The sequence below is a fragment of the Vibrio sp. HM8-C genome, assembly GCF_058630515.1.
Map to the genome: position 1 here is coordinate 1 of NZ_JBMMKS010000016.1, position 57,671 is coordinate 57,671.

Here is a 57,671-nt window from a genome sequence, read left to right on the forward strand (position 1 = left end):
AATTTATAAAAGAGCCCGTCTAACGACGGGCTTTTTTAGTCTCAGAGACATAGTTTCTCGCTGATATGGCTCAGTCGGTAGAGCGCATCCTTGGTAAGGATGAGGTCCCCAGTTCGATTCTGGGTATCAGCACCATGTATTTGACACGCACTGTAAGTTTGTCTTTATCTTAGAAAAGATGAAAGTTAAAAGCTGTCACAAAATTTGCTTAGCGACCATAGCATTGTGGACCCACCTGATTCCATGCCGAACTCAGAAGTGAAACACAATAGCGCCGATGGTAGTGTGGGGTTTCCCCATGTGAGAGTAGGACATCGCTAGGCTTTATTTCCAAGCCCCTGTAGAAATACAGGGGCTTTTTCATATCTGCAAGCAACGACAGTTACTTCTTCTCATTCAGTTGCCAGTCGTACTCATACTCTATATTTCCTTGATGCAGGCTTACTCCTGTTCGGTATTTGCTTAGATGCTCAAACAATTGAGCTCGGTTACCAAAATCTTCTGCAAACCAATCATAGATAGAAGAAAGAGTCAGGCGACCATCTTGCAAAGAAACACCTTTGTTGCTGTTGATGAACTCCTTCGCTGCTTTTTCTAATTGCATTTCTGTGTTCTCTGAAGTGAAAGCGTTTGGTTGTAGATTGGGACATCCTAAGCTTGCGCAATTCACAGCATAATGCGTTCTTGGATCGCTCCAGATAGGTCTTAAAATGCGATGTTCTATATCATTGAGTGTGAGTGCTTTCCCTGCCACATTGGCAACTTCCTCATCCCATGGGCCAAAGCTAAACCAGCGGCCTATTTTCGTGATCGACGTAATCGGATAGTTATCGAGAATTAAACGTACAGTCAGGGCGTTATAGAGATTTATCCAATATGCGTACTGCTCTTTTTTATTTAACTCTCTAGGGTCAGTTTGAGACATAGCTGATAGGTATTCATCTAGCTTTTCTTTGTCAGTATCTGCGACATGAGCGTATTTAAATAAGGTGTATTCACCCTGTGACACGAGGTATAGGTCTAGGATTGTTTGCCATTTATGATGGGGTACGGTTGTACGACTTTGTTCATTACTGACATTCCAATACGTCCATAATTCTGACTTAGGAGCAGAAAATGAAACAGGTGAGATTAGAATAAGTGCAAATGCTAAGAGTCTTTTCATATAGATTATCGTTAAAGGGTATCTGAACAATTAGACCTTTATGAAAGCTACTATATTTCATTGATAAAAAGTAATTCACGAAAAAAAGGGCTGCTTTTCAGCAACCCACTGTTTATTTCATCATTTTAAGAATGAAGGAATTTTAGCTTCGTACTCTGCAATTTTAGCTTCATGTTGCAAGGTCAAACCGATGTTATCCAAACCATTAAGCAAACAATGGCGGCGGAACTCGTCGATTTCAAATCTGTATTCTTGGCCATTTGCCGTTACAAGCATTTTTTCAAGATCAACAGTAACCAGTGCGCCTTCATTTGCTTGAACATATTGGAAAATTTCGTCAACTTCTTGTTCTGTTAGGCGAACAGGAACCATTTGGTTGTTGATTGAGTTGCCATAGAAAATGTCCGCGAAACTTGGTGCGATCATGACTTGAATGCCATAGTCAGCAAGTGCCCAAGGTGCATGTTCACGAGAAGAACCACAGCCAAAGTTTTCGCGTGCTAGAAGAATACTTGCACCTTTGTAACGAGGTTTGTTCATTACAAAATCTGGGTTTGGCTGTTCGCCTGCATCATCAAGGAAGCGCCAGTCATGGAAAAGGTGCTTACCAAAACCTGTACGGTTTACTTTCTGTAGAAACTGCTTAGGAATAATTGCATCGGTATCGATGTTCGCTGCATCAAGAGGAACAACTAAGCCTGTGTGTTGTTGAAAACCTGCCATTTATATTTCCTCTATCCTTAGTTGTTACGAATATCGACAAAGTGACCAGCAATTGCTGCCGCTGCCGCCATCGCAGGACTTACTAGATGGGTTCTGCCATCACGACCCTGACGACCTTCGAAGTTACGGTTTGAGGTTGATGCACAACGCTCTCCCGCACCTAAACGGTCATTGTTCATTGCTAAACACATTGAGCAGCCTGGTAAACGCCATTCAAAGCCAGCTTCGATAAAGATTTTATCCAATCCTTCTGCTTCTGCTTGCGCTTTTACTTGTTCAGAGCCCGGTACAATCAAAGCTTGTACGTGTGATGCGACTTTCTTACCTTTCGCAACTTCGGCAGCAGCGCGCATATCTTCAATGCGTGAGTTAGTACAAGAGCCTACAAAGACTTTATCTACTTTATAATCAGACAACATTTTGCCTGCTTCTAATCCCATGTAAGCCAGTGCTTTTTCAGCAGAGACACGCTCTACAGGATCACTGAAAGATTCTGGTGAAGGAATTGGTGTATCAACAGCAATAACTTGGCCTGGGTTAGTACCCCAAGTGACTTGTGGGCGAATACTTGCTGCATCTAGCGTTACAACTGCGTCGAACTTAGCGTCTTCATCTGTTTTTAGAGTTTTCCAGTACTCAACAGCCGCATCCCAATCAGCGCCTGTTGGCGCAAATTTACGACCTTGAATGTAATCAAATGTTGTTTGGTCTGGAGCGATTAATCCCGCTTTTGCACCAAGCTCGATGGCCATGTTACATACCGTCATTCGACCTTCCATAGAAAGATCGCGAATCGCTTCACCGCAGAATTCAACTACGTAGCCAGTACCGCCGGCTGCTGTAGTTTTGCCGATAATGGCTAAAACGATGTCTTTTGCAGTAATACCTGGCGCTACTTTACCTTTGACTTCAATCTTCATGGTCTTTGCACGAGCTTGTTTTAGCGTTTGAGTTGCCATTACATGCTCAACTTCAGACGTACCGATACCAAATGCTAGTGAGCCAAATGCGCCATGAGTTGCGGTGTGTGAATCACCACAAACGATCGTCATGCCCGGTAGAGTAATACCCAACTCTGGGCCCATTACGTGCACAATGCCTTGGTATTTATGGTTAATGTCGTAAAGGGTTACACCAAACTCTTCGCAGTTTTTCGCTAGCGTTTGCATCTGTATACGAGCCATTTCACCCGATGCATTGATGTCTTTAGTTGTGGTCGATACGTTGTGATCCATGGTAGCGAAGGTTTTGCTTACTTGGCGTAATTTACGTCCTTTTTCACGTAAGCCATCAAACGCTTGAGGAGATGTCACTTCATGAACCAAGTGACGGTCGATGTATAAAATTGGGTTTTCGCCTTCCGCGGCAACGACAACGTGCGCGTCGTAGACTTTTTCATACAGTGTTTTGCCCATGTGTTTGCTTCCTTGTCTCGCTCTCCTTGATAAGCCAGTAGTTTGTTGTAAACCACTGGCTGGCGAGAGTATTAATTATTATGAATTAAGAATGTATTCAGCGATTTTGTCGCCCATTTGCGAAGTCGTCAGTGCTGGTTTGCTACCTGATAGGTCGGCGGTTAACTCACCCGCTGATAGAGCTTTACCCACTGCTGCTTCAATGTCTTGTGCTGCGGCTTCTTCACCTAAGCTATAGCGAAGCATCAATGCAGCTGAAAGAATTTGTGCAACAGGGTTAGCGATGTTTTTACCTGCGATATCAGGAGCACTGCCGCCCGCTGGTTCATACAGACCAAACTTGCTTTCATTCATACTTGCCGAAGGAAGCATACCCATTGAGCCAGTGATCATTGCGCATTCATCAGAAAGAATGTCACCGAATATATTTGAACATAGCATTACGTCAAACTGAGATGGGTCTTTGATTAACTGCATTGTCGCGTTATCAATGTACATATGTGATAACTCAACATCTGGGTAATCTTTAGCAATTTCTGTTACGACTTCACGCCATAGAATAGAGCTTTGAAGTACGTTGGCTTTGTCGATAGAACAGACTTTCTTACGACGTAAACGAGCAGATTCAAAAGCAATCTTTGCAATACGTTCGATTTCAAAGCGGTGATAAACCTCGGTATCGAAAGCTTTTTCGTTCGCGCCTTCGCCTTCGCGACCTTTTGGTTGACCAAAATAGATACCGCCAGTTAATTCACGCACAACGACAATATCAAAACCGCGAGCAGAAATGTCAGCACGTAAAGGAGAGAATGCTTCTAACCCTTTGTGGATTTGTGCTGGACGCAAGTTACAGAACAGTTGGAAGTGTTTGCGTAATGGCAGAAGAGCGCCACGCTCAGGTTGTTCATTAGGTGGAAGGTGTTCCCATTTTGGACCACCAACAGAACCGAAAAGTACAGCATCGGATTCTTCACAAGCACTCAATGTGCTATCAGGAAGTGGGCAGCCATGATTATCAATCGCAATGCCGCCTACGTCATGTTCTTCACGCACGAAAGTTAACTTGTGTTTTTGTTCGATAGCATCAAGTACTTTATGTGCTTGTTGCATTACTTCTGGGCCGATGCCGTCACCTGGTAATACGGCAATCTTATAAGTTTTGTCTGTCATGCGAGTCCTTCACTAATTTTGATAATATTCGTTCAATGTTGTGTTTGCTGGGAATCCTTTTAACTGGAAGATACAGCGGTAATACAAAGATTTACCTGCCTGTAACTCCAAGTTGCTTGGATAGAATGTTATTTAAACGCCAGCAATAACTTTCTTTTTCTGTTTTATTTCTTCAATTTGGTTTGCGCGATGGATGCTGTTGATGACATGCAATAGCGCTTGACCAGAGGCTTCAACGATATCTGTTGATACGCCTGTACCGTGGTACTTACGTCCTTTGTAATTCGCAATGATATCTGCTTGACCTAGACCATCTTCACCTTCGCCTTTAGCTGTTAGGTCAAACTTGTCTAATACGATGTCATAGCCAGTTACGCGGTAGATACATTGGTATAAAGCATCTACTGGTCCATTACCAACTGCCGCTTCACATTTTTCTTGGTCACCACATAGCATTTTTACGCTGGTTGTCGCCATAACACTACCAGACTGAACACTTAGATAGTTCAATTTGTAGTAGTCATCTTCATCACGAAGATTAGAGAAGTGCATCAACGCTTCCAAATCATAGTCGAACACTTGGCCTTTACGGTCAGCAAGCTTCAAGAAGTCTTCGTATAGAGCATTTAGGTTATATTCGTTTTCGTTGTAACCCATCGCTTCCATGTGGCTCTTAACTGCAGCACGACCACTACGGCTGGTTAGGTTCAATGCTTGATTTTTCAAACCAATAGACTCAGGCGTCATAATTTCGTAGGTATTCTTGTTTTTCAACATACCATCTTGGTGAATACCTGATGAGTGGCTGAACGCATTTGCACCAACAATTGCTTTGTTGCTCTGAATTGGCATGTTGCAAAGCTGGCTAACCAATTTGCTGGTACGGTGAATTTCTTCATGCTTGATACCCGTGTGAACACCTAAGAACTCTTGACGAGTTTTAATGATCATAGCGATTTCTTCTAAAGCACAGTTACCTGCACGTTCACCGATACCATTGATGGTTCCCTCAATTTGGCGAGCACCTGCTTGTACCGCAGCGATTGAGTTGGCAACAGACATACCCAAGTCATCGTGACAGTGAACAGAGATAATCGCTTTATCGATGTTAGGGACACGGTTAAATAGGGTTTGAATGATGCCACCAAATTCGTTTGGTACTGTGTAACCTACAGTATCAGGAATGTTGATTGTGCGTGCACCAGCATTAATTGCAGCTTCAACCATACGACATAGGTTGTCGATTGGTGTACGTCCTGCATCCTCACAAGAAAACTCTACATCGTCAGTGTATTGACGAGCATGTTTCACTGCTTTAACCGCCATCTCTACTACATCATCATAACTACGACGTAGTTTGTCTTGAACGTGAATGGTTGAGGTTGCTAAGAAGGTGTGGATACGGAACTGTTCAGCAACTTTCAACGCTTCTGCTGCTGCATCAATGTCTTTCACAACGGCACGTGAAAGCGCACAAATACGGCTATTTTTGATGTGTTTCGCAATGGTTTGTACTGATTCGAAATCACCCGGTGAGGAAACAGGGAAGCCCGCTTCGATCACATCAACACCTAAGCGTTCCAGTGCGTATGCGATTTGCAGCTTCTCTTTAACCGTTAGGCTTGCTGACAACGCTTGTTCACCGTCGCGCAAAGTTGTATCGAATATGATGACCTGATCGTTCATGTTTGCTTCCTTCCTCGAAGAGTTAATCGTTTACTTCCTGAATTTAGTTATAAAAAAACCCGCATCTCGTGCGGGTTCTTGTAAATCTGTTGTGGTGTTTTCCGTCCACTCATTACCCGCGCGATTGATTCACGATAAGGAGCAGGTTCAGGAGCAGAGAAGAACGAGTTGTCATTATTAACATCCACAAAATTGAATTAACAAATTAGTACCGTACTCAACCGAGCACGTCAACCCCAAAGTTGTTTTTTTGTTCATATCGGAGCAGTTATTCCGTCAACAAGGCAAAAATCAACAGCTTGCTGTGTATTGCACTTCTCTAATGTAACCAAACTGAACGGAATTGTAAGCCTAAGGTAAATAAAAATATCGGCTGACTACGACTAACTGTCATCCATTTACAAACAAATAGTCACGGATTTGCAATCTAATGCTTTTAGTTTGGATGTAGGAACATTTCGATTTGAAGCATTTTCGATTGAAAATAGGGGTATGTCATGAAAACCATCAAGCCGATTGCAAAGTTTGATTTAGCTTTTTCAATGCTTTGCCTACAGCACAGGTTCAATCAACCTGTTGCAAGAATCAGTAAAGCGATTTCCCATACTGGAGATGGCCATTTATATGCACTTTTTGGTGTGCTTGCGTGGGCTATTGGTGGCAGCCACGGCTCAAACTTTTTAGCAGCCGGCTTAGTGGCATTTGCGATTGAACTGCCTCTTTATTGGTTGTTGAAAAACAGTTTCCAGCGCCGTCGCCCACAAGAGCTTTCTCCTGTCTTAACCGCTTATATCACGCCGTCTGATCGATACAGCCTTCCGTCAGGGCATACCGCAGCAGCTTTTGTGATGGCAACTTTGATTAGCCAGTTTTATCCAGATGGTTATGGCGTTGCTTTTATGTGGGCAGCGTTGATTGGCAGTGCGAGAATTTTGCTCGGGGTGCATTTCTTAACGGATGTCATTATTGGAGCCATCTTGGGCGCCAGCTGCGCAACTATTTCAATGCAGTTACTGGAGATGAATGTTTGAAGATTTTGTATGGTGTTCAAGGTACTGGGAATGGTCATATTGCCCGCGCTCGAGCAATGAGTGAGGCGTTTAAGGATACCGATACGAAAGTGGACTTTCTGTTTTCTGGTCGAGAAAGCCATAAGTTTTTCTCTATGGAGAGTTTTGGTGATTACCAAACACGTCGTGGCTTAACGTTTGTGTTTGATAAAGGCAGAGTGAACTACACGCAAACCGCACTGAATAATAGTCCTCTACAATTAATGAAAGAAATTAGACAGTTAGATCTGTCTGGATACGATCTTATTTTAAATGATTTTGAACCAGTGTCTGCATGGGCGGCAAAACACCAAAAGAAGGAAGTGATCGGTATCAGTCATCAAAATGCATTTCGCTACCCAGTACCATTAAAAGGTGCGAGCTGGCTAGATAAGCAAATCATGCAGCGTTTTGCACCAGCGAATTATAACCTCGGTTTGCATTGGTATCATTTTGATCAACCTATACTGCCTCCAATTGTTCATACCATGGCGCAGGACATGCTTAACCAAGACTTCATCCTTGTTTACTTGCCGTTTGAAGATGTTGAACAGATATGTGAACTGTTATTCCGATTCGTAAACAAATCATTTATCTGCTATCACCCGCAAATCATCGAATCTGAAACGGTGGAAAACGTCGAGTTGAGACCGTTGTGCCACAGCAGTTTTCAATATCATCTTCACCGTTGTGATGGTGTGATTGCAAATGGCGGATTTGAATTGCCTTCAGAGGCTCTCTCGCTGGGAAAGAAGCTATTGCTTAAGCCGTTAATGGGGCAATTTGAACAGCAAAGTAATGTAGCCACATTGGAAACTCTCGGCTTAGCTTCTGCTATGGATTTTCTCGATGCTTCAGCAGTCAGTAAATGGTTAGATGAAAAACAAGCAGAGCGAGTGGTCTACCCAAATGTGGCCAAAGCCATTGTTGAGTGGGTACTGCAAGGGAATTGGTCTAATCAACAAGATTTGTGTGAAGGGTTGTGGCAGCAGGTGGATTTTCCCAGCTACGCATCCGTCAACTAAGTCATCGGAAATCAGATATTCAGTTTAAATAATATTTGCAGCTTCATAGCTGCAATTATTATTTAACGATTCTGTATCGTTTCCATTTTAATTATTTAAAACATAGTTAATGTGAATGTTTTTATATTTATGGAGCTGTATTTTACATTTCGGATTTATCTTTTTTTATAACGTCTGTACGACATGAAAACACTAGAAATTTGTAAGTAAATTCCTCTTTATGGCATCAAAAAATCTGACTTTTCCTTAATGCTATTGCTATTCGGCAAACGAATGAATCATAGTTAATGCAAGCTTGGAAATATCCAAATAACCAATATTAAAAGTACAGGTTATCTATTCGCTAACGAATGTTTGATATTTGATTGAGTAGATGAATTTAGAGGTATAGCGAATGTTAGATAAAAACGGCGGCATGGGAGCCATTTCTAGTTATCGTATGGAAAGCGTTTTACGTGGTGTCGATTTAAACCTACTGACGGTTTTTGATGCTGTAATGCAAGAGCAAAACATTACTCGTGCAGCTCATAACCTTGGTATGTCACAACCAGCGGTGAGTAATGCAGTTGCTCGTCTTAAAGTGATGTTTAATGACGAACTGTTTATGCGCCAAGGTCGTGGTATTCAGCCTACCCAACGTGCTCGTCAGTTGTTTGGCCCAATTCGCCAAGCGCTTCAATTAATCCGTAATGAACTACCAAGTTCTGTGTTTGCGCCTGAAACATCAAGCCGCCTATTTAAGCTGGCTATTTGTAGTCCATGTGATATTCGTTTCGCACCGAAGATCATGGAAACTATCCATGAAATTGCGCCAAGTATTCAGCTACATCTGGATGCGGAGTTTGATCGTATGCTAGCAGAGCGTATGCGTTACCAAGATACTGACTTTGTTATCGACTACGCACATTTTGATGGTCAGGGTTTTTCAAGCACCGAGCTGTTCCAAGATGAGTTAGTGGTTGTTGCTGCTAAATCTCACCCACGTATTCAAGGCAGTGTAACTCGTGATGAGTTGATGCAAGAGAAACACGCTAAACTGTCCAAAATTCATGGTCAGCGCAGTTTTGCAGAGCAGGCTTATCAAGATTTGTACTGTTCATCTAGCTACGAAGGTACAAGCCTAAGCAATGTTCTGTACGTAGTAGGTCAATCTGAACTAGTGACTGTAGCGCCTCGCTGGATCGTAGAGAATGTAGCAAATGCAGATATGCTACAAATCCTAGACTTCCCATTTGATAACGCGAAAATCAGTGGTTACTTGAGCTGGCACGAGTCTAGCGAAAAGGACCGCGGTCACATTTGGTTACGTGACCAGTTAATGATGATTTGCCGTGAAGTGATTGCTCGTAAGTAAGCTCTTATCGCACGTTAATGATGTAAAACAGGATGTTAAATAAAAGCCTTGGGATGGGAGACCAATCCAAGGCTTTTTTATTGTTCGTTGCGTCTAAAATATTCCATAAGTTTGATGTTTGTCAGTTGCCTTTTGTAGTTCTAAAGGTACACTTGTGCGCTCATTTAAGCTTACAGGTGTAAGCTATAGGTAGATAGATGACTAATTTAGATTTTCATATCGTTAAACGTGTTCGTGAGCAAGTTGCTCACAACGGCGATCGTAGTGCCCTGAAACACAAAGTAGGGGATGCATGGAAAAGCATTAGTTGGACGCAATTTGGGCAGCAAATGGATGCGTTGTCATTAGCGTTACTCTCACAGCATATTGGCGTACAGGATAAAATTGGTATCTTTTCCAATAATATCCCTCAATGGACCATTACGGATTTTGCCGCACTGCAATTAAGAGCGGTAACCGTTCCTATCTATCCAACGAATACTGCCGATCAGTCTGCTTATATCTTACAAAACGCGGATGTCAAAATTCTATTTGTTGGTGAACAGCCACAATATGACATCGCTTTAAGCATCTTTGAACAGTGTGAACAGCTTCAGCTTATCGTCGCAATGGATGATGGCATTGATCTTAAAGATTTCGATAGTGCTATTCATTGGTCACAGTTTATGGCGATGGGCCAAGAGTCTGACCGTCACGAACTGGATGCTCGTCTGTCACAAGCCAATTTTGAAGATCTGATTACACTAATCTATACCTCTGGCACAACGGGACAGCCAAAAGGCGTAATGCTGGACTACCGCAATATCGGCTCACAGCTTGAGGGGCATGATCAGCGTCTTAATCTGAGCAAAGATGATGTTTCGTTATGCTTCCTACCGCTTTCTCATGTATTTGAACGAGCGTGGACTTTCTATGTGCTTTATAAAGGCGCAACCAACTGTTATCTGCATGATGTCTCTCATGTTCGTGAAGCGTTGAGTGAAGTTCGCCCGACGGTCATGTGTGCGGTTCCTCGTTTCTACGAGAAGATTTTCTCTGCTATTCACGAAAAAGTGGCTAGAGCCTCTTTCATTCGCAAAGTGATGTTTACATGGTCTGTGAACATGGGTGCGAAGATGGCTGTTTGTCATCAGGAACACCGCAAACCGTCTTGGCTACTAACTCAATGTCACGCAATTGCCGACAAAGCTGTGCTAGCTAAGCTACGTGGATTGCTTGGTGGCCGAATTAACTTTATGCCTTGTGGTGGTGCGAAGCTTGATGAAACCATCGGCCGTTTTTTCCATGCTATGGGTATAAACGTGAAGCTTGGTTATGGCATGACAGAAACAACAGCAACGGTTTCTTGCTGGGATGATAAATGCTTTAACCCAGACTCTATTGGCCTATCTATGCCGGGTGCGCAAGTTAAAATTGGCGAAAACAATGAAATTTTGGTTCGCGGCCCAATGGTGATGCGCGGCTACTACAAAATGCCAGAAGAAACAGCGAATACGTTCGATGAGTACGGTTTCTTAAAAACGGGTGATGCCGGACACATTGACGAACATGGCAACCTGTTTATTACTGACCGAATCAAAGAGCTGATGAAAACATCGGGCGGTAAATACATCGCACCTCAAGTGATTGAGGGAACAATTGGTAAAGACCATTTCATTGAACAAATCGCAGTCATCGCAGATACCCGCAAATTTGTATCGGCGTTGATTGTTCCTTGTTTTGATGCGTTAGAAGAACATGCTAAAGAGCTGAATATCAAATATCACGATCGCTTAGAACTGCTAAAAAACAGTGAAGTGATTGAAATGTTTGAAAAGCGTATCAATGAACTTCAGCATGGTTTAGCTAAGTTCGAACAGGTGAAAAAATTCAAACTGTTACCGAAAGCATTCTCAATGGATGAAGGCGAGTTAACACCAACGCAGAAGCTGCGTCGTAAAGTTATTAACACTCGCTATCAAGATGAAATCGAAGAGATGTATCAAGAGAAGAAAAAGTAACTTTTAGATACTGATTCAACGTTATCGATCCCCAGTAAGATTCGTTCTTACTGGGGATTTTTTATATCTGGTCTTTTGGGGTATGGAGCTGAGAAGATTTCTCAATGGTTGATAAAATTTTGTACCGTTTTTTATGGTTGTTATAAAACTATTCTCTAAATCATTGCATCGACATAACGGTTGATACTTGTTGTATAAGCTTCTGCAATATATCGCCGAGAAATGAACAAATTCGTGGTTAGACCTAATGCTAAGAAAGGGTTAAAGTTGTTGCGTTACCTTAGCTTTTGTTATGACAAAAGCAGGACATAGCTGAAAGCGGAAAGTTTTCGAATTAGGCTACGAATAAGCCCTAGACTATGTAAAACCAGACCTTTTGACCGACCGTGTGAACAGGATTCTGGTAAGGAGAAAATATGGCAATGTTATCCGGCGCAGAGATGGTCGTTCAGTCTCTGATCGAAGAAGGCGTAGAACAAATTTTTGGCTACCCAGGTGGTTCAGTACTTGATATCTACGACGCCCTCCACGAAAAAACCGAAAAAATAAAGCATGTACTTGTTCGTCATGAGCAAGCTGCAACCCACATGGCTGACGGCTATGCGCGTGCAACGGGTAAACCGGGTGTGGTGCTAGTGTGTTCTGGCCCTGGTGCGACAAACACCGTAACAGGTATTGCAACGGCTTACATGGATTCGATCCCAATGATCGTAATTTCAGGTAACGTAGCGACGAACTTGATAGGGAATGACGCTTTCCAAGAGTGTGACATCGTTGGTGTATCTCGCCCGATCGTTAAGCACAGCTTCCTAGTAAAGAAAGCAGAAGATATTCCTGAAACAATCAAAAAAGCATTTTACATTGCGTCAACAGGTCGTCCAGGTCCTGTGGTGATCGACCTACCAAAAGACGTAATGAATCCGCAAATTAAGCTTCCATACCATTATCCAGAATCAATCAAGATGCGTTCTTACAACCCAACGACTTCTGGTCATAAAGGGCAAATCAAGAAGGCATTGAAAGCACTATTAGAAGCGAAAAAACCAGTGCTGTATGTGGGTGGTGGTGCGTCTATCTCTGGCGCTCACGAACAAGTACTTCAACTTGCTGAAAAGTTGAACTTGCCTGTGGTGAGTACCTTAATGGGATTGGGTGTATTCCCAGGTACCCATAAAAATGCGTTGGGTATGCTAGGTATGCATGGCGTGTACGAAGCAAACATGGCAATGCATAACTCGGATCTGATCTTTGGTATCGGTGTTCGTTTTGATGATCGAACCACCAATAACTTGGAGAAATACTGTCCGAACGCGAAGATCATGCACATCGATATCGATCCATCGTCTATCTCCAAAAACGTAAAAGTTGATCTACCAATCGTAGGTTCTGCAGACCAAGTATTGGAAACAATGCTACAGCTTCTTGGTGAACAAGAGGGTGGCAACGATGTGGAAGCGATTGATACTTGGTGGAGTGAAATTCAAGTGTGGCGTGAGCGCAAGTGCTTGTCTTATGAGACATCAAGTGAGCGCATTAAGCCACAGCAAGTAATTGAAACTTTATTTAAACTGACTAATGGCGATGCTTACGTAGCGTCAGATGTTGGTCAGCACCAAATGTTTGCCGCACTATACTATCCATTTAATAAGCCTCGTCGTTGGATCAACTCTGGTGGTTTAGGAACAATGGGCTTTGGTCTACCCGCTGGTATGGGTGTTAAGTTTGCGATGCCGCAAGAAGAAGTGGTGGTTGTAACGGGTGACGGTAGTATTCAAATGAATATTCAGGAACTATCAACAGCACTTCAGTACGATATTCCAGTGAAAATCATCAACCTGAACAACCGTTTCCTAGGAATGGTGAAACAGTGGCAAGACATTATTTATCAAGGGCGACACTCTAACTCCTACATGAGTTCAGTACCGGATTTTGCAGCAATTGCCGAAGCGTATGGTCACGTTGGTATTCGTATCAACACGCCTGACGAGCTAGAAGCCGGCCTGCAAAAAGCACTCGATATGAAAGACCGATTGGTTTTTGTCGATATCAATGTAGATGAAACTGAACACGTGTACCCAATGCAAATTAAAGGCGAGGGTATGGATAAAATGTGGTTGAGCAAAACGGAGAGAACCTAAGATGAGACACATTATTTCAGTATTGATGGAAAACCAACCTGGTGCTTTGTCTCGCGTAGTTGGTCTGTTTTCTCAACGTGGTTACAACATTGAGAGCTTAAACGTATCACCAACAGACGACGGCACTTTGTCCCGTTTAAACCTGACAACAACATCCACAGAAATGCAGCTTGAGCAAATTCAAAAACAACTGCATAAGTTGATTGATGTGCTTAAAGTTCAGGAAGTGACAGAGGGCGATCACATTGAACGTGAGTTGATGCTGATTAAAGTGAAAGCAACAGGTTTTGCTCGCACAGAAGTGAATCGCACAACAGATATCTTCCGTGGTCAAATTGTGGATGTCACGGCATCTCAATATACAGTTCAGTTGGCAGGTACTAGCGAGAAGCTTGATGCATTTATTCAAGCTATGGCGGAAGTGACAGAAGTCGTTGAAGTAGCCCGTAGTGGTGTTGTTGGTATCGCACGTGGTGAGCGAGCACTTCGCAGCTAATCATTGAAACTCAATTAAACAAAAAACCAGCCAATTGGCTGGTTTTTTGTTTTCTATAACTTAACCACCAGTATTTGCTGGTGGTTAGTTTTAGTCTCTCTCAGTTTTGTGTGTCACTGAAGGATTAGTGAAGGATACGTGCGCGGATAGTGCCTTCGATGCCTTTCAGTTTGTCTAGAGCTTCTAGTGAACGCTCTGCTTCAACATCAATAACTACATAACCGATATTTGCCGTTGTTTGTAGATACTGAGCAGCGATGTTGATGCCATCTGAAGCAAAAATGGTGTTAATTTGCGTCAAAATACCTGGGCGGTTTTCGTGAATGTGCAATAGACGCGAACATTGACGATGCTCAGGTAGAGATACTTCAGGGAAGTTCACGCTTGAAAGTGTAGAACCGTTGTCTGAGTATTTCGCTAGTTTGCCTGCTACTTCAATACCAATGTTCTCTTGAGCTTCTTGAGTTGAACCACCGACGTGAGGAGTTAAGATCACGTTGTCGAACTTCATTAGCGGAGATTCAAATGCTTCTTTGTTTGAACCTGGTTCTGTTGGGAATACGTCAATCGCAGCACCAGATAAGTGACCTGACTCCATGGCGTCACATAATGCTGGAATATCAACCACAGTACCGCGAGCTGCGTTAATGAAGATTGAACCCGGCTTCATGCGATCAAATTCCGCTTTACCCATCATGTTCTTAGTTTCAGGCGTTTCTGGAACATGAAGAGAAATAACATCACATTTGTTGAGCAGTTCACTCATGGTGTGAACTTGAGTCGCATTACCTAGTGATAGCTTGTTTTCGATATCGTAGAAGTAAACACGCATACCCAAGTTTTCAGCAATAATGCCTAGCTGAGTACCGATGTGACCGTAACCGATGATACCAAGCGCTTTACCACGAGCTTCGTATGAATGGTCGGCACTCTTCTTCCAAATACCACGGTGAGCAAGTGCGTTCTTTTCAGGGATGCCACGTAGTAGAAGTAGGATTTCACCCAGAACAAGTTCTGCAACACTACGAGTGTTTGAGAATGGTGCGTTGAACACTGGAACACCGCGAGCAGCGGCAGCATCAAGATCTACTTGGTTTGTACCGATACAGAAACAGCCAATCGCTACCAGTTTATCAGCTGCGTTAATCACTTTTTCTGTCAGGTTAGTACGGGAGCGAATACCAATGAAGTGAACGTCTTTGATTGCTTCAATCAGTTCATCTTCTTCTAGTGAACCTTTGTGGTATTCGATGTTGGTGTAGCCAGCAGCTTGCAGAACTTCTACCGAAGATGGGTGAAGCCCTTCAAGAAGTAATATCTTAATTTTTTCTTTTTCCAGTGAAACTTTGGCCATTATTCTCGTCCTTAAAATGGAAAGGGAGGGCTGATGTGTGAAACATCGAGCGAACTACACAATTCTTAATCTAAATTTAAAAAGCAAACGTTTTCGTTGAGTTTGTTCTGACCACTAAGTTATCAAATTTTTTTGTGATTGGGTAAGAAAATTACGGAATAAGGCATAATTTTCTTAGTGGAAAAGCAACAAAAACGGCACCCTAGGTGCCGTTTGTAATCAAATAACGAAAAATGTGTGTTTTTCAGAATTATTCTTCGATTTTTGCGCCTTCAGGAGTACCTGTGATTACTACGTCTGCTCCGCTGATAGCAAATAGACCGTTTGTCACAACGCCAGCAATACCATTGATTTTCGCTTCTAGGTCTTTTGCATGAGTAATCTTTAGACCATGAACGTCAAGAATCACGTTACCGTTGTCGGTTACAACGCCTTGGCGGTAAACAGGATCACCACCAAGTTTAACCAGTTCGCGAGCAACGTATGAACGCGCCATTGGAATCACTTCAACTGGAAGCGGGAATGTGCCTAGTACGTCAACAGCTTTAGTGTCATCAACGATACAAACAAATCTTTCTGCAATGGCTGCAACGATTTTTTCACGAGTAAGCGCTGCGCCGCCACCTTTGATCATCTCACGTTGTGCGTTGATTTCATCGGCACCATCAACATAGATGTCTAAGCTCATGACATCGTTACAATCGAAAACTTCAATGCCTAAGCCTTTTAGTTTTTCTGTTGAAGCAATAGAGCTTGATACTGCCCCTTTAATATCATCTTTGATTGAACCCAAAGCATCGATGAAGTGATTCACTGTTGAACCAGTACCAACGCCGACAATGCTGCCTTTCTCTACGTATTTAAGTGCAGCCCAACCGGCAGCTTTTTTCATTTCATCTTGAGTCATGCCCATCTCCTGAGACGATTTTTGCGAAAACTTGATTTCTAAGTGAAAGCTGTATGTTTTGTATAAACGTTAGCGTGCGCGGGATTATATACGCAAAAGATTGAGAGATGTACTTCGGTTTCCGAATAATTGAAGTTATCCCCTTCCTACTTGAAGCAGTAGGGGTGTTGTCTACGTTCGTTCACCCCAATCACATAGTTATCTATGCTCATGGGGATTCACTCACTTGCCGCCTACCTGCAACTCCAAGTAGTTTGGGTATAGCGTCACTTCAGTGATGTTTGGCTCAATAGGCGTTAAATACGATCATTACCACTGCCAAATTTGGCTAGGAGTAACGATTTTCGGCAAAGGCACATCCCATTCTTCTGTTGGCAGATCTTCCACATGTTGGCAGTCATGAGCCAAGCCAATAGGTGAAGCGCCTTTAGCCGTTTTGAACCAAGGCTCTAAGGTTCGATCATAATAACCGCCACCCATACCTAATCGATGTCCATGAGAATCAAAAGCCACTAAGGGAGTGCAAATAAGATCGAGCTCTTTGACTGGACACACAAGAGTTTGGTTTAGCTTAGGTTCAAGGATACCAAACTTGTTGAAGGTCATTGGCGTGTCTGACTGATAGTGCAAAAACAGCAGATGACCAGCAGAAAAGGGGTGTAAGACTGGCAGGTAAATACTTTTACCTTGCGACCAAAGCCATTCGATTAATGGTTGGGTATCCAGCTCACCATCGGTTGAAAGATAAAGAGCAATTCGTTGGCATGTTTGTAATTCGGGAAGAGTAGAAAATCGCTGAATGAGATCTTGGCTCGCCTGAAACTGAACATCACTGGCAAGTTGATTGCGTTTGTCGCGGATGAGTTTTCTTAGTTCTTGTCGTGAATACAACATTAGGGAACCCCAGAGTGCCGTCGTAGATTGTGGCCCTTGAACCAGCGAGTTCAAGGCGGATCAGCAATGGTAGCCGTAGGCTTCTCGGTACGAGCCAAGCTTGCTCAATAGCTACTAAGTACTAATCCTTGGGTATTGCTTATCGGCTCGGGGACTTAAATCCACTGACAAACACCCCAGGGTAAATACTTTAGATGGTGAACGTTTAGCTACGTTCTAGCGTTACTTTATTGAGAGCTTCTTCTAGAGAAACGGTGAGCTTTTCCATACGTTCACTGATTTCTTGCTGCTGACCATTGTTTTGCTGCTGATAAGTGTGTAACTCATAGCAAATGTTCAACGCCGCGATAGTTAACAACTTTAATTCATTGGTCACTTTCGTACGGTCTGCCATTTCCTTTAATCGTCGGTCAAGATCTATGGCTGCATTTACCAGTGAGTCTTCCTGACCCGCTGGGCAATTTACCCGTGTCACTTTACCTAAAATTTCAACGTCAACCGCTTGATTACTCATGATAAATGAACTCTATTCATATCGCCAAAGATGATACTTCTCAAGTGACCATCGTGGGGGAAACTATAGGTAAAGCGCTCGGAAGATTCAAGCTTTTCCCGATTATCTCTCAAAAATGAGCAGCGAAAACTCAGTTCTTAGTCAATTTGCGTAAAAGCTAGCCACAATTGGTAACTTGAGCGTTTTCGCACGGATGTTGAAGTGATAGGATTAGGCTTATTTTTCTGAATATGAGCCCTTTATGAGCGACATTACTTTTCCAACTTATGACATTTTATCTGGCGAGCTGAAGTCAGCATCGTTAGGCGTAAATCCAGCTGAGCTACACGGTCTGTTGACCGGTATGTTGGCTGGTGGTTTAAGTTTGAAAGATGACAGCTGGCAGCCCCTCATTTTTGATTACACCAATGATGGTATGGGTTGGCCGGTTAAAGCGCTTGAATTGGCAAAACAGTTACTTGTTGCAACCAATGCAGAGTTAACCGATACCAGTATGGAACTGAGTCTAGTGCTTCCTATTGGTGATGGTGCTGAAGCACTGTTTGATTTTGCTGATGGCGTAGCTGACTGGGTCAACCACTTTATTTCGGGCCTAGGATTGGCGGGCGCAGCAATCAATAAAGCTTCTTCCGATGCAAAAGAAGCATTAGAAGACCTCGAAGAAATTACCAAATTAGGCATCGATGAAGATGATGATTTGGAAGAGCAAGCGCAGCTCTTAGAACAGGTTCTGGAACATGTGAAAGCCTGTGTCCTACTTTTGCATGCTGAGTTGGGTATTAAGCCTGAGCAAGATAAAGCGCCGACTATTCACTAAGGGCAAGGATCGTGAGCCAAGTAAAATCGTTTGATGTGATTATTGCTGGTGGTGCTATGGCTGGAGCTACATTGGCTCTAGCATTGCATCAGCTCAGTGAAGGACGTCTGTCTGTTGCGGTAGTAGAACCTTATCAAGCAGATCATCAGCAGCACCCCGGTTTTGATGCTCGTTCGATAGCCCTGTCTTACGGAACCATTCAAATCCTGCAACGATTTGGACTTTGGACAGATCTCCAATCTGTCGCAACGCCGATCAATCATATTCATGTCTCGGATCGCTACCATGCTGGAATGACAGACATCACCAGACAAGAGGTGGCGGTTAATGCTTTGGGTTATGTGGTTGAACTGGCCGATGTCGGACGAATTTACGCAGAGAAAATGGCAAATACAGCCAGCATTACAATGTTTTGTCCGCAAAGTATTCAAAACGTTCAGCGTGACATCAATAAAGTCACAGCGGTTTTATCCAACGGCGAGCAAATAGAAGCTAAGCTACTAGTAGCGGCAGATGGCGCAGTATCAACCTGTTGTGAACAAGTAGGTTTGACATTGCAGGAACACGATTTTGAACAAGTCGCTGTTATCGCCAATGTTGTTGCAGCTGAGCAACATCAAGGACGAGCATTTGAGCGATTTACCTCCCATGGTCCAATTGCTTTATTACCGATGAGTGGTAATCGAATGTCCTTAGTCTGGTGTTTACCTCCAAACAAAGCCGATGAAGTGATGGCTTATGATGACGAAGTTTTTCTCAATCAATTGCAATCTGAATTTGGTTGGCGTTTAGGCAAGTTGGAGAAGACTGGGGCAAGAAGCGCGTATCCGTTGGTATTAAGATATCGAGAGCAGAATATCTCTCATCGCTTTGCCATTGTAGGGAATGCAGCGCAATCGCTACATCCTATTGCAGGGCAAGGTTTCAACTTAGGTATTCGTGATGTCGCCAGTTTAGCGGAAGAGATTGTTCACTCTGAAGATGTCGGAAGTTACCGACTTCTGACACAATTTAAGCGCAGACGTGACAACGATAGATCAGCAACGATTACGTTAACTTCCAGTCTGGTTCATCTGTTTTCAAATGACTGGCTAGCTCTGCGTATTGGAAGAAATTTAGGATTAGCAGCGATGGATCACATTCCTATGCTAAAAACACCGCTGCTACGCCGCACCTTAGGTGTGGTTAATCGATAGGGTACTCGAATATGATGCGAAGTGTGGATATTGCAATTGTTGGTGGCGGAATGGTCGGCCTTGCTTTGGCGGCCGCGTTTAAGCATACCGATTTAAGAATTGCAGTTATTGAAGGTAGCCTTCCTCATGAAGGATTAGGAGAACAGCCTGATACCCGAGTGTCTGCTTTAAGCCGTTCAAGTGAAGTGATTCTTAGAAACTTAGGTGCATGGCAAGGCATTACCATGAGAAGAGCCGCGCCATACCAAGCGATGGAAGTGTGGGAACAAGACAGTTTTGCTCGTATTGAATTTGACGCAAACAGCCTCACTCAGCCTGATTTAGGCCATATTGTTGAAAACAGAGTCATTCAACTGTCGTTGCTTGACCAAGTGAAACTGCAAGACAATGTTTCTCTTTTTATGCCTGCTAGCTGTGAAAAATTAGCGATTGGTGAAAGTGAAGCGTGGCTAACACTGAACAATGGTCAGACTCTGACTGCCAAGTTGGTCGTCGGTGCTGACGGAGCAAATTCTTGGGTTCGTAAACAGCAAGATATCCCTCTCACTCATTGGGATTACGGGCACAGCGCCGTTGTGGCAAATATCCATACTCATAAACCACACCAGCAAGTCGCTCGCCAGATATTCACTCCATTAGGTCCTTTGGCATTTTTGCCGCTCAGCGACTCACATATGAGTTCCATTGTTTGGTCGACTGATCCAAACCGTGCTGAACAGTTAGTGGCTATGGGTGACAGCGAGTTTAATAAAACACTGACCGCGGAATTCGATTCAAGACTCGGGCTGTGTAAAGTGGTAAGCGAACGCAGTGCTTTCCCACTCAAGATGCGTTATGCACGAGACTTTGTTGCTGAGCGCATTGCGTTGGTTGGCGATGCTGCGCACACAATCCATCCACTTGCTGGTCAAGGGGTGAATCTAGGGTTCCTAGATGCTGCCAGTTTAGCTCAAGAAGTTATTGAACTTTGGAAGCAAGGTGAAGATATCGGTAGCAAGCGCAATTTACGTAGTTATGAGCGTTGGCGTAAAGCTGAGGCGGCAAAGATGATTGCCGCTATGCAAGGGTTTAAAGATTTATTCGACGGCAATAATCCGGCGAAAAAACTGATTCGCGGGATTGGTATGCGTTTAGCGGGTCAATTACCTGGCGCTAAAGATGAGATCATGAAACGAGCTTTAGGGCTGAAAGGCAATCTACCTGATTTGGCGAAAGTGAATAACGCGCAGCCGATGGTCTAGTGGATTCAGAGTTACCAAGAGTTGGACAAAACGACTGATATGTTAAAGGGTTGGCAAATGCCAACCCTTTTAAATTCTATACACTTTGATTTGAGCTGAAGTGATGTTTAAGCGTACGCGCAACGTAATCTTTTAATTTCTAGGTTCACTTCTTTGACGGTTTGGAAATGTCGATGCTCAGCTCGCTCAGGCAAAATCAGCTTACCGTTATCAAACTCAAATGTCCCAATTCCGTAAATATAAATTCTTCCCTTAAAAAGACGACTAACGTGTTTAGCAATCATTCCAGGCATATAGCGCTTAAACAGTCTCATACTTCGATCCTTACGTTTTTCAGCACCTTTAGTATATTCAAACAGTCATAAAGTAAGTGTGACTCAAATGGTGCTTTATGCAGTTTTCGCTGACGTATTTATATTAATGTGTGGTTCTATGCAAAAAATTGGATAAATATCCTAATAAGTGTGACCCGAGCCTCAAATGAAAATTAACAATGGAACTCATGGTTTTCTGGCGAGCTTATTGAGCCAGATGAATATGACACTTTTAAGAAAAATCCTATTTACATTTCCATATTCAATATTTTGATTGATAAGTATGCTAAATACATGCCAGCTTTCTGTAAAAAAGTGCCCGCAAAGACAACGCGGGCAAAAGTCACAGATGCATTACACAAAAAGTGGATGTCCTGAAACTATCAGTGGATTCACTTTTTTGTTGGTGAAGGACCAATCTCTTCGTTTATGAAGAGCCAGAATCACACTTCTGAATGAGCTTTTACCAACGGTGGCAGATTACTTTAAAATTTAATGAATGACTATTTATTGATCTTAAATGAGTAAAAATTCAGTTGGTGATTTTTGTTTGTGTGATTTTGATCACTGTTGATTGTGGTGTGTTGCATCAATTTCGGTCATTCATCGCGCTGAATGTGTGCAAAGGTCGGTTGGATGAGCTTAATCAGGTCTTGCGTTTGGAGAGCGATACCTGCCATTGAAGAGCCGCTACTTATGGTAACAACGGGGTGCTGTAAAATTTGATGGTCAAAAATGATCGGCATTGGTGTTTTAAGCAAAAGAGGTGTCACGGTTCCTAACTGGTAACCGGTAATCGATTCGACATCTTTCATATTTACGCATGTCATGCGCCGCCATTGGAGAAGTGATCGAACTTTTTTCGGGTCGACACTTTTATCGCCGGGAGCGCAGGCTAAAGCAAGTTGCCCACTCATATCTCGAAGTAAGATGCACTTGACCATTTGGCTTGGCGTGATACCACGTTGATTTGCTGCGTCTTCAATGGTTGTTGCGGGTGTTTGATGATGCAGCAAGTGAAAATCCACTTGCTGATCATTTAAGTATCGAGTGAGTTTGGTCTCGTGAACTTTATTCGTCATCACTTAATGAATATGGAAGTGCTTCGATCGTCCAGCGAGTATTAGGTTGGGAGGTTAACCTAAGTTCAGTTTCTTCTTCCAAATTGTTCGGTAGTACAGCTAAACCAATGGCAGTGTTATCTGCGAAAGTATAGTGAGTCATTAACTGGCCAGCTGAACGCCAGTTATCACCAACAGAGCGCTCTAGCTGCACAACGTCTTCAAGCGGTGATTCAATATTGCCTTTAACAATGTACATCGCACGCTTATTAATACCGCGATATTTTGCGCGAGCTACCGTTTCCTGTCCAGTATAGCAACCTTTGTTAAAGCTGATACCGTTTAATGCTTGTACGTTTACTGCCTGAGGAATGTGCTCGTTTTGTTCAGCTTGAGTGACAACGGGGTAAGCTTGCTCAATCTCGAATCGAGTCCAAAGCGACTCGTCCACTTTTGTAACTTCAATAGTATTAGCAAGCTTCTCTGCACGTTCGCTATTGATGAGTAGCAGCCAGCGTTGTGAGTCAATTTTTACTGCCGTACCGCCTTCAATATTGCGAACATCATCTTGGCTTTCTGTGTGTGCATCTATCCAAGCTTGAGCTTGAGCACCAATCAAACCTAACGCGACGTCACTACTCTGAGTTATTTCTGCTTTTGAGAAAATGGCATACTTCTTAAGCTCTCGTAGTTCGGCTTCAATCGCTGATAGTGGTTGGAACATCGCATAGCCACCATTGTGATGAAAAATACGAAATACAGACCAAACTTTTCCTTTTGCGTCGCAATGTGCACCAAAAGCCATTTGCTGGGCTTCCAGAGAAACTACGTTACAGGTAACTTGCCCTTGTAAGTAAGACTTTGCATCTGTACCCACAATTTGAATAGCGCCCCAAGATGCTAGATGTGTGAGCATTAGCTCAGGCAAAACGTCATCAGCATTAATATTTAGGGGAGAGAAAGTGTTTTTCCAATCCATGATACTCACCATAGTGAACGATATTGAACTATGGTAATCCGGATAAGTTTTTTTGTCAGCTTGATTGGGACTGTGATTGAGACCCTAGTTGATTTATCCGTCTATTGGTAGACTTAGCCAAACTAACGGTTTGATTAGCCAGAATAACTATAAAGAGAGAAAGGTAGATGTATAGCGCTGAAGAAAAAGCTCGAATTAAATGGGCATGTCGTCGTGGTATGTTGGAACTAGACGTTGTCATCATGCCATTTTTTGAAGAATGCTTTGAATCCTTAACCGAAACTGAGCAAAAGGATTTTGTGTCGTTGTTGGAATGTGATGACCCTGATTTGTTTACTTGGATTATGGGACACGGTCGCTCTGAAAATTTAGGGCATGCCGCCATCGTAGATCAAATTGTCGCTCATAACCTCAGCAAAGTTCGTTAAGCTAGAACTTCGTATTTCCTATACTGCCCTAGCATTCGCTACCATTCTCTTTATGGTGTTGATATGGGCAGTTATTTCATAACCCATTCCTCTTGTCGCTTCTGTCTGTTTACTACTTATCATTGTTTCACGCCCATTAAGCTTTTTGTTGCCCGATGCTTTAAATGGAGAGGTGGAACTGAGGTTTGATGGTTCACTCAAGACAAACAACAAATCACTAGATTTCAAATCAGTCAGCTTTCTGCACGCTTTCTTATTTCTATCTTTCCAAACTAACGATAAGCGTTGGCTATTGTGGCGTGATAGTTGCGATGAGGAGACGTACCGGCACTTGCTGGTGAGACTAAAACTAAAACAGGAGCCTTAGCTCCTGTTTTGTTATGTCGAGATTACTTTTGACTCAAGGTCTTTTATTCTATTGGTGAAAGACCTTTTAATCTTTTGGAGAAAGAACAGTTGGACCACTGTTTTCAAGTTGGTCTGGGTAATCGAGTGTGTAATGTAAGCCACGACTTTCTTTACGCTGCATAGCACAACGAACCATGAGCTCTGCCACCTGTAGAAGGTTGCGTAACTCAAGCAAGTTATTGGAAACACGGAAGTTACTGTAATACTCCTGTGTTTCTTGCTGTAGTAATTGAATACGGCGAAGAGCTCGTTCCAAACGTTTGTCTGTACGTACAATGCCCATGTAATCCCACATAAACAGACGCAGTTCATGCCAGTTATGCTGGATAACCACTTCTTCATCAGAGCTGGTTACTTGGCTTTCATCCCACACCGGTACTGATGGTGGCATATCGACATTTTTTATGTGCTTAACAATGTCTTTTGCTGCCGACCAAGCATAAACCACACATTCTAGCAGTGAGTTTGAAGCCATACGGTTTGCGCCATGCAGACCTGTGTAACTGACTTCACCAATCGCATATAGATGTTTAAGATCGGTTTGACCTTGTTGGTTAACCATAACGCCGCCGCAGGTGTAGTGCGCCGCAGGAACGATAGGGATCGGCTCTTTGGTGATATCAATGCCTAGATCCATCAAACGACGATGGATAGTCGGGAAGTGTTTCTCGATGAAATCTGCTGGTTTGTGGCTGATGTCGAGATACATGCAATCCGCACCTAAACGCTTCATCTCAAAGTCGATAGCGCGCGCAACCACATCACGTGGTGCAAGTTCTGCACGTTCGTCAAAATCGAGCATGAAACGAGAACCATCAGGGCGACGAAGGTAAGCGCCTTCACCACGCAGAGCTTCTGTTAGCAGGAAGTTTCTTGCTTCTGGATGGTATAGGCAGGTTGGGTGGAATTGGTTGAACTCTAAGTTCGCAACACGACAACCGGCACGCCAAGCAATCGCAATACCGTCACCTGAAGAGACATCAGGGTTGGAGGTGTATTGATACACTTTAGAAGAACCGCCAGTTGCGAGAACCACGTATTTGGCGCGAATCGCTTCAACGTGCTCTTCGTTTCGGTTCCAAACATAAGCGCCAATCACTTTGTTTTTATCACCGCCGACTTTATCTTCGGTAATTAAATCTAATGCGTTGTAACGTTCAAAAATAGAAATGTTCGGATGGTTATGAGCGTTGTCTTGCAGTGAGGTCTGCATTGCCATACCGGTAGCATCGGCAGCGTGAAGAATACGACGGTGGCTATGACCGCCTTCGCGCGTTAAGTGGTAACGTGGACTATCGTCGCCATCTTCGCTGTCTTCTTCTTTATCGAAAGGTACGCCGCCATCAATCAGCCATTGCACGCACTCTTTAGCATGCTCAGCGATAAAGCGAACGGTCTTTTCTTCACAAATACCAGCACCTGCAATCAGCGTATCTTCAACGTGAGAATCAATACTGTCAGATTCATCAAATACAGCCGCTATGCCACCTTGAGCGTAGAAAGTTGCACCTTCACTGCGCGGTCCTTTGCTCAGTACGATGACCTTGCAATGTTTTGCGATACGCAAAGCTAACGACAAGCCTGCGGCACCGCTCCCTACCACTAATACATCACATTGATGCTCTCGGTTTTCGTTCATAAAACTTTTAAATTCCCGAACCATAGTAGAATCGAACTACAGTAGAATCGTCCTACTCTATATTGAAATGTGTCACTTGCCGATTTGATGAGCCTGATTGAAAAAGAGCGTCATACGAATGACTTAACTATAAAATGAATCAAGCAATTAGGAAACCGAGCTAGGTGCGTCCTGCATTTATATTTATGCATTAAATATGTTTAAAAACGAATAGTTTGTATACTCTTCCTACTTGAAGCTGCAGCGGTGTTGGCTACGTTCACTCACCCCAATCACATAGTTTACCTGTGCTCATGGTGATTCACTCACTTGCCGACTACCTGCAACTCCAAGTAGTTTGACTATAAAGGCTATTGTCTTTTTAGGTTTGTATCCGCAAAATCATTTCGGGGTAACAAACCTCGATTACATCACATTGTGCATTATGTGTGGCAAATAAATTAGCACATAATTGAACTTTATCTTTTTTACTGAGTCACAATAGTGCTCATGTAAACAGTGGTGTCAATACTACATTCTGGATAATTAAAGCCCATATCTGAGAAGGTAAGGGAGATAACAATAGGAGTAACCGCTCGAATGAACGAGCAGCTAACCGATCAAGTATTGATTGAGCGAGTTCAGAATGGAGATAAGCAAGCATTTAATCTTTTGGTTTTAAAATATCAAAATAAAGTCTGCAATCTTATTTCTAGGTACGTGAGCAATTCGGGAGATGTTGCTGATGTTGCACAAGAAGCTTTTATCAAAGCTTATCGCGCTATCCCAACATTTAGAGGTGAGAGTGCGTTTTACACTTGGCTATATCGTATTGCTGTCAATACCGCGAAAAATCACATCGTTGCGCAAGGGCGTAGACCGCCAGCCACGGATGTTGATGCTGAAGAAGCTGAATTTTACGAAACAAACAATGCGTTAAAAGAAATATCGAACCCTGAGAACATTACGCTGTCGAAAGAACTGAAACAGGCAGTGTTTAGTGCGATAGATGCGTTGCCTGAGGATTTAAAAACAGCAATGACTTTACGCGAGCTGGAAGGCTTAAGTTACGAAGACATTGCAGAGATTATGGATTGCCCTGTTGGCACGGTACGTTCTCGTATATTCCGTGCTCGTGAGGCGGTAGAAAAGAGAATCAAATCTCTTTTGTAGCGTTGGAACCAGTAACACCCCAGTAATTGGAAAATAATGGTGAAAATAATGGCTGACAAACAACAACTTTCAGCTCTCATGGATGGAGAGATGGTCGACAAGTTGCTGATTCAAGAATTGGCAAACGATCGTGAAAGTATCGAAACGTGGAAGAATTACCACCTGATTGGTGATGTAATGCGTGGCGATGCACCCGAGAGACCGGAATGGAATATCGCTGAAAGTGTGGCATTAGCGTTGGAAAATGAACCTGCGCACACCCCTTACAATGCCAATGTTACCAATTTAGACAGTGTGAGAGTCGTTGAAGAACAGCCGGCTCCGCATAAAGCTCGTCGACAACTACCAAAATGGTTATCTCCGTTTGGTCAAGTTGCCGTTGCTGCTTGTGTCTCTTTGATTGCGATCATCGGTGTTCAACAATATGGCTCGAGTGGTTCTCCTGCTGCGGATCAACCTTTTCCCGTACTGCAAACTGTTCCTTTATCTGGCAGTGTAGAACCAGTAAGTCTGACTCGTGAGTCAGTAGAAAGACCAAATGCAGAATCAAGTGTTCAGGAGCAGCGTCGTCGTGTTAACGCTATGCTTCAAGATTATGAACTTCAACTGAGATTAAACAGTGAGAGTCTAGGGCAACACCAAGACTCAATCGAACCGGTAATTGAATGAAAAAATTTCTGATCAGTGTGTTGGCGCTGTTCAGTTTGAGCTCTACTTTAGCCTTTGCAGAGGAAGAATCTGCAGAGGCTTTATTGCATCAAATGAACGAGGCCAGTCAACATCTCAATTATGAACTGTCTTATATCCTGATTAAGAAAAACAGTATTGAACCTTTGTTGTATCGCCATGCTCGCCATGAGCAAAAGGAATACGCTCATCTTGTTTACTTGAGTGGGCCAATGCGTGAAGTTTTTCAGCGCGGCGATGAAGTGAGTTACATCGAGCCTGGAGTCGAACCTTTTACCATCGAATCCGGCAACATGGTTGCTCCAACCATTCCAATGCTTAACAGCAATGTTACTGAGCTCAGTCAGTTTTACGACTTTGTCAAAATGGGACGAGCCCGTGAAGCTGGGACCCCTTGCCAAGTAGTGCGTATCGTTCCTAAAGATGGCTTGAGATATTCCTACATGCTTTGGGTTGATGAAAAAACACATCTTCCGTTGCGTGCTGATTTGGTCGACCGTTATGGTGAAGTTCTCGAGCAGTATCGTTCCATCTCTTATTCGGTAAATGAAAAAATAGCAGAACTCATGGCAGGTTTTGATGATGTTCAATTGCCTGAAGTGCTATCCTTACCGAAAAGTAAAGTGAATGAGACGTTCTGGTCGGTAGGTTGGAAACCTGATGGCTTCGAATCGGTAAACTTAAATCGCTACCGCATGATGAATACGGAGCGAGTAGTCGAAAACCAAATGTTCTCAGACGGTTTATTCAGTTTCTCTGTCTATATCTCTTCCAGTGATGAACATTCACTGCAAGGGCAATTGGTGAGACAAGGTCGCCGTACTTTACAAACATTGATTAAGGGTGAACGTGAGGTTTCTGTTGTTGGCGATATCCCACCAGAAACAGCTAAGCGCATCGCCCAATCAGTTGTGTTTGATAATTCCAAGGCTAAACCACAATGATGACTGCACTTGCCACTGTGATGGCTGTACAAACAAAAGAACAGGGTTTTCATGTTGAGCTGAGTTGCGAGCAGAAAACCAGTTGCAGCAGCTGCTCTTCGGCAAAAAGCTGTGGTACAGGCATTGTGTCTAAAGCGATAGGTGGCAAGTCGTTACGCTGGCAGTTAGATACGGATAAGAGCGTATCGCAAGGTCAGATTGTTGAGATAGGTTTTCCTGAAAAAAGCTTACTGCAATCAGCAGCCTTAGTGTATTTAGTTCCCCTTTTTATGATGATCCTTGGTGCTTGGTTGGCCGACAGTTGGTTAGCTCCCACGTTAGGTATGGGCGAAGGCATTGTCATTTTGACGTCACTTATCTTCATCGGCTTGGGTATCAAGCTCGCTAAAATGTGGTCAGGCTCGCTAGAAAAGCGAACAGAGCAAGAAGTCGTTTTGCTTAGAGTGCTCGGAGAGCCAATCGCCTAAATTATGATGCGATCCCAAAGGAAATTGGGTAGAATCGCCCAACTTGAATGAAAGGGCAGCTGAAATAGCCCTTCATATGTCCTAATTTGCAAAGAGTTTAGTCATCCCAAACCTATGAAGCACATTCGTAACTTTTCGATTATCGCCCACATTGACCATGGTAAATCGACTTTATCTGACCGTTTAATCCAAGTATGTGGTGGATTGAGCGATCGTGAAATGGCAGAACAAGTTCTTGACTCAATGGAACTTGAACGTGAGCGTGGTATCACCATCAAAGCACAGAGTGTGACACTCGATTACAAAGCACAAGATGGCGAAACCTACCAACTTAACTTCATCGACACCCCTGGACACGTTGACTTCTCATATGAAGTATCTCGCTCTCTAGCAGCGTGTGAAGGTGCATTACTTGTTGTTGATGCCGGCCAAGGCGTAGAAGCGCAGACATTGGCTAACTGTTACACCGCTATCGAGATGGATCTGGAAGTTGTGCCAATCTTGAACAAGATTGACCTTCCAGCAGCAGAGCCTGAGCGTGTTGCTGAAGAGATTGAAGACATCGTAGGTATTGATGCTGTTGATGCTGTTCGCTGTTCTGCGAAAACAGGTCTTGGTGTTGACCTTGTTCTTGAAGAGATTGTTGCAAAAATTCCAGCGCCAGAAGGTAACCCTGATGCGCCATTGCAAGCTCTGATTATCGACTCTTGGTTTGATAACTACTTAGGTGTTGTTTCACTAGTACGTATCAAACACGGTAGTTTGAAGAAGAACGAAAAGATCAAAGTGATGAGCACGGGTCAGGTTTGGAACGTTGACCGTTTAGGTATTTTTACGCCTAAGCAGATCGATACGACTGAACTGAACACGGGTGAAGTGGGCTGGGTTGTTTGTGGTATCAAAGACATCCTTGGCGCTCCTGTTGGTGATACGCTGACTTTGGCTAAAAACGGCAGTGAAAAACCGCTACCAGGCTTTAAGAAAGTAAAACCTCAGGTTTACGCGGGTCTGTTCCCTGTATCATCCGATGATTACGACAACTTCCGTGATGCGCTTGGTAAGCTGAGTCTGAACGATGCGTCTCTGTTCTACGAGCCAGAAACATCTGCAGCACTAGGTTTTGGTTTCCGTTGTGGCTTCTTAGGTATGCTGCACATGGAGATCATTCAGGAGCGTCTAGAGCGCGAATATGATCTCGACTTGATCACCACCGCACCAACGGTAGTGTATGAAGTGGAAATGACCAATAAACAAGTGGTTTACGTTGATAGCCCAGCTAAGCTACCTGCAATCAATGACATCGAAGAAATTCGTGAGCCGATTGCGCGTTGTAACATCTTAGTTCCGTCTGAATACCTAGGTAACGTTATTACGCTATGTATTGAAAAGCGCGGTATGCAAGTAGACATGGTTTACCACGGTAACCAAGTTGCTTTGACTTACGACATTCCAATGGCAGAGGTAGTTCTAGACTTCTTTGACCGTTTGAAATCAACGTCTCGTGGCTATGCGTCTTTGGATTACGGTTTCCAACGTTTTGAAGCGTCGAAGATGGTTCGTGTAGACGTACTATTGAACGGTGACAAAGTGGATGCATTGGCTATCATTACTCACCATGACAACGCTCAGACTCGTGGTCGTCAGTTGGTTGAGAAAATGAAAGAGTTCATTCCTCGCCAGATGTTTGATATTGCAATTCAGGCTGCTATCGGTAACCACATCATTGCACGTTCAACAGTAAAACAGTTACGTAAGAACGTAATCGCTAAATGTTACGGTGGTGACGTGAGCCGTAAGAAGAAACTGTTGAAGAAACAGAAAGAAGGTAAGAAACGTATGAAGCAAATCGGTAACGTTGAGCTTCCACAAGAAGCGTTCCTTGCAATTCTTCACGTAGGTAAAGACTAATCGTTTTGTCTTGTCTGCAAGGTTTTCTGTATTAACTCGCAAGTGAAAGAGTCTCGGCTCTTTCACTTTCGTATTTTTTAGATAAGGGAAGTCAATGGCTAATACATTCTCACTCATTTTAGTTCTGGTCACTTTTGTTACCGGAATTGTATGGGCGTTAGAAAAATGGGTTTGGGCGAAGAAGCGCCATGAAAACGTGGCACGTCAGTTAAAAGCCGAACCAGACAGTATTGATACCAGTTTGACGACCAAAGTCGCTCCGCAACCGTGGTGGATTGAGAACTCAGTTTCTATTTTCCCTGTGATCGCATTCGTTTTAGTTCTGCGTTCATTTGTGTTCGAACCGTTCCAAATTCCGTCAGGATCTATGATGCCAACGCTGCTGGTGGGCGACTTTATTCTTGTTGAAAAATACGCATACGGTTTGAAAGATCCGGTATGGCGTACACAGTTAGTTGAAACGGGCAAACCAGAGCGCGGTGATATTGTGGTGTTCAAGTTCCCGCAAAACCCAAGTATTGACTATATTAAGCGTGTGGTTGGTATGCCGGGAGACATCGTGCGTTACAGCCGTGACAAGCAGATTTGTGTACAAAGTGCAGGTGAGTCAACCTGTAACCCTATCAAGCTATCCAATGTGCAGGAAAGTGAGTTCACTCAGAACAACATTCCAATGATGCAACTGGATGAGCAACTAGGCGAAGTAAAACACAATATTTTGATCAACCCACTGCGTATTGACGATGTACGTAGCTATTCACCACGTAGTGGTGTCAACGAGTGGGTTGTTCCTCAAGGGCACTACTTTGTGATGGGCGATAACCGTGACAACAGTGCTGACAGCCGTTTCTGGGGCTTTGTTCCAGAAGCCAACTTAGTAGGTAGAGCGGTTGCTATCTGGGTTAGCTTTGAGTTTGACCGAGATGCAGACAGTGTGATCCCTGCTTGGATTCCAACTGGTGTGCGCCTTGGCCGCATCGGTGGCATTAACTAGGGCTGATTGAATCAGCCCCGCAACACATCGAGAGAGTATGACTTCTCCAGTTAGTAGATTAGAAACAAAGCTCACTTATCAGTTTAAAGATGCTGAGCTTCTTGATTTGGCACTGACTCACCGCAGTGCCAATGGTAAACACAATGAACGTCTTGAATTTCTGGGCGATTCAATTTTAAGTTTTGTCATTGCTGATGATTTGTATCACCGCTTCCCTAAGATCAATGAAGGCGATATGAGTCGTATGCGTGCTACGTTGGTTCGTGGTCATACGCTGGCTGAACTAGGTCGTGAATTCGAACTAGGAGATTACTTAAAATTAGGTCCAGGCGAGTTGAAAAGCGGTGGCTTCCGTCGTGATTCAATCCTAGCTGATGCCGTTGAAGCAATCATAGGTGCTATCTATTTAGACAGTGGCACTGAAGTGGTTCGTGGCATTATTTTAAGCTGGTATCAAACTCGCCTAGATGCGATTAAGCCTGGTGTGTCACAGAAAGATCCAAAAACTCGCCTACAAGAATTTTTGCAAGGCAGAAGAAAGCCTCTACCTGTTTACACAGTGACTAATATTAAAGGTGAAGCACACAATCAGGAATTCACTGTTTCGTGTGATATAGCAGGTATTGGAATGCCTGTGATCGGTAAAGGTACCAGCCGCCGCAAGGCAGAACAAGCGGCTGCTGAGACTGCACTAGAGCAATTAAGCAATGGCTGATAAAGAATTTGATATTGATGCATTCTTTGCATCAGAAGGTGACGACGTCAAGGTTGAAGCGTCATTACCAGAGAACCAGCACTGTGGATTCGTCGCAATCGTAGGTCGCCCAAACGTGGGCAAATCTACGCTACTGAACAATATCCTGGGTCAGAAAATTTCGATTACTTCACGTAAGCCGCAAACCACTCGCCACCGTATTATGGGTGTCGATACACAAGGTGACTATCAAGCTATTTATGTTGATACTCCTGGGCTACATATCGAAGAGAAACGTGCGATCAACCGTTTGATGAACCGTGCGGCAAACAGTTCTCTAAGCGATGTGAACTTGGTGTTATTCCTTGTTGACGGTACGCATTGGACTGAAGATGATGAAATGGTTCTGACTAAACTTCAGAAAGCGAACTTCCCTGTGATTCTTTGTGTTAACAAAGTCGACAACGTGAAAGATCGTAATGAAGTGATGCTGCACATGCAGGCAATGTCTGAACGCATGAACTTTGTCGATGTTGTGCCTATTTCAGCGAAACTGGGTAAAAACGTTGATGTACTGCGTAAGCACGTACGTGAGCACTTACCAAAAGCGGTTCACCATTTCCCTGAAGAGTATGTGACAGACCGTTCACAACGCTTTATGGCTTCAGAAATCATCCGTGAAAAGCTAATGCGATTCACTGGTGAAGAGCTGCCTTACTCGGTAACGGTTGAAATTGAGCGTTTCGACTATAACCCTGATACCGATGGTTTCCATATTAACGCCCTGATTCTGGTTGAACGTATTGGTCAGAAGAAGATGGTGATTGGTAAGAACGGCGAAAAGATCAAAACCATTGGTCGTGAAGCACGTTTGGATATGGAAGAGTTGTTTGGTCGCAAAGTTTATCTAGAAACTTGGGTCAAAGTGAAATCTGGTTGGGCTGATGATGAACGTGCACTTCGTTCATTAGGCTATATCGACGACCTATAATCTTGTAATCTGGCTCCATATCATGGGGCCAGATTTTTATCTGTCTCTATCCTTGTTGTCCTTGTTCCTGTATTTGGATTCACATTATGTCTGACGGTTTACAGCGCTGCTTTGTATTACACCGCCGCCCATATAGCGAGACCAGCTTAATTCTTGACGTATTCAGTGAAGAATATGGTCGTGTGAGCATTATGGCGAAAGGGGCAAGGAGTAAGCGTTCAACAACCAAAGGGGCATTACAGGCATTTACGCCACTGCTACTCAAGTGGTCTGGTAATGGCTCGATGAAAACCTTACGTCAGGCAGAAGCAATCAGCCTCGGACTTCCATTAACGGGCATATGCCTGTATTCGGCCATGTACGTCAACGAACTGATTGGCCGAGTGTTGATGCCAGAAGTTCCTGCTCCAGGTTTGTTCCATGATTATCTCACCGCGTTAACTGAACTTGCACAAAGTGAAAACCCAGAACCTGCGTTGCGTCGCTTTGAACTGGCATTGCTTTCGGCTATGGGTTATGGCGTTGATTTTATGCATTGTGCAGGAACGGGCGAGCCAGTTGATCCCGACATGACTTATCGATATCGAGAACAGAAGGGGTTTATTGCATCCGTGAGGCGCGATAATCTCACTTTCCTTGGTAATGAATTAATAGCGATCAGTGAACGGCGCTTTAGCACAAAAGAGCAACTTCAAGCGGCAAAACGCTTTACACGTATCGCTTTAAAGCCGTATCTTGGCGGCAAACCTTTAAAAAGCAGAGAGTTGTTTAGGCAAGCAACTCCCCAAAAATTAATTTCAAGAGGCAGTCTCTCTTGAGCACGGAGTGTAGGAAAATGAGCTCAATTTATTTAGGCGTTAATATTGACCATATCGCGACAGTGCGTAACGCACGTGGTACTCAATACCCAGATCCAGTTCATGCAGCGGAAATCGCAGAGCGTGCAGGTGCTGACGGTATTACTATTCACCTACGTGAAGACCGTCGCCACATCAGAGACCGTGACGTACGTATTCTGAAAGAAACGATTCAGACTCGCATGAATCTGGAAATGGCGGTAACAGACGAAATGGTTCAAATCGCTCTAGACACTGCACCAGAGTTTGTTTGTCTTGTACCTGAAAAACGTGAAGAGTTGACCACAGAAGGTGGCTTGGACGTGATTGGTCAGTTCGAAAAAGTGAAAGCGGCGACGCAAAAGCTGACTGAAGCGGGCATCAAAGTGTCTCTATTTATTGATGCTGACCGTGAGCAAATCGATGCCGCTAAGAAATGTGGCGCACCGTTTATTGAGTTGCACACCGGTCATTACGCTGATGCGAAAACCGAAGCGGATCAACAAGACGAACTTAAAAAGATTGCAGCAGCAGCAAGCTACGCGGCTGACCAAGGAATCACAGTTAACGCAGGTCATGGTCTGACGTACCATAACGTGGCTGCTATTGCACAAATTCCAGAAATTTACGAACTGAACATTGGTCATGCAATCATCGGTCGTGCGCTGTTTGATGGCTTACCAAAAGCGGTTGCAGACATGAAAGCTATCATGCTGGATGCGCGTCGTTAATGATCATTGGATTAGGAACAGACATTGCTGAGATTGAGCGTATAGAAAAGGCGCTCAATCGAAGTGGTGAAGCTTTTGCTCAGAGAATTTTGACAGAGAGCGAGCTTGAAGTGTTTAGCCACTTGAAGCAGAAAGGGCGTTTTTTGGCTAAGCGTTTCGCGGCGAAAGAAGCCGCGTCAAAAGCGTTGGGAACTGGTATCGCGCATGGCGTAAGTTTTCAGGATTTTGAAATCAGCAATGATGAGAATGGTAAGCCAGTTCTTACCTTATCGGGGAAAGCGCAGCAAATTGCTCAAGCTTCTTCGGTTCGTTCTGTTCACCTTACCATTTCAGATGAGCGTCACTACGCGGTAGCAACGGTTATTCTTGAATCTTAATCCGTATGAGAGTTTCCAAACTCAATAATTTTCAAACTCAATAAAAAGAGGTGCTTAAAGCACCTCTTTCTCTATACACATGTTTGTTAGGGGAAGTTTGATAGAGCAAGTTTCTTAATCACAAGCTAACTAAGCAATATCGCTTAAACTAAATATGGGGCAGCGCTTGCTACCACTTTCTCCATTTCGTCCTGAAGCTCAAACAGTTCCGGTTCTACATCTTGTACACTTGCACCTGAACGCAGGGTTTGCTCAAGTGTTTCACACACTTTCTTCAGACGCGGTACGCCACTGTATGAACAGCTACCGTGCAGTTTATGAATATGATGCAGCAGATCGGTCGCTGGATATTCATCATCGTTGAGCGCTAATTCGATCACTTGATTGATCTCTTTAAAGGACGCAACCAACATCTTCAGCATATCTCGAGCTAAGTCTTCTTTATTCGCAGCCTGTCTTAAAGCCAACTGCCAGTCGATAGCAATGGTTGTGTTTACAATCACTGGCTCGTCTACTTGAATCTCTTCTAGTGCAATGGGCTCTTGATGCTCAAGTGCCACTATATCTTCAGATTCTGTTTTTGGACTCCAATGCAGCAGCACTTGCTGCAAGATATGCTCTTCAATCGGTTTGGTGAGATAGTCATCCATACCAGCTTTGAGCAATCTTTCTCGTTCACCTTCCATTGCGTGAGCGGTGACTGCAATAACGGGTGTCGTCGCATTCGTCTTCAGCTTCTTAATCTCATTACACGCGGTCACGCCATCCATCTTAGGCATTTGAATGTCCATCAAGATGATGTCGAAATGACACTCTTTCGCTTGCTCAATGGCATCCTCACCACTGCTGCAAGACTCCACGGTATCGACGCGCTCTTGGAGAAGGGCGGTGATCAGTTTTAAGTTGGCTGGGTTGTCATCTACCGCCATAACGGTTAGAGGTAATTTTTCAATATGAGGAATAAACTCAACGCATTTTTCAATCCGCGTCGGTTGATTGGCAATCAAGGTCTGTAGCAGTTTCTTACGTGAAAGTGGCTTGGTAATACATTGCACTGGGTATTTCTGCATTAACAGATCAGCCAACGCCAGTTCGGTACTTGGCGTACCTACAACCACATTTGCCGCAATAGAGAGCGCTTTCTCAACCCATTGTTGGACGAGTGTTTCATCTGTCTCTTTGCTTGGAGCTAGGTTCAGTAGTACATAGTCGTATTGCTCAGATTCAGCAGGGATAGCCGAGCGGTAAACTACATTTAATCCAGCTTGGACTAGGGTGTGCTGAACAATAGATGCTGCTTGCATGTTAGGTTCAACCAGCAGTATCTGTTTATTACGCAGAGCTTGAGGATCAAGCCAGTCGTGCATAGGTAGATCAGTGGTCATTAGGCGTAAGTTAAACCAGAAGGTAGAACCTTGGTGCAGACGACTGGTTAAACTGATTTCACCACCCATTTGACTGACCAGTTTTTGGGTAATAACCAGACCGAGACCCGTACCACCGTAGCGGCGTGAAATACTTGCATCCGCTTGGCTGAAGGCTTGGAAAAGCTGTGCTTGTTGGCGTTCAGAAATACCAATACCAGTATCTCGTACCATGAATTGCAGCTCTACGAAGTCATCACGTTGAGAACGCAGTTCGACACTGATATCGATGTTGCCTCGTTCGGTAAACTTAATCGAGTTGCCCACCAAGTTAGTAAGTACTTGCTGAATTCGCAGTGGATCACCCACCAAGCCTGCAGGAATTTTAGGATCCACTTTAAGCGTGATTTCCAATCCTTTTTCGTGTGCACTTGCCGCTTGTAAGTTGACCACTTCTTCAAGTGAATCTTGGAATTCAAACGGGATGTTTTCCAGCGCCAACTTACCCGCTTCCAGTTTAGAGAAGTCGAGAATGTCGTTGATGATGGTTAAAAGGTTGTTTGCTGATTTCTCGATGGTTTGCAGGTAATCGGCTTGGCTGTTAGTGAGCTGGGTTTTCAGCATCTGACGTGTAAAGCCAATCACACCGTTTAGTGGGGTGCGCAATTCGTGCGACATGTTGGCTAGGAATTCGGATTTTACACGCGCCGCTTCTTGAGCGCGTTTTTTCGCAATGTCCAACTCAACGTTTTGAATCTCAAGCTGTTCCAGAGTTTCACGCAAGTCCGATGTGGCTTGGTCAATGCTGTGCTGCATCTCAACGTGATATTCCGACAAAGAGACCGCCATGGCGTTGATACCTTTTTTCAGATCATCCAACTCACCGTGCATCCGTCCTTCAATTCGCACATCCAGATGCCCGCGACGGATTCGGTCAACCACGTTTTTCATGTGGATGATTGGGCGGGTAACGTCGTGCATTAAGCGGAATGCGAACACTCCCGACAGCACAAGACCAAGAATTAGCACCAAACAAGCAGAGAATATTTCCTGATATTGCTGTAATCGCAGTGAGGAAAGATCGAGTTCAATTGCGATGTAGCCAAGCACAGGTGCAGACGAGTTGTTCGCTGAACTATCATTAAACAGAGTTTCTGCAAGAATTGGAGTGCGAAGAATCAGAGTATTTTCATCGAGCTGAGAACTACTGAGTACCGGAATAGGCTTATCTTTCGGATACATCAGAGTTTCAAAATTCGGATGGAAGTTTGAGGTTACAAAGAGTTCATGATTGGCATCGAATACCGCAATACTGCGCACTATGGTTGAGTTTTTACGATGTGCGTAGCTAATGATGCGTCTTACCGACTCTCGACTTTGATTTTTTAGCGCGTCTTCACTGGCAATTGCTAGCGGTTCGATAATACTTGCACCCGAGTTGAGCACTTGTGTCTCTAAATCGTGATAACGGTTGAATGAGAATAACGCACTCAAAAGTAGCCCGATAATCAATGTTGGAGCCAAAGTGAGTGTAATTACACGTGCGCGTAAGCCGTATCTGGTCATTATTGTCTAAACATCATGGTGTGGATATGGGAAAATAGCCGACTTTGCAGCTAGCCAGCTATTCAAATTATGGTTAGCTTAATTCAAGAACCTTAGCTTCGACAATGCTCCCCAAGCAGAATAGTGACGCTGGGGCAAAAACAAATACATTAGGCACAGAACATGGCACGTTTCTTCCAACCGAAAAAGCGCAGCGCTTTAGATACAAAACATCAAGCAGTGAGCGTTCAAAAGCTCGATCATTTAGGCGCCGGCATTGCCTATCTTGATAACAAACCCGTCTTTATCGATGGCGCATTGGCAAATGAAGAAGTTTTAATTCAACTGACCGAAAGCAAAAGCAAATTTGCACGTGCTAAGTTAATTAAAGTACTCAAGCCAAGTCAGCAGCGTACTGTGCCTTTCTGTCCTCACTATTCGCAATGTGGCGGCTGTGATTTGCAACATCTTGCTCGCGAAGCTCAGATCGAGCATAAACAACAAGCGTTGAGCCAGTTGATGACCAAGTTTACTGGGCAGGAGCTTGCACTTTCTGCTCCTGTTGCTTGTTCTGAGAAAGGTTACCGCCGCCGTGCTCGTATCAGTATGATGTGGGACAAGAAGAATCAACAGTTGCAGTTTGGATTCCGTCGTAAGCAGAGCAAAGATATCGTCACGGTAACGGATTGTGCTGTGTTGGAGCCTACTTTAAATGCGCTGCTACCAGAATTAAAAGCACTGCTGAGTGGATTTAAAAAGCCGGATCAACTGGGTCATGTTGAACTGGTTAAAGGTGACAATACTTCGGTGTTGGTTCTGCGCCATTTGACGCCGCTAGCCGATAAAGATGTTGCTGCGTTAAAAGATTTCTCTCAAAAACATCAGTTAACTCTTTATGTTGTGCCTGACGCTAATCAACTGAATAAGGTAATGGGCGAACAAGCTTATTATCAGGAAGTTGGGGTAACGATTCCGTTTCTACCAAACAACTTTATTCAGGTAAACCAGCAAGTTAACCAGGAAATGGTTGAGCAAGCTCTTGAGTGGTTGGACGTTCAAAAAGACGATCGTGTGTTAGATTTGTTCTGCGGCTTGGGCAACTTCAGCCTGCCATTGGCTAAACTGGCAGATAAAGTGGTTGGCATTGAGGGTGTGGATGAAATGGTTGAGATTGCCAAGAGCAATGCGCAGTTCAACAACATTCAAAATGTCGAATTTTATCAGGCGAATCTTGAGCAAGAGTTTGCTGAAGAAGTCTGGGCAAAAGAAAAGTTTAATAAGATTCTGCTAGACCCTGCTCGAGCTGGCGCGGTCGGAATTGTGGATCAGCTTTCCAGTTTAGGCGCTGAGCAAGTTGTGTATGTTTCGTGTAACCCTGCTACGCTTGCTCGTGATAGTCAAAGCTTACTAGAGCAGGGATATCAGCTTAAGAAACTCGGTATGTTAGATATGTTCCCACATACCAGCCATTTAGAGTCGATGGCGCTATTTGTAAAAATATAACTATTTGTAAAAAGCAAAAAAGCAAAAAAGCAAAAAAGCAAAAAAGCAAAAGTGTAAAATTTGGTTATTGAACGGACTTACTTCGTTGAACCCATTCTGTTAGAAAATTAAAGTAGAATAGGTATTCCAGAGTCATTAAAGGTGTTTCCTTTCATGACTCGCAAATTATAAGAATTAGGATAAAAAGATGGTCGCGGTACGTAGCGCACACTTAAACCCAGACGAACAGTTTGAGCTAGAAAAGTGGATTTCTAGTTTACGGCAAGACCCTAAAACAGCGACAAAACTTACAGAGGTGTATCACCAATGTGAGGACTTCTTGGTGGGCAACGCAAGAGGTCCACTGTTGTTATGGCGCGGTCGTGAAATGATCGAAATTTTGATCACTCTATCGATGGACCGCCCAACGCTGGTGGCAGCGTTGCTATTTCCAATTGCGACCAGTGGCTTAGTGGATCGCGAGGAAGTAGAAGAACATTACGGTAAAGAGATTATCAAGTTAATTGCTGGTGTTGAGGAGATGGCTGCAATTGGTCAACTCAACATCACTATGCAAGGCAGCGAAGCGTCAGCACAAGTCGATAACGTACGTCGCATGCTGCTGGCGATGGTTGATGACTTCCGTTGCGTGGTGATTAAACTCGCTGAGCGAATCTGTAATCTTCGTGAAGTAAAAGATCAGCCGGATGACGTACGTCGCTCGGCAGCAAAAGAGTGTGCCAATATCTATGCACCTCTAGCGAACCGATTAGGTATAGGTCAGCTCAAGTGGGAAATCGAAGATTACGCTTTCCGCTATCAACAACCGGATACTTACAAACAGATCGCGAAACAGCTTTCTGAACGTCGTATTGTTCGTGAGCAGTACATCCGAGACTTCGTGGACAATTTGAGTGCAGAGATGAAAGCGGCGCACATCAATGCTGAAGTGAGCGGGCGTCCTAAGCACATCTACAGTATTTGGCGCAAAATGCAGAAGAAGAATCTGGCATTTGATGAGCTGTTTGACGTACGTGCTGTCCGTATCATTGCAGACAAACTACAAGACTGTTATGCCGCTCTGGGCGTTGTGCATACTCAATTTAAGCATCTTCCGAGTGAGTTTGATGACTATGTCGCGAACCCAAAACCGAATGGTTATCAGTCTATTCACACTGTTATTCTTGGGCCTGAAGGCAAAACCATAGAGATTCAGATCCGTACCAAACAGATGCATGAAGAGTCTGAACTGGGGGTTGCTGCGCACTGGAAATATAAAGAAGGTGCAAGCAGCGGACGTAGTGGCTACGACGAGAAAATTACTTGGCTACGTAAACTGATTGATTGGCAAGAAGAGATGTCTGACTCTGGTGAGATGTTGGATGAACTTCGCAGCCAAGTGTTTGATGACCGTGTGTATGCCTTCACACCGCGCGGTGATGTTGTCGACTTGCCAATGGGCGCAACACCACTCGATTTTGCTTACCATATTCACTCTGAAGTGGGGCATCGCTGTATTGGTGCGAAAGTGGGCGGACGTATTGTCCCATTCACTCACAAACTTCATATGGGTGATCAAGTTGAAATCATCACAGCGAAAGAACCGAACCCTTCGCGAGATTGGTTAAACCCTGCTACAGGCTTTGTTCACTCAGGACGTGCTCGAGCGAAGATCAACGCTTGGTTCCGCAAACAGAGCCGCGAGAAAAACCTCGAAGCTGGTCGTGAAATCTTAGAAACAGAGTTGGTGAAAATCGGCGCGACACTGAAAGACGCAGAGCAGTACGCTCTGAAACGTTTTAACGTTAACAGTGCTGATGAGCTGTATGTTGGTGTGGGTAGTGGTGATTTACGTATCAACCAAATTGTTAACCATATCAATGCATTGGTGAACAAACCGACCGCTGAAGAAGAAGACAAACTTGTGCTTGAAAAGCTCAAGGGAGATGAGTCGAAATCGTCAGCGCCTCACCGCCCGCATAAAGATGCGGTAGTGGTAGAAGGGGTGGATAACCTGATGACTCACCTTGCTCGCTGTTGCCAACCAATTCCGGGTGATGAAATTAAAGGTTATATCACTCAAGGACGCGGTATTTCTGTGCACAGAAGTGACTGTGAACAATTGGAAGAGCTGAGCCACCATGCGCCTGAACGTATCATTGATACCGTTTGGGGAGCGGGCTTTGTTGGCTCGTACATCCTAACTCTGCGCGTTGAAGCGATGGAGAGAGTGGGTCTGCTAAAAGACATCACGAGCCTGCTTGCCAATGAGAAGGTGAAAGTTATTACGATGAAGAGCCGTAGCGATTACAAGCGCCAAATCGTGACGATGGACTTCGAACTTGAAGTCAACAACATCGAAGCTTTAGCTCGTGTCTCTAAGCGTTTAGAGCAAGTGAAAGACGTCATGCTGGTTAAACGTCTCGGATAAAACAGATAACAGATTGAAAATAAAGGTAAGTGATTAGTCACTTACCTTTTTCTTTTATAAGGAAATCAACATGACACATCCAATTGAACAGCTTGTCACCATCATGGCGAAGTTGCGCGATCCGGAAACTGGTTGCCCTTGGGATAACAAGCAGACTTTTGAAAGCGTTGTTCCATACACTATCGAAGAAACCTACGAAGTGGTGGACGCGATTCATAACCAAGATTGGACCAACTTAAAAGAAGAACTGGGAGACTTGCTTTTCCAAGTGATCTTTTACAGCCAGATGGCGCAGGAAAAAGGATTGTTCGATTTTCGTGACGTGGTGGAAACGGTGAATGAAAAACTGACCCGTCGCCATCCCCATGTTTTTTCAGATGCAAAATTTGCGGATGAAGCAGAATTAAATGAGAACTGGGAAAAGGAAAAATTGCTCGAAAAAGCCCAAGTAGGCAAAAGCGAGCAAAGTATCCTAGACTCTATACCACAATCGCTGCCAGCGTTATCACGAGCGAATAAGATTCAGAAAAAGTGTGCTAAATACGGCTTCGATTGGGCTACGTTAGGTCCTGTTGTCGACAAAGTGCATGAAGAAATTGAAGAAGTGGTAGCAGAAGCGATCAGTGTTGAGGTGGATGAGCAGAAAGTCGAGGAAGAGCTCGGTGATTTGCTGTTTGCTACCGTCAATTTAGTCCGCCATCTGAAAAAAGATCCAGAAGTTGCTCTTACTAAAGCCAACCGTAAGTTTGTAAGGCGGTTTCAAGGTGTTGAATCTCAAGTAAGAGAGCAGAACAAAGCGTTAACTGACTTTACGTTGCAAGAATTAGATAGCATGTGGGATCGCGTCAAAAGACGAGAAAAAGATCTAGAGTAATAAGTTCTTAATACGGGCTTTTGGGACAAAATTAACCCAATTAAATTGCTTAGATCGCATTCTGCGATGAGGCTATTTGATTTGAAGCAAAAAATTAAAAACTGAGTGTGATAGATTTCACGTTGTGGCGGTAAATGGGTTCTGGTATAGTTTCGTCCCGTCCAGAAGAAATCCATTTCCCTCATTCAACCAATTTCAGGTTAAACATGACGACAAATTATATTTTTGTTACTGGCGGGGTCGTATCCTCTCTAGGTAAAGGTATTGCAGCAGCATCTCTTGCCGCTATTTTAGAAGCTCGCGGTCTTAAAGTGACCATGATGAAGCTTGACCCTTACATCAACGTTGACCCAGGCACTATGAGCCCAACTCAACATGGTGAAGTGTTTGTTACGGAAGACGGCGCAGAAACTGACCTAGACCTTGGTCACTACGAGCGTTTTATTCGTACTAAGATGACCAAACGCAATAACTTTACTGCAGGTCGTGTTTATGCTGACGTTTTACGTAAAGAGCGTCGCGGTGACTACCTTGGTGCAACTATTCAGGTTATCCCGCACATCACTAATGCTATCAAAGACCGCGTAATCGCGGGCTCCGAAGGTCACGATGTGGCTATCGTTGAGGTTGGTGGCACAGTTGGTGATATCGAATCTCTACCGTTTATGGAAGCGATTCGTCAGTTGGCAATCGAAGTAGGTCGTGAGCACGCAATGTTCATGCACTTGACTCTAGTTCCTTACCTTGCAGCAGCAGGTGAAGTGAAAACTAAGCCAACGCAACACTCTGTAAAAGAACTGCTATCTATCGGTATCCAGCCAGACATCCTAGTTTGTCGTAGCGACCGTATGATCCCAGCAAACGAGCGTAAGAAGATTGCACTTTTCTGTAACGTTTCTGAGAAAGCAGTTATTTCAATGAAGGACGTAGATTCAATCTACAAGATCCCTCAATTGATCAAATCTCAAGGCTTGGATGATTTGGTTTGTGCTCGTTTCGGTATCAATGCGCCTGAAGCTGATCTATCAGAATGGGAACAAGTAATTTACGAAGAAGCGAATCCAACGGGTGAAGTCACCATCGGTATGGTTGGTAAGTACATTGAACTACCAGACGCTTACAAATCAGTGAACGAAGCACTTAAACATGCTGGTCTAAAAAATCGTTTGAATGTGACGATTAAATATGTAGATTCTCAAGACGTAGAAACTCGTGGTTTCGAAGTTCTGCAAGGTCTTGACGCAATCTTAGTTCCTGGTGGCTTTGGTGACCGTGGTATTGAAGGCAAGATTATGGCTGCTCAATACGCACGTGAAAACAAAGTTCCATACCTAGGTATCTGTTTAGGTATGCAAGTAGCGCTTATCGAGTACGCTCGTAACGTTGCTGGTATGGAAGGTGCACATTCAACAGAATTTAACAAAAACACTAAGTACCCTGTGGTAGGTTTGATTACTGAATGGGTAGATAGTGAAGGTAAAGTTGAAGAGCGTACTGAGACTTCTGACCTTGGCGGTACTATGCGTCTAGGTTCTCAGCTATGTCACCTAGAAAAAGGTACTAAAGCTTACCAACTATACGGTAGTGCGACGATCCATGAACGTCACCGTCACCGTTATGAAGTAAACAATAATCTTCGTCCGCAGATCGAAAAAGCTGGTCTAAAAGTTTCAGGCTTATCTGCTGACAAGAAATTGGTTGAAGTGATTGAGAACCCTGCTCACCCTTGGTTTGTAGCAGCGCAGTTCCACCCAGAATTCACATCAACCCCTCGTGATGGTCACCCATTATTTGCTGGTTTCGTGAAAGCAGCGGGTGAGTTCCAACGCGGTGAATCTGCGAAGTAACAAGGATACGGACAGTTGCTTTAAGTTGTGCAGCTGTCCTTTATAGTTTTGACATTTAAATTCAACGAGAGGAAACATTAATGTCTAAGATCGTTAAAGTTCTAGGTCGTGAAATCATCGACTCACGTGGTAACCCAACTGTAGAAGCTGAAGTACACCTAGAAGGCGGTTTCGTTGGTATGGCGGCAGCTCCATCTGGCGCATCTACTGGTTCTCGTGAAGCTCTTGAGCTACGCGATGGCGACAAATCACGTTTCCTAGGTAAAGGTGTTCTTAAAGCAATCGCAGCTGTAAACGGTCCAATCGCTGACGCTCTAGTTGGTAAAGATGCTAAAGACCAAGCTGCTGTTGACCAAATCATGATCGACCTAGATGGTACTGAAAACAAATCTAACTTCGGTGCTAACGCAATCCTAGCTGTTTCTCTAGCAAACGCTAAAGCAGCAGCTGCTGCTAAAGGCATGCCTCTATACGAGCACATCGCTGAGCTAAACGGCACTGCAGGTCAATTCTCTATGCCTCTACCAATGATGAACATCATCAACGGTGGTGAGCACGCAGATAACAACGTTGATATCCAAGAATTCATGATTCAACCAGTTGGCGCTGCAACTCTTAAAGAAGCTGTACGTATGGGTGCGGAAGTATTCCACAACCTAGCTAAAGTTCTTAAGTCTAAAGGTTACAACACTGCAGTTGGTGACGAAGGTGGTTTCGCTCCAAACCTAAAATCTAACGCTGAAGCGCTAGAAGTTATCGCAGAAGCAGTTGCGGCTGCTGGCTACGTTCTAGGTAAAGACATCACTCTAGCTATGGACTGTGCAGCATCTGAGTTCTACGACAAAGACGCTGGCATCTACAACATGAAAGGCGAAGGTAAAACTTTCTCTTCTGAAGAGTTCAACCACTACCTAGCTGGTCTAGTTGAGAAATTCCCTATCGTTTCTATCGAAGACGGTCTAGACGAGTCTGATTGGGATGGTTTCGCACACCAAACTAAACTTCTAGGCGACAAGATCCAACTAGTTGGTGACGATCTATTCGTAACTAACACTAAGATTCTTGCTCAAGGTATCGAGAAAGGCATTGCTAACTCTATCCTTATCAAGTTCAACCAAATCGGTTCTCTAACTGAGACTCTAGCTGCAATCAAGATGGCTAAAGACGCAGGTTACACAGCTGTAATCTCTCACCGTTCTGGCGAAACTGAAGATGCAACTATCGCTGACCTAGCGGTAGGTACAGCTGCAGGTCAAATCAAAACTGGTTCTATGAGCCGTTCTGACCGCGTTGCTAAGTACAACCAACTTATCCGTATCGAAGAAGCTCTAGCTGGTCGTGCTCCTTTCAACGGTCTTAAAGAAGTTAAAGGTCAAGCTTAATTACTAGCTTAACTTTATAATTCTTTATAAATACCTCGCTTCGGCGGGGTATTTTTTTGCATAAAGAAAAGTAAGGTGACATTCAAGGCAGGATTGATTCCACAAAGCGCTCAAGACTTCCCTGTACGCTTAGACAAGGGCATCCATGCCCTTGTAAATTTGTTCCATCAAACCTGTCTTGAAACTCAACATCTTTGAGTAAATAAGATTAAGGATATTAAAGGCAGGGAATGGGTTTCGATAAGCAAACCCTATTTGCCATGGAAGGCAAATAGGAGCCCCATGGATGGGTTTATGCGTGTTTGTGTTCGATACTTATTCCCTGTTTCGACTATTTAGGAAGTGAGTCAATCGCTTCGATTCTTCTTTTCTCTAACTCGTCACGAATTGCTTTGCCTTGAAAACCATCGGCAATAATATCTTTTACTTCAACGGTGAGAGCGGCTTGGTAGGCGGCTTCAAATATGGCTTTCTGTGGGTAAGGATTGTTTTCACACCCCAATCTGCCTGCATGGTCTGCTTGGCAGCAAAGTAAAACCTCTTCTAAACGCTCAGGCTTACGCCATACATCCATTGCATTGAGAATCTTAAGTTTGGTATTGGCTTTAAGTTCCGCCGCTCTGTGGACGTTTGAGTGCTGCTCACAAACCAAAAGAGCCAGTTCTTTAAACTCATTAGGTACTCGCACTCGTTCACACAGTTTTTTTATGATTTTCACGCCAGTATGGCAGTGCATCTTATGACTTGGCCATTCTGATTGAGGAGTAATGCCTTTGCCTAAATCATGCACTTGAGACGCAAAACGTACAGGTAGTGAAGATGAAATCAGAGCCGCTTGCTTCGCGACCATCAGAGTATGAATACCTGTATCAATCTCAGGGTGCCACTTCTCTGGTTGAGGAACGCCGAACAAGCAATCCAGTTCTGGCAGAACCACTTTTAAAGCACCACAATCACGAAGAATGGAGAGGAATACTTCAGGGTTTTGCGTTGACAGTGACTTGTGCCACTCCTGCCATACGCGCTCAGCGGTTAAATGTTCAAGCTCACCACTATTCGCGATTTGTGCCATTAGAGCCATGGTTTCTTCTGCGACAGTAAAGCCAAGATGAGCCAGCTTGGCTGCAAAGCGAGCTAAGCGAAGCACGCGTAATGGGTCTTCAACAAACGCGTTGGATACATGGCGCAAAATGCGATCGTTCAGATCGCGTTGTCCACCATAGGGATCGATCAGAGTACCGTCTTCAGCTTGTGCCATCGCATTAATCGTAAGATCGCGTCTGATAAGATCTTCTTCCAAAGTGACATCTGGAGCAAAGTGGCATTCAAAACCAGTGTAGCCTGAGCCTGACTTACGCTCAGTGCGGGCAAGTGCGTATTCTTGCTTGGTTTTTGGGTGCAGGAAGACTGGAAAGTCTTTGCCAACAGCAGTAAAGCCATGGCTTAGCATTTCATCGGGGCTACTTCCGACTACAACCCAGTCCTTATCGTAAACTGGAATGTCGAGTAGCTTGTCGCGAACAGCGCCGCCAACTAAGTAAACTTGCACTAAACAGCCTCAAAAATCATGAATGTCATTGGATAATCATCTGCGGCAATGATACTTTGCGCTTAATCACTTTGATAGAGGCAGGAGTATGTATCAACAATTTTTCGGTTTTGCTGAGTTACCTTTCTCAATTGTTCCGAACTCTCGCTATTTGTATCTTAGCCAACGCCACCAAGAGGCCATTTTTCATCTGCAGGATGGATTAGGTGACGGTGGTGGTTTTGCTATGCTGACTGGCGAAGTTGGGACAGGGAAAACAACGGTAGCAAAAGCCATTCTGGATAATTTACCTGCCAATACCCAAGCTGGATTCATATTGAATCCTACCTTTTCTGAGCAGGAATTGTTGGAAGCGATTTGCGACGAGTTTTCCGTCAGCTATGGTAAGAAAGCGACTATTAAAAAGCTCAGTCAGGCTCTTTATCAGTTCCTGTTGGAAAAGCATGCTGCTGGTATTCAAATCCTGCTCATTATCGATGAAGCGCAGCACCTTGCACCTGATGTGTTAGAGCAACTGAGATTGTTGACCAATCTGGAAACAGACAGCCGAAAGCTGTTGAAAGTACTATTGATAGGTCAGCCTGAGCTGCAACAAAAACTCCAATTGCCGCAACTTCGTCAGTTAGCGCAGCGCATTACGGGGCGATATCATTTACTGCCGCTCGACGAGAATGAAACGGCTCACTACATCCGTTTTCGCCTGCAACAAGCAGGAGGTGATGGCAATCTGTTCTCAAGCAAATGTGCTAAATGGATTGCTCACCAAACTCATGGAATCCCAAGACTGATTAATTTGGTGTGTGACAACACATTGAAAGGCGCTTTTCAGGCTAGTGAAAAAGAGCCAAGTTTAGAGCGAGTGAAATGGGCGAGTCAGCAAGTGATGAGCTTTCAGTCAACCGTGTATCAGGATGCTGATGAAAAAGCTGTATCTCGATTTCCTTCTCTTGCAGTCACGTGTTCATTGATTGGGCTTGCTCTAGCAGCGGCTAGCGCTTATTGGCTGCCACCATTAATACATAATCAGGTTGCATCTGCGTGGCCACTGCCAGAAGCCAAAGCGGCACAACAAGAAATGGTATTTCCTATGCGGGTGGAAAACACTCTTGTCGAAGCGACTGACTTAGCATCTGCATTACGTTCTCTTTATGCCGTCTGGGGGTATCAAGCTTCTGTGACCGATACTTTTTGTCAGTCAGATACCTTTTCTCTCTTACAGTGCATGCCTAGTCATGGCGACTGGCAGACACTTGCTCAGCTAAATATGCCGGTAGTACTAACACTTGAAGTAGCCAACAAGCTCAGCTATGCAGTGCTGTATCGGGTGGATGGCGAAAATCTAGAGCTGTTAGTGAATGGTGAGCATATCCGTATTGCAAAAGAATGGATTTCACCGTTATGGAAAGGAGAGTTTCATTTAACTTGGCAATCTAGCTTCACGCAAACTTTAAAGAGTGGAATGAAAGGAGAGGAAGTCGTACTTTTGGATCGCAAACTCTCACAAGCTTTAGGTGAACCGGAGCGAGAAACGAAAGTGTTTGATGAAGACGTCAAACGCAAGGTTTCCCTATTCCAACGTTGGCAGAATATGTATGTTGATGGCATTGCCGGTGAACAGACATTGCGTCGTTTAGAGCTGCTTACGCAGCAAGATGCTCCCAAATTAGATGCATCTAAATTGTTAGGAGGAGCGTAATGTCTCAAGTGATCAATGCGCTTAAATCGTCAGACCAAGGCTACCGATTTAACACCGTGGCTACCGGGTATCAACCTGCTGAGTTATCCCGAGCAAAGAGAAAGCAGTTTCGCTGGTACCATGGGGTAATGTTGATTGCGCCAAGTGTGGTGACGGTATCGGTTCTAAGCTACCAGAGTTATCAGTCCCAACAAGAGAGTATCCAGATCGTGTTGAATCAACCTGCTGCCGTTGAGCAAGTTTCGGCTCCGGTTGAATATTTACCTTACCCACAGTTTGGCGAGCTTAAAAGTACTTATGTGACCTCTAATGATGTGAATGAATCTTCGTATGTCGTTTCAGATGAAGCGCAGAAACTCGATGCTGCTTCTGTAGCAAAAGTTGTAGAAACTAAACCAGCGAATCAAAAAGAGAATGACAGTTCGTCACTGGATTTGGAACAGCTCGATCTCAGTGGTTTATCTCCTGCTCTGGCGATGAGGGTTGAATCTGCGTTAAAGAGCAGTGAGGCACCTTCTAGCAGTGTTAATTCTAAAGCGCAATCTCTGGTGCAAAATGCGGACAAGTATTCAGGACGTCTTCCTGCAATGGATTTTCAGACACATGTTTATGCAAGCTCGGTCAGTAAGCGTTGGATAAAAATGAATGGTGTTGAGTATCACGAAGGCGACGAGCTAATGAGTGGGGTGAAGCTGGTGGAAATCAATCCTCAGACAACATTGGTGCAGATTGAGCAGCAATTGATAGAAATCCCCGCACTTTATCATTGGCAAGGCTAAGTCTTCAGTTGGCGTTCAACTTCGTTTCATACATGGTCAGAGTAATAAAAAAGGTCACTATCGAGTGACCTTTTTCCATTTCGTGAGACCTTACGCCCAGCCTGCTGGGTTGCGTTTACGTCGTGGAATAATGTGTGGAAGAATTAGACCCAGTAGTAAACCAATACCTGCAACACCACCGCCATAAGTGAAGTATTTCAGTAGCAGGTCTTCTTTTTGCGTATCTAGTTTAGCGCGTAGTTCACGGATCTCCGTTTGAGACGATGTGAGCTGTTTGCTGATGTCACCGTAGTTTTGTTCTAGCTGCGCTATTTGTTGGTTACGAACGTCTAGAGATTCAACTAAACCTGCTTTTTCAGAGTCAGCACTTTGACGTGCATTTGCTAGCTGAGATTTTACCTGCGCTAGTTCTTTCTCAAGTTGTGGAAGACGTACTGCCATACTCACTTCACGAGTCACAAAACGGCTTTCAACCCAACCTTTACGACCACGAGAATCGACAACTTCGCTGTAGTCGTTTTCTTTATTGGTTGAAACTAGCTGTACTTTCTCACCTGCGTCAATGCTGCCGATAATACGATATTGGTTGCTTGGACCAGAATGCATATATGTAAACAGCTTATCGGCGATGTAGCGGTCTTGTGCAAACGCAGGGCTTGCTAACATGGAAAATAACACCATGCAGATAAGTTTTTTCACGGTAAATCCCTTAGTAATAAATTGAAGCTTTACACTCATGTGGCAAATAGTAAAAAGTTTCTTATTCGCGTGCAACAAAGAAGGGAGGCAAAGCCTCCCTTTATGTGCGTTTGAGTCAATAATGACATCGCCTTAACAAAGTACTGACTTAATCAATTAAGCAAAGATACCTTGAATCGCGTAGAAGAACACAACAGCAAGTAAAGCACCTGCTGGCAGCGTTACAATCCAAGAAGCAACGATGTTACGAACCACGCCTAGGTTAAGAGCTGCGATGCCGCGAGCGAAACCAACACCCAGAACCGCACCCACTAATGTTTGTGTTGTTGAGATTGGTAAACCTGTACCAGACGCCAATACTACTGTTGATGCTGTTGCTAGCTGAGCTGCGAAACCACGGCTAGGTGTTAATTCTGTAATACCAGTACCAACCGTCGCCATTACTTTATGGCCCATAGTTGCAAGACCAACTACGATACCGAAGCCACCTAGAGGTAGAATCCACCAAGCAATCGCGCTTTTCGCTGAGATTTCACCCATGTGTTCAATTGTTGATACAACCGCAGACAGTGGACCGATCGCGTTTGCAACGTCGTTTGAACCGTGAGCGAATGCCATTGCACAAGCTGTGATAACCATCAATACGCTGAAGATGCTCTCTACACCAGAAAAGCTGTGGTCATCTTCGCGGTTAGCGAATTTCTTCTGGATATATAGGTAACCACCTACCATCACAAGTGCAGATACGCCAGCAGACCAAATCCAAGCTTCTGTGTTAGAAAGATGTAAGCCAACGTGCTTAAGACCTTTCTTAATGGTTACTAGTGCAATCACCATAGTAGTGATGAACATGTACACTGGAACAAAGCGCTTAGCGTTGAGAAGCGGTTTTTCTGTATCGAAAATTAGGCGTTGAGCACTAATGAAGATGAAGTAGGCAAAAATACCTGAAATCAGAGGGGTAACAATCCAGCTACCAACGATGCCTTTCACTGAGCTCCAATCCACCGCTTCTGTACCGAAAGATACACATGCGAAACCGATGATCGCACCGATGATTGAGTGAGTCGTTGATACTGGCCAACCCATGTATGAAGCAAGCAGTAACCATGTACCTGCTGCTAGAAGAGCTGACATCATGCCGTAAATAAGAACGTCAGGATGATTTGCGAACAGTGATGTGTCAATAACACCCTGACGAATTGTGTCAGTTACTTCACCGCCGGCTAAATAAGCACCTGCAAATTCGAACACCATCGCGATAAGAATCGCTTGTTTAACGGTTAGAGCTTTGGAACCAACTGATGTTCCCATTGCGTTTGCAACGTCGTTCGCACCAATACCGATAGCCATTAAGAAACCAAAAATGGCCGCAACAATAATCAGGACAGTGCCGTAGTTAGCAAGGATATCCATCTTTATACCTAGTTGTTTATAACAAGCGGAGCTATTTTTTCGTGTTTTAGGCACGAATTTAAACCGTTGGCGATAAATTCTTTAACGCTTACATCTGTTTAGTAAAATAGCTCTTAGTTATTTGGTTAACTTTAAATTTATGAGCGAGAAAGCATCACTTCTAGGCGAGCACCAACGCGCTGCGCCTGATCAGCGATACCGCCAACCCATTCAAAAATCTTGTATAAGAACATAACGTCAATCGGATTTAGCGTAGATTCTAGGGTTCTTAGCTTTTGACGTAGACGTACCTGAATAGCATCAGTGTCGTCTTCGATCTCATCCAATTGATGAATCATTTCAGCTACGAGTGTTACTTCACGGCCTTTGAAACCAGTTTCTAACAATTCGTCTAGCTCGTTGATAACTTTCTGCGCTTGATCCGCTGCATCTAGGCAACGTTTTACGTAAATAAGAAAGTCAGCTTGGAGAGGCTCAGGAATGATAAGTTGACGACCTACAACACGACCTGAAATGTCTTTTGCTAGGTTGGCAAGTTTATCTTGCTGAGTGAGAAGTTCGAGCATGTCTGTACGGTCTACAGGCATAAACAAACCACGAGGAAGTTTAAGGCGAATTTCGCGCTTTAACACGTCAGCTTCTTTCTCTAGGTGAGAAATCTGTGCACGGATCTCAGCTGCTTTTTCCCAATCTCCAGTTGCACATACTTCAAAGAATGGCACTAGATGAGAACAGCATTCATTCACACACACTACGTGTCGTTGCAAAGGCTTTATAGGGGACTTTGCAAATAACCCCATAATTGTATTTACTGGCATGGTCATTCAACCTAATAACTATAACCTTATAAAAACATACACCATTCTATGGCTAAATGTTGAGCGATGGCTATAAAGGCGCGCATGTTAACCCATTAACAGTGTCATGAAAACTGTTTTAGATCATCAAACCTTCTATATTTCACTCTTGCTCCGCTGCGTTTTAGGCAATATCCTTTCGGTATCTGCTTTGAAAGGGTTAAGTATGGAAACCGAGATAGAACTGAAGTTTTTTGTTTCACCAGAATTTTCCGAGGTTTTACGCCAAAAAATTTCTGATACCAAAGTACTTCAGCACAGTTGTCGTGAGTTAGGTAATACGTATTTTGATACTCCTGATAATTGGTTACGTCAACACGATATTGGGTTAAGAATTCGCCGCTTCGATGATGTGTATGTTCAAACAGTAAAGACCGCAGGGCGCGTAGTTGCAGGCTTACATCAAAGACCAGAATTCAATGCTGAACACCAAAGCAATGAACCTAAATTATCACTTCACCCTGCTGATATTTGGCCTCAAGGCAAAGAGGTTGACGTTCTGCAATCTGAGCTTAACGCTCTTTTCTCAACCAATTTTACTCGTGAACAGTGGCTTATTGGTATGCCAGATGGCAGTCAGGTTGAAGTTGCTTTTGACCAAGGTTTAGTCATTGCTGGGGAAAAAGAGTACCCCATTTGCGAAGTGGAATTAGAACTGAAATCAGGTCAAACCGATGCTTTGTTTACCTTAGCTCGCCAGTTCTGTGATAACGGCGGTATGCGTTTAGGTAATTTGAGTAAGGCGGCTAGAGGCTATCGTCTAGCGGCTGATTACCCTGGTGATGAAGTTAAACCACTGAGTTTGGTTAACACTAGCAGCCAAGACAGCGTTGAGTACTGTCTGATTAATTCGCTTGAGCATGCTTTGTCTCACTGGCATTACCATGAACAAATTTATACTGAACGTGATTCGATTCCGGCTCTTCATGAAATCAGTAACAGCATTCGTTTGATTCGCCAAATTCTTAGCATTTATGGCGGAGTGGTTCCTCGTAGAGCCAGCGCTATTTTGCGCCAAGAATTGAAGTGGCTTGAAGAAGAGCTAAGCTGGCTGAAAACTTACGATTACCTTGAGGATCTGCTTGAAGATAAAGGGTATGCACTACGCAAGCTAGATGCTCGTAAGTTTCTAATCTCAGGTTTGAAAGAGCAGCAAGATGCTTTGCCGCAGAGAGAAGAGAACTTACGTTTACTGAACTCTGCACGCTACACAGGTCTGCTGCTGGATTTGAGCCGTTGGATTTTAACTCGTGGATGGCAGCCGTTTCTCGATGAGAAAGCTCGTGAGAAAATGGCAACCAATATTCTTCGTTTCTCGGCAAAGCAACTAGACAGAACATGGGCAGAGCTGATGGAGTCTTTCCCTCCTGAGAGTCATTTATCGAGCCAAGAGTACATTGATCAGCAATATCGATTAATGCGAAATCTCTATACCGGAATCGGTTTAGCAAGTCTGTATGACGCTGAGGAGCGCAATTCATTCCGTATGCCTTGGGCAGATTTATTGCACGGTATTGATGACTTATTAACCTTGAGAACGCTTGAGCCTTTTGTTGATAAGTTGGAAGGGGAAGAGAAAGAACAGTTGCAACGCTGGCTGATCCGCCAAGAAAACTCGATTCTACATGCGATGGAACAGACACGAATCATTGGTGTTGAAGCGCATCCGTATTGGCGAGACTAATCGCACACTGGACAGTGAATCAGGGATACCTTTAGGTATCCCTTTTTTTTACTTCGTCAATTTAGAGTGTTGCGAATCGTCTAACTTGTGCTCGAGTTTTCCAACCCGACGCAATATCTCATTTTGTTGAAGCACTATCTGATGCAGCAGCTCTTGATCTCTTTGTGCATGCAATAATTGCTTTTTGTCAGGGGAAGTAAGCAATGAGGTGATCAATCCAGAGATCATACCGAATATACCAACCCCACACAGGATCATAGCGGTTGCGATCAATCTTCCCGCAGTGGTCACTGGGAAATGATCCCCGTATCCTACCGTCGAAATAGTCACCAACGCCCACCACAAAGCATCGCCACCAGATTGAATATTGGCATGAGGATCTTTTGATTCGACAAACAGCATAAAGCTAGAGCCTAACGTCATCATCAATACCAGCAATAGCAAAATAGAGGCAATAGTGGTTTCTCTTTTATTTGCCAATAACTGTTTCAAGATGGCTCTTCCTGAACGAACAACTAAAATTATGCGAAGAATTTGGAAGATCCGTGCGTATCGCAAAGGCTCAATCATCGGAATACTGGCGAGAAAATCGATCCAGTGGGTTTTCATAAATTTCACCCGATCTGCGGATCGGATCAAATCTACGCAAAGTTGTAGGATGAAAATACTACATATAAGAAAGTCTAGGCCGATAAGTAAGTGGCGCATTTCTGGCTCTATTGGAAAAAATAGTAAGCCGGAGATCACAAATAGAGCTAAGAAAGACAAAATGAGTGACAACAATCCCATAGGTTTTGTTTCATCTTTGATACTATCGTTTTTCATACGAGGCTCGAAATAATTCAAAGTGCGTGAAGATTTGTTCACTGTTTTAGTGATAAATAAGTGATTTTTTCAATATAAGACATTTCTCAATATATAAAACATTGTGGAGGCATGACAATGACAACAATGGCATTTAAGCCATGGGAACGAGTAATTACGAATGTTCGCCTTGTTCCTAAGATGGTAATGCTGATGGTGTTCAGTACGTTACTGATCATCGGTAAGCAGCTTTGGGATGCTCACACCTTTTATAACGCTCTTTTTGCAGCAACCCAAAATGCAGAAGTCGCTCAACAACATTATGACGACTACATCGTGCAGGTGATTTGGCAAACAGGTTTGTTGATCCTTGTCTTTGTTGTGTTGCTGCTTTTCGCTGCTCGAATCATGTTGCGCCAAACACAATATCTTAGTGAATCGATCAAACAGATGGCTCGTCGTGATTTATCTTCTGTAATCGATATGGAATGTAAAGATGAGTACGGTGATGTTGCTCGTGAGCTAGAAAAAACTCGTCTTCAATTGAAAGAATTGATTCTTGCTCAAGTGGATGCCTCTCAAGAGCTTACCGCGATGACGGAAATCATGACCCTCAGCATGTCTGAAACCAAAGAATCCGCTCAAGAAGAATTTAATGAAATTGATCAGCTTGCGACAGCAATGAGTGAAATGTCATCGACAGTACAAACTGTTGCTGGGCACGCTCAAAGTGCTTCTTCTTTGACAGAAAATGCATCTAAACAAGCACAGACTGGGCAACGATTTGTGAAAAGCACGGTTGGCAAGATGAGTGAGCTATCGAAAGATATCTCTAAATCCGCTCAAGCAGTTAACCAAGTTGAAGAACGCGTTGAATCAATCAGTAGCGTTGTCGGTACAATTCAAAGTATTTCAGAACAAACCAACTTGCTAGCTTTGAACGCAGCGATTGAAGCTGCGCGTGCAGGTGAGGCTGGACGTGGCTTTGCTGTAGTTGCCGATGAAGTTCGTAATCTGGCTCAGCGCACTCAGAAAGCGACCGTAGAAATTCAAGAGATGATCTCTCAGCTTCAAAACAGTGCAAACTCAGCAGTAGAGCTGATGGAAAAGAGTGTGGTAGAAGTGGCAGAAGGCGTAGAACTTGTGACAAATGCGGGTTCTGAGCTTGATGGCATCGTAGCGCAGGTTCAACAAATTAATGATATGAACTTCCAAATTGCTACCGCAGCAGGTCAGCAAAGCAGTGTCGCTGAAGAGATGAATCAGAACTTAACTAACGTAAGAGAGCTCGTTGAAGCGTCTGTGACGGTAGTGACAGAACTGCTTGAAACTTCAGAAGTGATGCAAGCGAATGCTCAAGAACTAGACAGCAAAATCACTGAATTTAAAGTTTAATCATTCTCTACGCGATTAAGTCATGAATAAGCGCCCACAATTCGATTGTGGGCGTTTTTTATTACACTGAATTTGATATACCCTTCAATCAGTTTGGGTATAGTTATGAAACC

Annotated in this window: 49 protein-coding genes, 1 tRNA gene, 1 rRNA gene and 1 other RNA gene; 32 read left to right on the forward strand and 20 right to left on the reverse strand. The window is 43.9% G+C overall.

Annotation, left to right across the window (positions count from 1 at the left end; genetic code table 11):
- Positions 1–59: 59 nt before the first annotated feature.
- Together ACOSVQ_RS16575 and rrf are read left to right on the forward strand one after the other, a co-directional pair.
- Positions 60–135 (forward strand) — tRNA-Thr (locus tag ACOSVQ_RS16575).
- A gap of 72 nt (positions 136–207) precedes the next feature.
- Positions 208–323: ribosomal RNA gene (rrf, locus tag ACOSVQ_RS16580) — 5S ribosomal RNA — on the forward strand.
- A gap of 59 nt (positions 324–382) precedes the next feature.
- On the opposite strand, the gene ACOSVQ_RS16585 is transcribed toward rrf, so the two are convergent.
- The 5 genes from ACOSVQ_RS16585 to leuA form a co-directional block, all read right to left on the reverse strand.
- A complete protein-coding gene (locus tag ACOSVQ_RS16585; RefSeq protein WP_491983596.1) occupies positions 383–1,165 on the reverse strand; it encodes a DUF547 domain-containing protein in 783 nt (260 codons plus the stop codon).
- Positions 1,166–1,285: 120 nt separating this feature from the next.
- Positions 1,286–1,888, reverse strand: a complete 603-nt coding sequence (gene leuD / locus ACOSVQ_RS16590) for a 3-isopropylmalate dehydratase small subunit (protein WP_491983597.1) — start codon at positions 1,886–1,888, stop codon at positions 1,286–1,288.
- A 17-nt stretch (positions 1,889–1,905) separates the two neighbouring features.
- Entirely contained in the window at positions 1,906–3,303 is a 1,398-nt protein-coding gene (gene leuC / locus ACOSVQ_RS16595; protein WP_491983598.1) for a 3-isopropylmalate dehydratase large subunit, read from the reverse strand.
- A gap of 78 nt (positions 3,304–3,381) precedes the next feature.
- Positions 3,382–4,473 carry a 3-isopropylmalate dehydrogenase gene (gene leuB / locus ACOSVQ_RS16600; RefSeq protein ID WP_491983599.1) on the reverse strand — a complete coding sequence of 364 codons (1,092 nt, stop codon included), beginning with the start codon at positions 4,471–4,473 and terminating at the stop codon, positions 3,382–3,384.
- Between the two features lie 132 nt (positions 4,474–4,605).
- On the reverse strand, positions 4,606–6,159 hold the full coding sequence (leuA, locus tag ACOSVQ_RS16605) for a 2-isopropylmalate synthase (RefSeq protein ID WP_491983600.1): 1,554 nt from the start codon (positions 6,157–6,159) through the stop codon (positions 4,606–4,608).
- A gap of 497 nt (positions 6,160–6,656) precedes the next feature.
- On the opposite strand from leuA, the gene ACOSVQ_RS16610 reads away from it, so the two are divergent.
- The 6 genes from ACOSVQ_RS16610 (at position 6,657) to ilvN (ending at position 14,221) form a co-directional block, all read left to right on the forward strand.
- Complete coding sequence (locus tag ACOSVQ_RS16610; protein ID WP_491983601.1) at positions 6,657–7,190, forward strand: phosphatase PAP2 family protein; 534 nt, start codon at positions 6,657–6,659, stop codon at positions 7,188–7,190.
- Positions 7,187–8,233, forward strand: a complete 1,047-nt coding sequence (locus tag ACOSVQ_RS16615) for an MJ1255/VC2487 family glycosyltransferase (protein WP_491983602.1) — start codon at positions 7,187–7,189, stop codon at positions 8,231–8,233. Before ACOSVQ_RS16610 ends, ACOSVQ_RS16615 begins: the two co-directional genes overlap by 4 nt.
- A 394-nt stretch (positions 8,234–8,627) precedes the next feature.
- Entirely contained in the window at positions 8,628–9,587 is a 960-nt protein-coding gene (gene leuO, locus ACOSVQ_RS16620; RefSeq protein ID WP_491983603.1) for a transcriptional regulator LeuO, read from the forward strand.
- Positions 9,588–9,784: 197 nt separating this feature from the next.
- Entirely contained in the window at positions 9,785–11,587 is a 1,803-nt protein-coding gene (locus ACOSVQ_RS16625) for an AMP-dependent synthetase/ligase (protein WP_491983604.1), read from the forward strand.
- 416 nt (positions 11,588–12,003) lie between these two features.
- A complete protein-coding gene (locus tag ACOSVQ_RS16630) occupies positions 12,004–13,725 on the forward strand; it encodes an acetolactate synthase 3 large subunit (protein WP_491983605.1) in 1,722 nt (573 codons plus the stop codon).
- A gap of 1 nt (position 13,726) precedes the next feature.
- On the forward strand, positions 13,727–14,221 hold the full coding sequence (gene ilvN / locus ACOSVQ_RS16635) for an acetolactate synthase small subunit (protein WP_491983606.1): 495 nt from the start codon (positions 13,727–13,729) through the stop codon (positions 14,219–14,221).
- Positions 14,222–14,345: 124 nt separating this feature from the next.
- Here the strand turns inward: ilvN and serA are convergent, their stop codons facing one another.
- The 5 genes from serA to zapA form a co-directional block, all read right to left on the reverse strand.
- Positions 14,346–15,575 carry a phosphoglycerate dehydrogenase gene (serA, locus tag ACOSVQ_RS16640; protein ID WP_491983607.1) on the reverse strand — a complete coding sequence of 410 codons (1,230 nt, stop codon included), beginning with the start codon at positions 15,573–15,575 and terminating at the stop codon, positions 14,346–14,348.
- Positions 15,576–15,825: 250 nt separating this feature from the next.
- A complete protein-coding gene (gene rpiA, locus ACOSVQ_RS16645; protein ID WP_491983608.1) occupies positions 15,826–16,482 on the reverse strand; it encodes a ribose-5-phosphate isomerase RpiA in 657 nt (218 codons plus the stop codon).
- 309 nt (positions 16,483–16,791) lie between these two features.
- Positions 16,792–17,376: a 5-formyltetrahydrofolate cyclo-ligase gene (locus ACOSVQ_RS16650; RefSeq protein WP_491983609.1), complete on the reverse strand. Its 585-nt coding sequence runs from the start codon at positions 17,374–17,376 to the stop codon at positions 16,792–16,794.
- Positions 17,377–17,378: 2 nt separating this feature from the next.
- Positions 17,379–17,562, reverse strand: a non-coding RNA gene (gene ssrS / locus ACOSVQ_RS16655) — 6S RNA.
- Between the two features lie 19 nt (positions 17,563–17,581).
- The gene (zapA, locus tag ACOSVQ_RS16660; protein ID WP_491983610.1) at positions 17,582–17,890 is read right to left on the reverse strand and encodes a cell division protein ZapA; all 309 of its coding nucleotides are present in this window, start codon (positions 17,888–17,890) and stop codon (positions 17,582–17,584) included.
- A 241-nt stretch (positions 17,891–18,131) separates the two neighbouring features.
- Between zapA and ACOSVQ_RS16665 the strand changes: the two genes are divergently transcribed.
- The 3 genes from ACOSVQ_RS16665 to ACOSVQ_RS16675 are packed head-to-tail and all read left to right on the forward strand — an operon-like array spanning position 18,132 to position 21,144.
- Positions 18,132–18,707 carry a YecA/YgfB family protein gene (locus tag ACOSVQ_RS16665; protein ID WP_491983611.1) on the forward strand — a complete coding sequence of 192 codons (576 nt, stop codon included), beginning with the start codon at positions 18,132–18,134 and terminating at the stop codon, positions 18,705–18,707.
- Positions 18,708–18,718: 11 nt separating this feature from the next.
- Entirely contained in the window at positions 18,719–19,903 is a 1,185-nt protein-coding gene (gene ubiH / locus ACOSVQ_RS16670) for a 2-octaprenyl-6-methoxyphenyl hydroxylase (RefSeq protein ID WP_491983612.1), read from the forward strand.
- 11 nt (positions 19,904–19,914) lie between these two features.
- Positions 19,915–21,144, forward strand: a complete 1,230-nt coding sequence (locus ACOSVQ_RS16675; protein ID WP_491983613.1) for an FAD-dependent 2-octaprenylphenol hydroxylase — start codon at positions 19,915–19,917, stop codon at positions 21,142–21,144.
- A 107-nt stretch (positions 21,145–21,251) separates the two neighbouring features.
- Here the strand turns inward: ACOSVQ_RS16675 and ACOSVQ_RS16680 are convergent, their stop codons facing one another.
- From ACOSVQ_RS16680 to ygfZ, 3 genes are all read right to left on the reverse strand, one after another.
- Entirely contained in the window at positions 21,252–21,458 is a 207-nt protein-coding gene (locus ACOSVQ_RS16680; protein WP_491983614.1) for a DUF1107 domain-containing protein, read from the reverse strand.
- Between the two features lie 599 nt (positions 21,459–22,057).
- Positions 22,058–22,540 (reverse strand): aminoacyl-tRNA deacylase, encoded by a 483-nt coding sequence (locus ACOSVQ_RS16685; protein ID WP_491983615.1) that lies wholly within the window; start codon positions 22,538–22,540, stop codon positions 22,058–22,060.
- Positions 22,530–23,498, reverse strand: coding sequence for a tRNA-modifying protein YgfZ (gene ygfZ / locus ACOSVQ_RS16690; protein WP_491983616.1), 969 nt, complete (start codon positions 23,496–23,498; stop codon positions 22,530–22,532). Before ygfZ ends, ACOSVQ_RS16685 begins: the two co-directional genes overlap by 11 nt.
- A 167-nt stretch (positions 23,499–23,665) precedes the next feature.
- Here ygfZ and ACOSVQ_RS16695 point away from each other — a divergent pair, with 167 nt between their 5' ends.
- Entirely contained in the window at positions 23,666–23,926 is a 261-nt protein-coding gene (locus tag ACOSVQ_RS16695) for an FAD assembly factor SdhE (RefSeq protein WP_491983617.1), read from the forward strand.
- Positions 23,927–24,359: 433 nt separating this feature from the next.
- Here the strand turns inward: ACOSVQ_RS16695 and nadB are convergent, their stop codons facing one another.
- Complete coding sequence (gene nadB / locus ACOSVQ_RS16700) at positions 24,360–25,973, reverse strand: L-aspartate oxidase (protein WP_491983618.1); 1,614 nt, start codon at positions 25,971–25,973, stop codon at positions 24,360–24,362.
- Positions 25,974–26,552: 579 nt separating this feature from the next.
- Between nadB and rpoE the strand changes: the two genes are divergently transcribed.
- The 11 genes from rpoE to acpS all read left to right on the forward strand — a co-directional run bounded on the left by rpoE (position 26,553) and on the right by acpS (position 35,754).
- A complete protein-coding gene (gene rpoE / locus ACOSVQ_RS16705) occupies positions 26,553–27,125 on the forward strand; it encodes an RNA polymerase sigma factor RpoE (RefSeq protein WP_102940929.1) in 573 nt (190 codons plus the stop codon).
- Between the two features lie 48 nt (positions 27,126–27,173).
- Positions 27,174–27,794 carry an RseA family anti-sigma factor gene (locus ACOSVQ_RS16710; RefSeq protein ID WP_491983619.1) on the forward strand — a complete coding sequence of 207 codons (621 nt, stop codon included), beginning with the start codon at positions 27,174–27,176 and terminating at the stop codon, positions 27,792–27,794.
- Positions 27,791–28,756, forward strand: a complete 966-nt coding sequence (gene rseB, locus ACOSVQ_RS16715) for a sigma-E factor regulatory protein RseB (protein ID WP_491983620.1) — start codon at positions 27,791–27,793, stop codon at positions 28,754–28,756. The genes ACOSVQ_RS16710 and rseB overlap by 4 nt, the downstream gene beginning before the upstream one ends.
- Positions 28,753–29,223 carry a SoxR reducing system RseC family protein gene (locus tag ACOSVQ_RS16720; RefSeq protein WP_491983621.1) on the forward strand — a complete coding sequence of 157 codons (471 nt, stop codon included), beginning with the start codon at positions 28,753–28,755 and terminating at the stop codon, positions 29,221–29,223. The genes rseB and ACOSVQ_RS16720 overlap by 4 nt, the downstream gene beginning before the upstream one ends.
- Before the next feature lie 114 nt (positions 29,224–29,337).
- Positions 29,338–31,131 (forward strand): translation elongation factor 4, encoded by a 1,794-nt coding sequence (gene lepA, locus ACOSVQ_RS16725; protein WP_491983622.1) that lies wholly within the window; start codon positions 29,338–29,340, stop codon positions 31,129–31,131.
- A 94-nt stretch (positions 31,132–31,225) separates the two neighbouring features.
- A complete protein-coding gene (gene lepB, locus ACOSVQ_RS16730; protein ID WP_491983623.1) occupies positions 31,226–32,125 on the forward strand; it encodes a signal peptidase I in 900 nt (299 codons plus the stop codon).
- A 37-nt stretch (positions 32,126–32,162) separates the two neighbouring features.
- Positions 32,163–32,840 (forward strand): ribonuclease III, encoded by a 678-nt coding sequence (gene rnc, locus ACOSVQ_RS16735; protein WP_165310272.1) that lies wholly within the window; start codon positions 32,163–32,165, stop codon positions 32,838–32,840.
- On the forward strand, positions 32,833–33,810 hold the full coding sequence (gene era / locus ACOSVQ_RS16740) for a GTPase Era (protein ID WP_165310273.1): 978 nt from the start codon (positions 32,833–32,835) through the stop codon (positions 33,808–33,810). Before rnc ends, era begins: the two co-directional genes overlap by 8 nt.
- Before the next feature lie 86 nt (positions 33,811–33,896).
- Positions 33,897–34,628 (forward strand): DNA repair protein RecO, encoded by a 732-nt coding sequence (recO, locus tag ACOSVQ_RS16745; protein ID WP_165310274.1) that lies wholly within the window; start codon positions 33,897–33,899, stop codon positions 34,626–34,628.
- A gap of 17 nt (positions 34,629–34,645) precedes the next feature.
- The gene (gene pdxJ / locus ACOSVQ_RS16750) at positions 34,646–35,377 is read left to right on the forward strand and encodes a pyridoxine 5'-phosphate synthase (RefSeq protein WP_491983624.1); all 732 of its coding nucleotides are present in this window, start codon (positions 34,646–34,648) and stop codon (positions 35,375–35,377) included.
- The gene (gene acpS, locus ACOSVQ_RS16755) at positions 35,377–35,754 is read left to right on the forward strand and encodes a holo-ACP synthase (protein WP_491983625.1); all 378 of its coding nucleotides are present in this window, start codon (positions 35,377–35,379) and stop codon (positions 35,752–35,754) included. The genes pdxJ and acpS overlap by 1 nt, the downstream gene beginning before the upstream one ends.
- A 143-nt stretch (positions 35,755–35,897) precedes the next feature.
- Here the strand turns inward: acpS and barA are convergent, their stop codons facing one another.
- Complete coding sequence (gene barA / locus ACOSVQ_RS16760) at positions 35,898–38,684, reverse strand: two-component sensor histidine kinase BarA (protein ID WP_491983626.1); 2,787 nt, start codon at positions 38,682–38,684, stop codon at positions 35,898–35,900.
- A gap of 162 nt (positions 38,685–38,846) precedes the next feature.
- On the opposite strand from barA, the gene rlmD reads away from it, so the two are divergent.
- The 5 genes from rlmD to eno all read left to right on the forward strand — a co-directional run bounded on the left by rlmD (position 38,847) and on the right by eno (position 46,679).
- Positions 38,847–40,166 carry a 23S rRNA (uracil(1939)-C(5))-methyltransferase RlmD gene (gene rlmD / locus ACOSVQ_RS16765; RefSeq protein ID WP_491983627.1) on the forward strand — a complete coding sequence of 440 codons (1,320 nt, stop codon included), beginning with the start codon at positions 38,847–38,849 and terminating at the stop codon, positions 40,164–40,166.
- 187 nt (positions 40,167–40,353) lie between these two features.
- Positions 40,354–42,576, forward strand: a complete 2,223-nt coding sequence (gene relA / locus ACOSVQ_RS16770; RefSeq protein ID WP_491983628.1) for a GTP diphosphokinase — start codon at positions 40,354–40,356, stop codon at positions 42,574–42,576.
- Positions 42,577–42,646: 70 nt separating this feature from the next.
- Entirely contained in the window at positions 42,647–43,450 is an 804-nt protein-coding gene (gene mazG / locus ACOSVQ_RS16775) for a nucleoside triphosphate pyrophosphohydrolase (protein WP_491983629.1), read from the forward strand.
- 206 nt (positions 43,451–43,656) lie between these two features.
- A complete protein-coding gene (gene pyrG, locus ACOSVQ_RS16780) occupies positions 43,657–45,297 on the forward strand; it encodes a CTP synthase (RefSeq protein ID WP_491983630.1) in 1,641 nt (546 codons plus the stop codon).
- Between the two features lie 80 nt (positions 45,298–45,377).
- The gene (gene eno, locus ACOSVQ_RS16785; protein WP_102940945.1) at positions 45,378–46,679 is read left to right on the forward strand and encodes a phosphopyruvate hydratase; all 1,302 of its coding nucleotides are present in this window, start codon (positions 45,378–45,380) and stop codon (positions 46,677–46,679) included.
- A 331-nt stretch (positions 46,680–47,010) separates the two neighbouring features.
- Here the strand turns inward: eno and ACOSVQ_RS16790 are convergent, their stop codons facing one another.
- Positions 47,011–48,228, reverse strand: a complete 1,218-nt coding sequence (locus ACOSVQ_RS16790) for a multifunctional CCA addition/repair protein (RefSeq protein ID WP_491983631.1) — start codon at positions 48,226–48,228, stop codon at positions 47,011–47,013.
- Positions 48,229–48,316: 88 nt separating this feature from the next.
- Here ACOSVQ_RS16790 and ACOSVQ_RS16795 point away from each other — a divergent pair, with 88 nt between their 5' ends.
- Together ACOSVQ_RS16795 and ACOSVQ_RS16800 are read left to right on the forward strand one after the other, a co-directional pair.
- Positions 48,317–49,924, forward strand: coding sequence for an ExeA family protein (locus ACOSVQ_RS16795; protein WP_491983632.1), 1,608 nt, complete (start codon positions 48,317–48,319; stop codon positions 49,922–49,924).
- Positions 49,924–50,703 carry a general secretion pathway protein GspB gene (locus ACOSVQ_RS16800; RefSeq protein ID WP_491983633.1) on the forward strand — a complete coding sequence of 260 codons (780 nt, stop codon included), beginning with the start codon at positions 49,924–49,926 and terminating at the stop codon, positions 50,701–50,703. The genes ACOSVQ_RS16795 and ACOSVQ_RS16800 overlap by 1 nt, the downstream gene beginning before the upstream one ends.
- A gap of 90 nt (positions 50,704–50,793) precedes the next feature.
- On the opposite strand, the gene ACOSVQ_RS16805 is transcribed toward ACOSVQ_RS16800, so the two are convergent.
- The 3 genes from ACOSVQ_RS16805 to ACOSVQ_RS16815 all read right to left on the reverse strand — a co-directional run bounded on the left by ACOSVQ_RS16805 (position 50,794) and on the right by ACOSVQ_RS16815 (position 53,636).
- The gene (locus ACOSVQ_RS16805; RefSeq protein WP_491983634.1) at positions 50,794–51,402 is read right to left on the reverse strand and encodes a TIGR04211 family SH3 domain-containing protein; all 609 of its coding nucleotides are present in this window, start codon (positions 51,400–51,402) and stop codon (positions 50,794–50,796) included.
- Between the two features lie 156 nt (positions 51,403–51,558).
- Positions 51,559–52,818, reverse strand: a complete 1,260-nt coding sequence (locus ACOSVQ_RS16810; protein WP_491983635.1) for an inorganic phosphate transporter — start codon at positions 52,816–52,818, stop codon at positions 51,559–51,561.
- Between the two features lie 137 nt (positions 52,819–52,955).
- Positions 52,956–53,636, reverse strand: a complete 681-nt coding sequence (locus ACOSVQ_RS16815) for a TIGR00153 family protein (protein ID WP_491983636.1) — start codon at positions 53,634–53,636, stop codon at positions 52,956–52,958.
- Between the two features lie 205 nt (positions 53,637–53,841).
- Here ACOSVQ_RS16815 and ACOSVQ_RS16820 point away from each other — a divergent pair, with 205 nt between their 5' ends.
- Positions 53,842–55,359 carry a CYTH and CHAD domain-containing protein gene (locus ACOSVQ_RS16820; RefSeq protein ID WP_491983677.1) on the forward strand — a complete coding sequence of 506 codons (1,518 nt, stop codon included), beginning with the start codon at positions 53,842–53,844 and terminating at the stop codon, positions 55,357–55,359.
- A 48-nt stretch (positions 55,360–55,407) separates the two neighbouring features.
- On the opposite strand, the gene ACOSVQ_RS16825 is transcribed toward ACOSVQ_RS16820, so the two are convergent.
- Positions 55,408–56,184 carry a potassium channel family protein gene (locus tag ACOSVQ_RS16825; RefSeq protein ID WP_491983637.1) on the reverse strand — a complete coding sequence of 259 codons (777 nt, stop codon included), beginning with the start codon at positions 56,182–56,184 and terminating at the stop codon, positions 55,408–55,410.
- Between the two features lie 117 nt (positions 56,185–56,301).
- On the opposite strand from ACOSVQ_RS16825, the gene ACOSVQ_RS16830 reads away from it, so the two are divergent.
- Positions 56,302–57,558, forward strand: a complete 1,257-nt coding sequence (locus ACOSVQ_RS16830; protein ID WP_491983638.1) for a methyl-accepting chemotaxis protein — start codon at positions 56,302–56,304, stop codon at positions 57,556–57,558.
- The last annotated feature ends 113 nt before the right edge of the window (positions 57,559–57,671 follow it).

Excerpts from the sequence above, each read along its gene's own strand:
- rpiA (WP_491983608.1), bottom strand. The coding sequence starts at position 16,482 with ATGACTCAAGATGAAATGAAAAAAGCTGCCGGTTGGGCTGCACTTAAA.
- ACOSVQ_RS16630 (WP_491983605.1), top strand. The coding sequence starts at position 12,004 with ATGGCAATGTTATCCGGCGCAGAGATGGTCGTTCAGTCTCTGATCGAA.
- leuB (WP_491983599.1), bottom strand. The coding sequence starts at position 4,473 with ATGACAGACAAAACTTATAAGATTGCCGTATTACCAGGTGACGGCATC.
- pdxJ (WP_491983624.1), top strand. The coding sequence starts at position 34,646 with ATGAGCTCAATTTATTTAGGCGTTAATATTGACCATATCGCGACAGTG.
- mazG (WP_491983629.1), top strand. The coding sequence starts at position 42,647 with ATGACACATCCAATTGAACAGCTTGTCACCATCATGGCGAAGTTGCGC.
- rseB (WP_491983620.1), top strand. The coding sequence starts at position 27,791 with ATGAAAAAATTTCTGATCAGTGTGTTGGCGCTGTTCAGTTTGAGCTCT.
- acpS (WP_491983625.1), top strand. The coding sequence starts at position 35,377 with ATGATCATTGGATTAGGAACAGACATTGCTGAGATTGAGCGTATAGAA.
- era (WP_165310273.1), top strand. The coding sequence starts at position 32,833 with ATGGCTGATAAAGAATTTGATATTGATGCATTCTTTGCATCAGAAGGT.
- lepB (WP_491983623.1), top strand. The coding sequence starts at position 31,226 with ATGGCTAATACATTCTCACTCATTTTAGTTCTGGTCACTTTTGTTACC.
- relA (WP_491983628.1), top strand. The coding sequence starts at position 40,354 with ATGGTCGCGGTACGTAGCGCACACTTAAACCCAGACGAACAGTTTGAG.
- eno (WP_102940945.1), top strand. The coding sequence starts at position 45,378 with ATGTCTAAGATCGTTAAAGTTCTAGGTCGTGAAATCATCGACTCACGT.
- ACOSVQ_RS16625 (WP_491983604.1), top strand. The coding sequence starts at position 9,785 with ATGACTAATTTAGATTTTCATATCGTTAAACGTGTTCGTGAGCAAGTT.
- ACOSVQ_RS16710 (WP_491983619.1), top strand. The coding sequence starts at position 27,174 with ATGGCTGACAAACAACAACTTTCAGCTCTCATGGATGGAGAGATGGTC.
- leuA (WP_491983600.1), bottom strand. The coding sequence starts at position 6,159 with ATGAACGATCAGGTCATCATATTCGATACAACTTTGCGCGACGGTGAA.
- ACOSVQ_RS16685 (WP_491983615.1), bottom strand. The coding sequence starts at position 22,540 with ATGACGAATAAAGTTCACGAGACCAAACTCACTCGATACTTAAATGAT.
- rlmD (WP_491983627.1), top strand. The coding sequence starts at position 38,847 with ATGGCACGTTTCTTCCAACCGAAAAAGCGCAGCGCTTTAGATACAAAA.
- ACOSVQ_RS16815 (WP_491983636.1), bottom strand. The coding sequence starts at position 53,636 with ATGCCAGTAAATACAATTATGGGGTTATTTGCAAAGTCCCCTATAAAG.
- ACOSVQ_RS16665 (WP_491983611.1), top strand. The coding sequence starts at position 18,132 with ATGAGCGACATTACTTTTCCAACTTATGACATTTTATCTGGCGAGCTG.
- barA (WP_491983626.1), bottom strand. The coding sequence starts at position 38,684 with ATGACCAGATACGGCTTACGCGCACGTGTAATTACACTCACTTTGGCT.
- ACOSVQ_RS16675 (WP_491983613.1), top strand. The coding sequence starts at position 19,915 with ATGATGCGAAGTGTGGATATTGCAATTGTTGGTGGCGGAATGGTCGGC.
- lepA (WP_491983622.1), top strand. The coding sequence starts at position 29,338 with ATGAAGCACATTCGTAACTTTTCGATTATCGCCCACATTGACCATGGT.
- ACOSVQ_RS16610 (WP_491983601.1), top strand. The coding sequence starts at position 6,657 with ATGAAAACCATCAAGCCGATTGCAAAGTTTGATTTAGCTTTTTCAATG.
- recO (WP_165310274.1), top strand. The coding sequence starts at position 33,897 with ATGTCTGACGGTTTACAGCGCTGCTTTGTATTACACCGCCGCCCATAT.
- pyrG (WP_491983630.1), top strand. The coding sequence starts at position 43,657 with ATGACGACAAATTATATTTTTGTTACTGGCGGGGTCGTATCCTCTCTA.
- zapA (WP_491983610.1), bottom strand. The coding sequence starts at position 17,890 with ATGAGTAATCAAGCGGTTGACGTTGAAATTTTAGGTAAAGTGACACGG.
- leuD (WP_491983597.1), bottom strand. The coding sequence starts at position 1,888 with ATGGCAGGTTTTCAACAACACACAGGCTTAGTTGTTCCTCTTGATGCA.
- ACOSVQ_RS16820 (WP_491983677.1), top strand. The coding sequence starts at position 53,842 with ATGGAAACCGAGATAGAACTGAAGTTTTTTGTTTCACCAGAATTTTCC.
- ACOSVQ_RS16810 (WP_491983635.1), bottom strand. The coding sequence starts at position 52,818 with ATGGATATCCTTGCTAACTACGGCACTGTCCTGATTATTGTTGCGGCC.
- ACOSVQ_RS16795 (WP_491983632.1), top strand. The coding sequence starts at position 48,317 with ATGTATCAACAATTTTTCGGTTTTGCTGAGTTACCTTTCTCAATTGTT.
- ACOSVQ_RS16650 (WP_491983609.1), bottom strand. The coding sequence starts at position 17,376 with ATGTTGTATTCACGACAAGAACTAAGAAAACTCATCCGCGACAAACGC.
- nadB (WP_491983618.1), bottom strand. The coding sequence starts at position 25,973 with ATGAACGAAAACCGAGAGCATCAATGTGATGTATTAGTGGTAGGGAGC.
- ygfZ (WP_491983616.1), bottom strand. The coding sequence starts at position 23,498 with ATGGATTGGAAAAACACTTTCTCTCCCCTAAATATTAATGCTGATGAC.
- ACOSVQ_RS16680 (WP_491983614.1), bottom strand. The coding sequence starts at position 21,458 with ATGAGACTGTTTAAGCGCTATATGCCTGGAATGATTGCTAAACACGTT.
- ACOSVQ_RS16825 (WP_491983637.1), bottom strand. The coding sequence starts at position 56,184 with ATGAAAAACGATAGTATCAAAGATGAAACAAAACCTATGGGATTGTTG.
- ACOSVQ_RS16695 (WP_491983617.1), top strand. The coding sequence starts at position 23,666 with ATGTATAGCGCTGAAGAAAAAGCTCGAATTAAATGGGCATGTCGTCGT.
- ACOSVQ_RS16800 (WP_491983633.1), top strand. The coding sequence starts at position 49,924 with ATGTCTCAAGTGATCAATGCGCTTAAATCGTCAGACCAAGGCTACCGA.
- ACOSVQ_RS16720 (WP_491983621.1), top strand. The coding sequence starts at position 28,753 with ATGATGACTGCACTTGCCACTGTGATGGCTGTACAAACAAAAGAACAG.
- ACOSVQ_RS16830 (WP_491983638.1), top strand. The coding sequence starts at position 56,302 with ATGACAACAATGGCATTTAAGCCATGGGAACGAGTAATTACGAATGTT.
- ilvN (WP_491983606.1), top strand. The coding sequence starts at position 13,727 with ATGAGACACATTATTTCAGTATTGATGGAAAACCAACCTGGTGCTTTG.
- rpoE (WP_102940929.1), top strand. The coding sequence starts at position 26,553 with ATGAACGAGCAGCTAACCGATCAAGTATTGATTGAGCGAGTTCAGAAT.
- leuO (WP_491983603.1), top strand. The coding sequence starts at position 8,628 with ATGTTAGATAAAAACGGCGGCATGGGAGCCATTTCTAGTTATCGTATG.
- ACOSVQ_RS16585 (WP_491983596.1), bottom strand. The coding sequence starts at position 1,165 with ATGAAAAGACTCTTAGCATTTGCACTTATTCTAATCTCACCTGTTTCA.
- leuC (WP_491983598.1), bottom strand. The coding sequence starts at position 3,303 with ATGGGCAAAACACTGTATGAAAAAGTCTACGACGCGCACGTTGTCGTT.
- rnc (WP_165310272.1), top strand. The coding sequence starts at position 32,163 with ATGACTTCTCCAGTTAGTAGATTAGAAACAAAGCTCACTTATCAGTTT.
- serA (WP_491983607.1), bottom strand. The coding sequence starts at position 15,575 with ATGGCCAAAGTTTCACTGGAAAAAGAAAAAATTAAGATATTACTTCTT.